60 protein-coding genes, 1 tRNA gene, 1 pseudogene and 1 riboswitch (1 of these 63 only partly in view) are annotated in these 57671 nt (G+C 28.5%); of the genes and pseudogenes, 32 read left to right on the top strand and 30 right to left on the bottom strand.

Translation table 11 applies throughout. The features are described 5' to 3' along the window. Positions 1 to 28: 28 nt before the first annotated feature. The 8 genes and pseudogenes from CRU94_RS03395 to rsmA form a co-directional block, all read right to left on the bottom strand. The gene (locus tag CRU94_RS03395; RefSeq protein ID WP_129105397.1) at positions 29 to 412 is read right to left on the bottom strand and encodes a hypothetical protein; all 384 of its coding nucleotides are present in this window, start codon (positions 410 to 412) and stop codon (positions 29 to 31) included. Positions 413 to 483: 71 nt separating this feature from the next. Next, entirely contained in the window at positions 484 to 1881 is a 1398-nt protein-coding gene (locus tag CRU94_RS03390) for a PhoH family protein (protein WP_129105396.1), read from the bottom strand. Next, on the bottom strand, positions 1881 to 2390 hold the full coding sequence (locus CRU94_RS03385) for a CopD family protein (RefSeq protein ID WP_129105395.1): 510 nt from the start codon (positions 2388 to 2390) through the stop codon (positions 1881 to 1883). Before CRU94_RS03385 ends, CRU94_RS03390 begins: the two co-directional genes overlap by 1 nt. A 9-nt stretch (positions 2391 to 2399) precedes the next feature. Beyond that, complete coding sequence (locus tag CRU94_RS03380) at positions 2400 to 3590, bottom strand: replication-associated recombination protein A (protein ID WP_129105394.1); 1191 nt, start codon at positions 3588 to 3590, stop codon at positions 2400 to 2402. Further along, complete coding sequence (locus CRU94_RS03375) at positions 3583 to 4389, bottom strand: pseudouridine synthase (RefSeq protein WP_129105393.1); 807 nt, start codon at positions 4387 to 4389, stop codon at positions 3583 to 3585. The genes CRU94_RS03380 and CRU94_RS03375 overlap by 8 nt, the downstream gene beginning before the upstream one ends. After that, positions 4386 to 5348 carry a KpsF/GutQ family sugar-phosphate isomerase gene (locus CRU94_RS03370; protein WP_129105392.1) on the bottom strand — a complete coding sequence of 321 codons (963 nt, stop codon included), beginning with the start codon at positions 5346 to 5348 and terminating at the stop codon, positions 4386 to 4388. The genes CRU94_RS03375 and CRU94_RS03370 overlap by 4 nt, the downstream gene beginning before the upstream one ends. A gap of 9 nt (positions 5349 to 5357) precedes the next feature. Further along, positions 5358 to 7346 carry a ribonuclease J gene (locus tag CRU94_RS03365; RefSeq protein WP_129105391.1) on the bottom strand — a complete coding sequence of 663 codons (1989 nt, stop codon included), beginning with the start codon at positions 7344 to 7346 and terminating at the stop codon, positions 5358 to 5360. Next, positions 7318 to 8128: pseudogene (gene rsmA / locus CRU94_RS03360) on the bottom strand (16S rRNA (adenine(1518)-N(6)/adenine(1519)-N(6))-dimethyltransferase RsmA). Before rsmA ends, CRU94_RS03365 begins: the two are co-directional and overlap by 29 nt. A gap of 71 nt (positions 8129 to 8199) precedes the next feature. On the opposite strand from rsmA, the gene hisF reads away from it, so the two are divergent. The 7 genes from hisF to CRU94_RS03325 all read left to right on the top strand — a co-directional run bounded on the left by hisF (position 8200) and on the right by CRU94_RS03325 (position 13838). Further along, positions 8200 to 8961: an imidazole glycerol phosphate synthase subunit HisF gene (gene hisF / locus CRU94_RS03355; RefSeq protein ID WP_129105389.1), complete on the top strand. Its 762-nt coding sequence runs from the start codon at positions 8200 to 8202 to the stop codon at positions 8959 to 8961. Continuing rightward, the gene (locus tag CRU94_RS03350; RefSeq protein ID WP_129105388.1) at positions 8962 to 9642 is read left to right on the top strand and encodes an SIMPL domain-containing protein; all 681 of its coding nucleotides are present in this window, start codon (positions 8962 to 8964) and stop codon (positions 9640 to 9642) included. Beyond that, positions 9639 to 10184, top strand: a complete 546-nt coding sequence (locus CRU94_RS03345; protein ID WP_129105387.1) for a phosphorylase family protein — start codon at positions 9639 to 9641, stop codon at positions 10182 to 10184. Before CRU94_RS03350 ends, CRU94_RS03345 begins: the two co-directional genes overlap by 4 nt. After that, a complete protein-coding gene (gene rlmN / locus CRU94_RS03340) occupies positions 10184 to 11278 on the top strand; it encodes a 23S rRNA (adenine(2503)-C(2))-methyltransferase RlmN (RefSeq protein ID WP_129105386.1) in 1095 nt (364 codons plus the stop codon). The genes CRU94_RS03345 and rlmN overlap by 1 nt, the downstream gene beginning before the upstream one ends. 98 nt (positions 11279 to 11376) lie before the next feature. After that, positions 11377 to 12786: a glutamate--tRNA ligase gene (gene gltX, locus CRU94_RS03335; protein ID WP_129105385.1), complete on the top strand. Its 1410-nt coding sequence runs from the start codon at positions 11377 to 11379 to the stop codon at positions 12784 to 12786. 52 nt (positions 12787 to 12838) lie between these two features. Next, on the top strand, positions 12839 to 13120 hold the full coding sequence (locus tag CRU94_RS03330; protein ID WP_066160714.1) for an RNA recognition motif domain-containing protein: 282 nt from the start codon (positions 12839 to 12841) through the stop codon (positions 13118 to 13120). A 154-nt stretch (positions 13121 to 13274) separates the two neighbouring features. Beyond that, entirely contained in the window at positions 13275 to 13838 is a 564-nt protein-coding gene (locus tag CRU94_RS03325; RefSeq protein ID WP_129105384.1) for a YceI family protein, read from the top strand. A gap of 42 nt (positions 13839 to 13880) precedes the next feature. Here the strand turns inward: CRU94_RS03325 and CRU94_RS03320 are convergent, their stop codons facing one another. From CRU94_RS03320 to CRU94_RS03285, 8 genes are all read right to left on the bottom strand, one after another. Continuing rightward, positions 13881 to 15143, bottom strand: a complete 1263-nt coding sequence (locus CRU94_RS03320) for a homoserine dehydrogenase (RefSeq protein ID WP_129105383.1) — start codon at positions 15141 to 15143, stop codon at positions 13881 to 13883. A gap of 10 nt (positions 15144 to 15153) precedes the next feature. Beyond that, the gene (locus CRU94_RS03315; protein ID WP_129105382.1) at positions 15154 to 16365 is read right to left on the bottom strand and encodes an LL-diaminopimelate aminotransferase; all 1212 of its coding nucleotides are present in this window, start codon (positions 16363 to 16365) and stop codon (positions 15154 to 15156) included. A gap of 4 nt (positions 16366 to 16369) precedes the next feature. Further along, entirely contained in the window at positions 16370 to 17176 is an 807-nt protein-coding gene (locus CRU94_RS03310; RefSeq protein ID WP_258237373.1) for a hypothetical protein, read from the bottom strand. An 11-nt stretch (positions 17177 to 17187) separates the two neighbouring features. Further along, a complete protein-coding gene (gene rlmB, locus CRU94_RS03305) occupies positions 17188 to 17877 on the bottom strand; it encodes a 23S rRNA (guanosine(2251)-2'-O)-methyltransferase RlmB (protein ID WP_129105380.1) in 690 nt (229 codons plus the stop codon). A gap of 15 nt (positions 17878 to 17892) precedes the next feature. Then, entirely contained in the window at positions 17893 to 18714 is an 822-nt protein-coding gene (gene rsmI, locus CRU94_RS03300; RefSeq protein WP_129105379.1) for a 16S rRNA (cytidine(1402)-2'-O)-methyltransferase, read from the bottom strand. Between the two features lie 9 nt (positions 18715 to 18723). Then, complete coding sequence (rpmE, locus tag CRU94_RS03295) at positions 18724 to 18927, bottom strand: 50S ribosomal protein L31 (protein WP_129105378.1); 204 nt, start codon at positions 18925 to 18927, stop codon at positions 18724 to 18726. Positions 18928 to 19006: 79 nt separating this feature from the next. Next, a complete protein-coding gene (gene miaA, locus CRU94_RS03290) occupies positions 19007 to 19882 on the bottom strand; it encodes a tRNA (adenosine(37)-N6)-dimethylallyltransferase MiaA (RefSeq protein WP_129105377.1) in 876 nt (291 codons plus the stop codon). Between the two features lie 3 nt (positions 19883 to 19885). Further along, a complete protein-coding gene (locus CRU94_RS03285) occupies positions 19886 to 20071 on the bottom strand; it encodes a hypothetical protein (protein WP_129105376.1) in 186 nt (61 codons plus the stop codon). A gap of 71 nt (positions 20072 to 20142) precedes the next feature. Between CRU94_RS03285 and mqnP the strand changes: the two genes are divergently transcribed. The 22 genes from mqnP (at position 20143) to rpsI (ending at position 43735) form a co-directional block, all read left to right on the top strand. Next, positions 20143 to 21018, top strand: coding sequence for a menaquinone biosynthesis prenyltransferase MqnP (gene mqnP, locus CRU94_RS03280; protein WP_129105375.1), 876 nt, complete (start codon positions 20143 to 20145; stop codon positions 21016 to 21018). 45 nt (positions 21019 to 21063) lie between these two features. Next, positions 21064 to 21140: transfer RNA gene (locus CRU94_RS03275), tRNA-Arg, on the top strand. 100 nt (positions 21141 to 21240) lie between these two features. Continuing rightward, on the top strand, positions 21241 to 22833 hold the full coding sequence (locus CRU94_RS03270; protein WP_258237372.1) for a type I restriction-modification system subunit M: 1593 nt from the start codon (positions 21241 to 21243) through the stop codon (positions 22831 to 22833). Next, the gene (locus CRU94_RS03265; RefSeq protein WP_129105374.1) at positions 22823 to 23941 is read left to right on the top strand and encodes a PDDEXK nuclease domain-containing protein; all 1119 of its coding nucleotides are present in this window, start codon (positions 22823 to 22825) and stop codon (positions 23939 to 23941) included. The genes CRU94_RS03270 and CRU94_RS03265 overlap by 11 nt, the downstream gene beginning before the upstream one ends. Next, positions 23934 to 24965 carry a restriction endonuclease subunit S gene (locus CRU94_RS03260; RefSeq protein ID WP_129105373.1) on the top strand — a complete coding sequence of 344 codons (1032 nt, stop codon included), beginning with the start codon at positions 23934 to 23936 and terminating at the stop codon, positions 24963 to 24965. The genes CRU94_RS03265 and CRU94_RS03260 overlap by 8 nt, the downstream gene beginning before the upstream one ends. Positions 24966 to 24981: 16 nt before the next feature. Then, positions 24982 to 26325, top strand: coding sequence for a hypothetical protein (locus tag CRU94_RS03255; RefSeq protein WP_129105372.1), 1344 nt, complete (start codon positions 24982 to 24984; stop codon positions 26323 to 26325). A gap of 166 nt (positions 26326 to 26491) precedes the next feature. Then, complete coding sequence (locus tag CRU94_RS03250; RefSeq protein WP_129105371.1) at positions 26492 to 27481, top strand: SMEK domain-containing protein; 990 nt, start codon at positions 26492 to 26494, stop codon at positions 27479 to 27481. Next, positions 27478 to 27711 (top strand): ABC-three component system middle component 6, encoded by a 234-nt coding sequence (locus tag CRU94_RS03245; protein ID WP_129105370.1) that lies wholly within the window; start codon positions 27478 to 27480, stop codon positions 27709 to 27711. The genes CRU94_RS03250 and CRU94_RS03245 overlap by 4 nt, the downstream gene beginning before the upstream one ends. Continuing rightward, on the top strand, positions 27683 to 29395 hold the full coding sequence (locus tag CRU94_RS03240) for a DUF2326 domain-containing protein (protein ID WP_129105369.1): 1713 nt from the start codon (positions 27683 to 27685) through the stop codon (positions 29393 to 29395). Before CRU94_RS03245 ends, CRU94_RS03240 begins: the two co-directional genes overlap by 29 nt. A 47-nt stretch (positions 29396 to 29442) precedes the next feature. Further along, the gene (locus CRU94_RS03235; RefSeq protein WP_129105368.1) at positions 29443 to 30396 is read left to right on the top strand and encodes a Fic family protein; all 954 of its coding nucleotides are present in this window, start codon (positions 29443 to 29445) and stop codon (positions 30394 to 30396) included. A gap of 307 nt (positions 30397 to 30703) precedes the next feature. Then, positions 30704 to 33847, top strand: a complete 3144-nt coding sequence (locus CRU94_RS03230; protein WP_129105367.1) for a type I restriction endonuclease subunit R — start codon at positions 30704 to 30706, stop codon at positions 33845 to 33847. Between the two features lie 61 nt (positions 33848 to 33908). Further along, positions 33909 to 34961: a substrate-binding domain-containing protein gene (locus tag CRU94_RS03225; RefSeq protein ID WP_129105366.1), complete on the top strand. Its 1053-nt coding sequence runs from the start codon at positions 33909 to 33911 to the stop codon at positions 34959 to 34961. Between the two features lie 63 nt (positions 34962 to 35024). Next, positions 35025 to 36758, top strand: coding sequence for an EAL domain-containing protein (locus CRU94_RS03220; RefSeq protein ID WP_129105365.1), 1734 nt, complete (start codon positions 35025 to 35027; stop codon positions 36756 to 36758). A 72-nt stretch (positions 36759 to 36830) separates the two neighbouring features. Next, entirely contained in the window at positions 36831 to 37760 is a 930-nt protein-coding gene (gene pstC / locus CRU94_RS03215) for a phosphate ABC transporter permease subunit PstC (protein ID WP_129105364.1), read from the top strand. Beyond that, the gene (gene pstA / locus CRU94_RS03210; protein ID WP_164966553.1) at positions 37757 to 38944 is read left to right on the top strand and encodes a phosphate ABC transporter permease PstA; all 1188 of its coding nucleotides are present in this window, start codon (positions 37757 to 37759) and stop codon (positions 38942 to 38944) included. Before pstC ends, pstA begins: the two co-directional genes overlap by 4 nt. A gap of 10 nt (positions 38945 to 38954) precedes the next feature. After that, positions 38955 to 39725 (top strand): phosphate ABC transporter ATP-binding protein PstB, encoded by a 771-nt coding sequence (gene pstB / locus CRU94_RS03205; protein ID WP_129105363.1) that lies wholly within the window; start codon positions 38955 to 38957, stop codon positions 39723 to 39725. Further along, positions 39725 to 40393: a phosphate signaling complex PhoU family protein gene (locus tag CRU94_RS03200; protein WP_129105362.1), complete on the top strand. Its 669-nt coding sequence runs from the start codon at positions 39725 to 39727 to the stop codon at positions 40391 to 40393. Before pstB ends, CRU94_RS03200 begins: the two co-directional genes overlap by 1 nt. A 21-nt stretch (positions 40394 to 40414) precedes the next feature. Further along, positions 40415 to 40798: a phosphate-starvation-inducible PsiE family protein gene (locus CRU94_RS03195; RefSeq protein WP_129105361.1), complete on the top strand. Its 384-nt coding sequence runs from the start codon at positions 40415 to 40417 to the stop codon at positions 40796 to 40798. Next, entirely contained in the window at positions 40795 to 41466 is a 672-nt protein-coding gene (locus tag CRU94_RS03190; RefSeq protein WP_129105360.1) for a response regulator transcription factor, read from the top strand. The genes CRU94_RS03195 and CRU94_RS03190 overlap by 4 nt, the downstream gene beginning before the upstream one ends. Further along, complete coding sequence (locus tag CRU94_RS03185; protein ID WP_129105359.1) at positions 41460 to 42845, top strand: sensor histidine kinase; 1386 nt, start codon at positions 41460 to 41462, stop codon at positions 42843 to 42845. Before CRU94_RS03190 ends, CRU94_RS03185 begins: the two co-directional genes overlap by 7 nt. A gap of 75 nt (positions 42846 to 42920) precedes the next feature. After that, positions 42921 to 43340 carry a 50S ribosomal protein L13 gene (gene rplM, locus CRU94_RS03180; protein ID WP_066160236.1) on the top strand — a complete coding sequence of 140 codons (420 nt, stop codon included), beginning with the start codon at positions 42921 to 42923 and terminating at the stop codon, positions 43338 to 43340. A gap of 5 nt (positions 43341 to 43345) precedes the next feature. Then, positions 43346 to 43735 carry a 30S ribosomal protein S9 gene (gene rpsI, locus CRU94_RS03175; protein ID WP_129105358.1) on the top strand — a complete coding sequence of 130 codons (390 nt, stop codon included), beginning with the start codon at positions 43346 to 43348 and terminating at the stop codon, positions 43733 to 43735. A gap of 68 nt (positions 43736 to 43803) precedes the next feature. Here the strand turns inward: rpsI and tenA are convergent, their stop codons facing one another. The 10 genes from tenA to thiD are packed head-to-tail and all read right to left on the bottom strand — an operon-like array spanning position 43804 to position 51566. Beyond that, a complete protein-coding gene (gene tenA, locus CRU94_RS03170; RefSeq protein WP_129105357.1) occupies positions 43804 to 44481 on the bottom strand; it encodes a thiaminase II in 678 nt (225 codons plus the stop codon). Positions 44482 to 44492: 11 nt separating this feature from the next. Continuing rightward, a complete protein-coding gene (locus CRU94_RS03165; protein WP_129105356.1) occupies positions 44493 to 45077 on the bottom strand; it encodes a thiamine phosphate synthase in 585 nt (194 codons plus the stop codon). A gap of 1 nt (position 45078) precedes the next feature. After that, positions 45079 to 46191 (bottom strand): 2-iminoacetate synthase ThiH, encoded by a 1113-nt coding sequence (gene thiH, locus CRU94_RS03160; protein WP_129105476.1) that lies wholly within the window; start codon positions 46189 to 46191, stop codon positions 45079 to 45081. Between the two features lie 32 nt (positions 46192 to 46223). Further along, a complete protein-coding gene (locus tag CRU94_RS03155; protein WP_129105355.1) occupies positions 46224 to 46994 on the bottom strand; it encodes a thiazole synthase in 771 nt (256 codons plus the stop codon). A gap of 15 nt (positions 46995 to 47009) precedes the next feature. Further along, positions 47010 to 47810, bottom strand: a complete 801-nt coding sequence (thiF, locus tag CRU94_RS03150) for a sulfur carrier protein ThiS adenylyltransferase ThiF (protein ID WP_164966555.1) — start codon at positions 47808 to 47810, stop codon at positions 47010 to 47012. Beyond that, the gene (gene thiS, locus CRU94_RS03145; protein ID WP_129105353.1) at positions 47810 to 48004 is read right to left on the bottom strand and encodes a sulfur carrier protein ThiS; all 195 of its coding nucleotides are present in this window, start codon (positions 48002 to 48004) and stop codon (positions 47810 to 47812) included. Before thiS ends, thiF begins: the two co-directional genes overlap by 1 nt. A 9-nt stretch (positions 48005 to 48013) precedes the next feature. Then, positions 48014 to 49363: a phosphomethylpyrimidine synthase ThiC gene (gene thiC / locus CRU94_RS03140; protein ID WP_129105352.1), complete on the bottom strand. Its 1350-nt coding sequence runs from the start codon at positions 49361 to 49363 to the stop codon at positions 48014 to 48016. A gap of 13 nt (positions 49364 to 49376) precedes the next feature. Continuing rightward, positions 49377 to 49925, bottom strand: a complete 549-nt coding sequence (locus tag CRU94_RS03135) for a spermine/spermidine synthase domain-containing protein (RefSeq protein WP_129105351.1) — start codon at positions 49923 to 49925, stop codon at positions 49377 to 49379. Between the two features lie 18 nt (positions 49926 to 49943). Continuing rightward, complete coding sequence (gene thiM / locus CRU94_RS03130; protein ID WP_129105350.1) at positions 49944 to 50765, bottom strand: hydroxyethylthiazole kinase; 822 nt, start codon at positions 50763 to 50765, stop codon at positions 49944 to 49946. After that, positions 50766 to 51566, bottom strand: a complete 801-nt coding sequence (thiD, locus tag CRU94_RS03125; RefSeq protein WP_129105349.1) for a bifunctional hydroxymethylpyrimidine kinase/phosphomethylpyrimidine kinase — start codon at positions 51564 to 51566, stop codon at positions 50766 to 50768. Positions 51567 to 51680: 114 nt separating this feature from the next. After that, positions 51681 to 51780, bottom strand: a riboswitch (TPP riboswitch). 62 nt (positions 51781 to 51842) lie between these two features. Between thiD and CRU94_RS03120 the strand changes: the two genes are divergently transcribed. The 3 genes from CRU94_RS03120 to CRU94_RS03110 are packed head-to-tail and all read left to right on the top strand — an operon-like array spanning position 51843 to position 55047. Continuing rightward, a complete protein-coding gene (locus CRU94_RS03120; protein ID WP_129105348.1) occupies positions 51843 to 53345 on the top strand; it encodes a peptide-binding protein in 1503 nt (500 codons plus the stop codon). A 7-nt stretch (positions 53346 to 53352) separates the two neighbouring features. Next, on the top strand, positions 53353 to 54009 hold the full coding sequence (locus CRU94_RS03115) for an HAD family hydrolase (RefSeq protein ID WP_129105347.1): 657 nt from the start codon (positions 53353 to 53355) through the stop codon (positions 54007 to 54009). A 33-nt stretch (positions 54010 to 54042) separates the two neighbouring features. After that, positions 54043 to 55047, top strand: coding sequence for an AbrB family transcriptional regulator (locus CRU94_RS03110; RefSeq protein WP_258237371.1), 1005 nt, complete (start codon positions 54043 to 54045; stop codon positions 55045 to 55047). Here the strand turns inward: CRU94_RS03110 and CRU94_RS03105 are convergent. The 4 genes in view from CRU94_RS03105 to CRU94_RS03090 are tightly spaced (at most 1 nt apart) and all read right to left on the bottom strand, a layout consistent with a single transcriptional unit that may run on beyond the window. Beyond that, entirely contained in the window at positions 55036 to 55611 is a 576-nt protein-coding gene (locus CRU94_RS03105; protein ID WP_129105346.1) for an ABC-type transport auxiliary lipoprotein family protein, read from the bottom strand. The two genes, CRU94_RS03110 and CRU94_RS03105, sit on opposite strands and share 12 nt — an antisense overlap. Further along, positions 55601 to 56473, bottom strand: a complete 873-nt coding sequence (locus CRU94_RS03100) for an MlaD family protein (RefSeq protein WP_129105345.1) — start codon at positions 56471 to 56473, stop codon at positions 55601 to 55603. Before CRU94_RS03100 ends, CRU94_RS03105 begins: the two co-directional genes overlap by 11 nt. Further along, entirely contained in the window at positions 56473 to 57210 is a 738-nt protein-coding gene (locus tag CRU94_RS03095) for an ABC transporter ATP-binding protein (protein WP_129105344.1), read from the bottom strand. The genes CRU94_RS03100 and CRU94_RS03095 overlap by 1 nt, the downstream gene beginning before the upstream one ends. A gap of 1 nt (position 57211) precedes the next feature. After that, on the bottom strand, positions 57212 to 57671 hold the final stretch of the coding sequence (locus tag CRU94_RS03090; protein WP_129105343.1) for an MlaE family ABC transporter permease. It continues 650 nt past the right edge of the window; the window shows 460 of its 1110 coding nt (coding positions 651-1110); its start codon lies off the right edge, out of view; its stop codon occupies positions 57212 to 57214.

Genomic DNA, 57671 nt, shown 5'->3' with positions numbered 1-57671 from the left:
ATAGTAGATGTTTCCCGTGAAACATCTACTATTTTTCCCAAAAATCATCTAATTTTTGGTTTGTTTCAACCAAATCCTTATCAAATTTAAATTCACTATTAACTGATAACTTCTCAATCTCTTTTAATGCAACTTCATAATCATCTTGTGAAATTTTATCATCACCAATTTTGTCTATTTTCTCTACCTTATCATCAGTTTTTCTAGTTGTATTTGATTTTAAATTTAAGTACTCTTTCATGATTTTTTCATACTCTATAAAATCAAATATTATTGCAGATGGTTTACCATCTCTTAAAATAACAGCTTTTTGAATCTCTTTTGATTGTATTTTGTCAAAAATATATTTATTTTTTCTTACTAAATCAGTTGCTGAGAACATTTCATCTGAGGTATATTGGATTAAAGACATTTTGTATTCCTTTACAAAAAATATTATGTATTATAACACAATATTTTAAGTTTAGGTTTTAAAATAGTTTATTAAAAGATTGACTCAGCCCACTCTGTAATTGGACCTCTTAAGACCTTTTCAAGTTTTATTGCAAAAATATTTACAAAACTATTCTCATTTTTAGTAGATTTTAAAAGAGTTGTTAGAGCATTTGTATATTTATTTACATAGAAGTTATCTATTTGTTTATTTGAACCCAAAATTACAACTTTGCAAGAGTTATCAACTCTTGAAAGCACCATTTGCATTGTTTTATTTGACATATTTTGAGCTTCATCAATAATTATAAAGCTATTTGATAAAGTTCTTCCTCTCATCTCTCCAACCCACATAGTCTCAATACCATAGTTTGAAATCATCTGTTCAATTCTAGCTGTAACTTCGCTATCTTCAAGAGGTGTATATGGAGTATCAGATCTTTTATTTCTTCTTTTTTTATGCTCACTTCTAATTATATAATCTAAGCTATCCATTAAAGGGTGATTATATATTCTAAATTTCTCTTCAAGACCTGGTAAATATCCAACATCTTCACCTTTATCTAAAGATTCAATAGAGTTTCTTATATAGATAATTTTTTGAAAATGTTTCTGCTTTACAAGTTTTAATGCTCCACTTAGAGCCAAAAGAGTCTTTCCGCTTCCAGCTTTTGCTTCAACTATTAAAACATTATAGTAGTGAGAGATAATTGCATTTGAAAAAAATAGTTGCTCTTTATTAAGTGGTGTTATTGTTTGATTTCTAACCTCCTCTTCATCTAAAAGAACTATTTTTTTATTTTGAATAGATGCTAACACTATTTGATCTGAATTCTTAACTTTAAAGCAATATGAATAATCACTTGGTTTATACTCTTTATCAAATTTTGATATATTTTGATTCTCTATAAACTCTAAATCTTCGAAGTTTATATCAATTTCTTTAATAAAATTTTGATTAAACTCTATATTATCTTTACCATGAAGTGCATAAGTTTTTAAATCCAAACTTACAGCTCTTGTTCTTGCCATAATATCCATTGAGATAAAAATCACTTCTGTTTTATAGTAATCTTTTATCTCAACAGCCAATTCAAGTATCTTTCTATCATTTAAAATATTACTTGATACATTTTTGCTAGATACACTATATTCATCTTTTGAAACAATATCTATGATAGTTTCATATCTATTTTTTATCTTTAATCTTACTATTTTTTTATCTTGATACTTTATTGAATCAATAATCTCTGAATTTTCAAGTATTCTTGCAAACTCTCTAGCTTGAAAATTAATCTCATCAAAACCACTCTTTTTGCTATCAATCTCATCTAAAACAGTATCTGTTAGGATTATTAGATTTTTTGATTCATCACTAAGTTTAAAGATATTTGTAGCATCTTCTAAAAGAATATTTGTATCTAAAAGGTAGTATTTTTCAAATTTCATTATTTAACCTTTTTAGGTTTTAAAATCATATATGAAATAAATGCAAATAGTGCAACAGTGATGAGTGTAAAAAGTATTGAGAAGTTTTTAGTAATTACATAAGTAACTATTAAAATAGCTAACATTGTAGGCATTTCATTGTACATTCTAAAAAATTTACCACTTTTATTGCAACTATTTTCATATAAAGCTTTTCTATAATACTCAAGAGATAAAGAGTAAGCCACAAGTAAAATAAGCATAAATATCTTTGCTATAAACCAATCTTGAGAAAGAAGTGCTTTATTTAAAGTTATCATTGCTACTCCACTAAATATTGTTACCCACATTGCTGGATTACCAATATATTTATATATTTTAAACTCTTGAACTTTTACAACTTCAACAAACTCTTTTTTATCAATATTTTCAACATGATAAACAAAGAGCCTTGGAAGATAGAATAGCATCGCCATCCATGATAAAACTGCTATTATATGTAAACTCAATATCCAACTATAATACTCCATATTACTCTCCTAATGTTTCTCTATATTTTTTATTTTTGATATCCACTCATTTAAAGTCTTTTCATAACCAATATTTAGACTCTCATAAAGTTTCAAATCCTCTTTTAAATACTCTTGTTCTACATAACCACCAAAATCATGGGGATATAAGTATCCAATATGTTGTGAATCTAAATGTTTTGGAATATCTAATATTCTACCATTTTTAATCATTTCTAATGCTTTATTTACAGCTTTATAAGCACTATTTGATTTAGGACTAGATGCTAGGTATATTGCACATTGAGCTAAAATAATCCTAGATTCTGGATAGCCTATTTTATTGCAAGCAAGCATTGTACTACTTGCCAGATTTAAAGCATTTGGGTTTGCATTTCCAATATCTTCACTTGCAAATATTACAAATCTTCTAGTAATAAAATCAACACTCTCTCCACCATCAATTAATCTTGACATATAGTATAAAGCTGCATCAATATTTGAACCCCTTAAAGATTTAATCATTGCACTTGCTAAATCATAGTGTGAACTACTAGAACTAACACCATCTCCTATTACATTTGCTCTTAATTGTTTTAAAGTATCTATTGAAATATTTTGATTTACTTTGTATGCAAAATTTAATAAAGTAAGCATAGCTCTTGCATCTCCAGAGCTTGAATATATCAAGTAATCTTTAACTTCACTTGATAAGTTAATATCGATATCTTTTAAAACTGTTTTTAAAATATTTTCCATCTCATCATAAGTAAATGGTAAAAATTCATATAAAAATGATCTTGAACGAATAGCAGATGTTAAAGTAAAAAAAGGATTTTCTGTACTAGCTCCAATTATAGTTGCATCATAGTTTTCCATTATTGGAAGAAGAACCTCTTGTTGATTTTTTGATAATCTATGAACTTCATCAATAAAAATTAAAGGTTTAATAAAACTATTTTTATATCTTTCAAATACCTTTCTTAAATCTTCAATTTTAAAAGTTGTTGCATTAAAGTAGTAGTAATCTGTTCCAACTTCTTTTGCAATAATTTTAGCTAATGTAGTTTTTCCAGTTCCAGGTTTTCCATAAAAAAATAGATGTGGAATCTCTTTTTTTTTGATAAGTTGATAAAGTGCTCTATCTCTACCAATTATATGGGATTGACCAACAAAATTTTCAAGATTTGTTGGTCTATATCTATTTGACAAATCAGTCATTATTCTCTTCATTTAGGAAAATTCTAAGATTTTTATACTCCTCTTTTGTCAAAAATCTTGATTTTCCAGTAGGAAGGTTATTGAGGCTAACTCCTCCATACTCTAATCTTTTAAGATCCATAACAGTTAGTCCAAAGTGTGCAAAGAATCTTCTTAACTCTCTATTTTTACCCTCATTTATTGCAACTTTTATTTTAGAAGTTTTTTCTGTATTTGTTTGTATATCATAAGCTAAAAATGGTGAAAACTGCATAGATTTTATTTTTGTATTTTTATATGCACCTTTTGTTGCATCTTCAATTGTAATTCCACTTTGCATAGCCTGTTCAACTTTAGGAGTTATAAAACCATTTACTTTGATCTTATAAACTCTTTCTAAATTTGAGTGCATTAGTGCATTTACAACCTCTACACTATCACTTAGAAGTAGTAAACCTTCACTTGCATAGTCAAGTCGCCCTACGCTCATAAAGTGCTTATATTTGCTCTCTAAACTATCATAAATAGTTCTTCTTCCTTGAGGATCGCTTTTACTTACAATCTCACCTTTTGGTTTGTTGTAAACAATTACAGTGTACATTCTATTTTTATCTTCTTTGATAATTTTTTTACCAATCTCAACTTTATCAGTTGTCTTAACTTTTGTAGCTAAATCTGTTACAACTTTATTGTTTACTCTAACTTTACCTTCAGCAATAAGTGTATCAGCCTCTCTTCTTGAGTAGCCACTATTATGAGATATAAACTTATTTAATCTCAAAATTTCATAAGGCTCTTTTTTTTCTAACTCTTTTTTCATTTTATACCAGCCTCTAATAAATCATGGATATGTAAAACTCCTAGAAGTTTCTTATTTTTATCTGTGATAATTAATTGTTGAATTTTATAGTTTTCAATAATTTGTAAAGCATCACTTGCCAAAAGGTTCTCATTTTCAAAAGTTTTAGGATTCATTGTTGCAATAGTTTCAATTGGACAATCAATAGAAAAATTTGGTTTCATAAGTGCTCTTCTTAAATCGCCATCACTTAATAATCCAACAACTTTTTCATCTTTATCAACAATAATTACTGAACCCAATCTTCCTTCACTCATTGTAATAATTGCATCTTTTAAAATAGTTTCACGTGAAACTATAGGTAAATTATCTTTTCTTAAAAGGTCATTTACTTTCACAAAAAGTTTTTTACCCAAACTTCCACCTGGATGAAAAGATGCAAAATCCTCTTTTTTGAAATCTCTTCTTTTCATTAAACAAACTGCAAGAGCATCACCCATAGCCATAGTTAAAGTAGTTGATGAAGTTGGAGCAGTATCAAGAGGACAAGCCTCTTTTGTAACAGCAATATTTATAAAATAGTCTGCATATTTAGCTAAAGTTGAGTTAGGATTTTTTGCCATAGCAATTAGTGGAATATTAAATCTCTTTAAGTGAGGTAAGATTTGAATAAGCTCTTCACTCTCCCCGCTATATGAGATTCCAAGAACAATATCATCTTTTCCTATCATTCCTAAATCCCCATGCATAGCCTCTGTTGGATGCAAGAAAAATGAGCTAGTTCCTGTGCTTGCAAGCGTTGCAGCAATTTTAGCACCAACTAAACCAGATTTTCCAACACCAGTGACAATTAATTTACCTTTAGATTTAACAATTAATTCAACAATATCCTCTATCTCAAAAAAAATAGAGTTTGAAGCTAACTCTAACTCTTTAGCTTCAGTTAGTAAAACATCTTTTACTATCTCTTTATAGTTCATTTTATTTCCTTATTGAACAAATATAGTAGGAACAATCATTGGGTATTTTTTATATTTTCTTACACAATGTTTTCTAACAACTTTTCTAAGCTCATCTTCTAAAATTCTACTATTTTTAAAGATTCCTGGTTTTGCATTTGCTAAGAATACAGCTAAAATATCTTCAATCTCTTTTTCAAAATTTCTATCTTGTTTATTATCTGAAAGAAGCCCAAATGAAGCAACTTTAGGTTTACCAGCAACCGCTCTATCATTTTCATTTATTTGAGCAACTATCATAACAATACCCTCTTTTGCCATTGTTTGTCTATCTATTACGACATCATCAGATATTTTATGATTTAATTGATTGTCAATATAAACTTTACCACTTTTTACAGCTCTAAGCTTTTTAAGATATTTTGGAGTTACTTCAACTTGTTCACCATCACTCATAATATATACATTTCTCTCTAAAATTCCACAATCAATTCCTGTTTGTGCATGTTTTAAAGCATGATTATACTCTCCATGAACTGGTAAGAAGAACTTAGGCTTAACAAGCCTAAGCATTAGTTTTTGCTCCTCTTGAGCAGCATGTCCAGATACATGAATATCTGCATAATCTTGATATGCAACTTTAGCTCCAGCTTTTAGTAGATGATTTATTATCTCAGATACACTTCCTTCATTTCCAGGAATTGCTTTTGCAGATAATATTATTTGATCTTCAGGTTTTATTTTTATGTGTCTGTGTTCATGAATTGCCATTCTGTATAAAGCACTCATTGACTCACCTTGACTTCCTGTTGTCACAATCATTACTTCATTATCATTATATTTACCAACTTCATGTGCTTCAATAAATTGATCTTTAGGAAATTTTATATATCCTAAACTCATAGCAATATCCAAATTTTTCTCCATAGAACGACCAATTACACAAATCTTTCTACCATATTTTAAAGCTTTTTCAATTGCTTGTGCAACTCTGTGAATATTTGAAGAGAATGTACTCATAATAACTCTTCCTTTTGCTGTTGAAAAGATTCTTTCAAATGTAGGAGAGACAGCTTTTTCTGTTTTTGTAAACCCTGGAGTGTGAGAGTTTGTTGAATCAGATGTTAAAACTAAAACCCCCTCTTCCCCATAATGCGCAAGTCTGTGAATATCTGTTGGGAATCCATCATAAGGTGTGTGATCTATTTTAAAATCACCTGTGTGAATCATAGTTCCAGCAGCTGTTTTAATTGCAATTGCAGATGAATCGATAATAGAGTGAGTAATATGCATCCACTCAATCTCAAAATCATTTCCAATCTTAATTGGAACTCTTTTTGATATAGCTCTAAATAAAGCTCTATGCTCTCTCATTTTATGCTCATCAAATTTTGAACCAATCATCTCCAAAGGAAGTGCAGATCCATAAATAGGAAATTGCATCTCTTTAAACAGATATGGCATCGCACCAATATGATCTTCATGACCATGAGTAATAATTACTGCAACAATTTTATCTTTTATCTCTCTAAGATATGAGAAATCTGGAATTAAAATATCAACTCCATGCATCTCACCATCTGGGAAACTCATACCAACATCTACAACAATTGCTTCATTTTCAGTCTCTACAACCATCATATTTCCACCAATTTCGTTTAATCCACCAAGTGGAGTAATTCTTAGTTTGGCATTTGTATTTAGATTTAATTTATAGTGAGGGTTTAATCTATCTTTGTGGATTTTTTCATTTATAAGATATGATTTTTTAAGATCATTTGTCCATCCATCACCGCTTGTTGGCATATCTTTATTAATAAATCTAGGTTTATTATTTGGTCTTTTCTTTTTAAAGTGAGCTCTTTTATCACCATTTTGCTCAATTGAACCACTATTTTCTTGATTTTCTTTGTTATTTTGTTGTCTAGGAGCTCTTGGTTTAAACTCTCTTTTTTTAACTTCAACTAAAGCAGTTTCTTGTTGTGTAGTGCTATTTTCTTCTTTTTTTATCTCTTCCATTCTTTTACCTTTGTATGCATTTGGCTATACAAAGATGATGAAAGTTCATGAGGTCGTAGATTGTCATTTATTGATAACTCTTCAAATAGAGTCTCAATTTGAGATTTATCCAAGATTGAGTTTAGATTTTTTGATAGTTTTTTTCTTGGTTGTACAAAACAAACTTTTAGAAATCTATTTAAATCCTTATCAATCTTTTTAGTTAAATCTTTTTTTATATAAAGAATTGAAGATGTAACCTTAGGCATTGGGTCAAATGCCGTAGAAGGAACATCAAAAAGAATTCTTGAATCTTTAGAGATAAGTTCAGTAATTATCCCTAAAGATGAGAACTCTTTATCATTTACTTTTGCAGTAAATTTTTGAGCTACCTCTTTTTGAACCATTACAATAATGTGTTCGCAAAGCTCATCTTCAAAAGCTCTTAATATAATATTTGTTGCAATATAGTATGGCAAGTTTGCTATTAAATCATATTTACCATCATGTAAAGATTTCAGCTCATCCCAAGCTCTTAAAACATCAATATGTTTAAGTGTGAATCTATTACTCTCTATCTCTTTTGCAAATTTCGACTTTAAGATACCGATTAAATCAGTATCAACCTCATAAGCTGTCACATCTTTGTATTTAACTAAATTCTTAGTTAAATCACCTAAGCCAGGCCCAATTTCTACAATATGATTATTGTTATGGGGCATCGATTGGATGATTTTATCTAAAATGGTACTATCTTTTAAGAAGTTCTGACCAAACTCTTTTTTTGCTTTTACTTTTTCCATCAAGGTAGGAGTATATCTTTTTTTAACTTACATTTAGGTAATATTTATTACTAATTTTTAAGGAATTTTAATTGAATAATCTAACAAAAAGAATAATCCCATGTTTGGATGTAAATAATGGAAGAGTTGTAAAAGGTGTAAACTTTGTAGGGTTAAAAGATGCAGGAGATCCTGTTGAAATAGCAAAAAGATACAACGATGACGGTGCAGATGAGTTAACATTTTTAGATATTAGTGCAAGTGTTGAAAATAGAGGAACTATAGTTGATATTGTAAAAAATGTTGCCAAAGAGGTATTTATTCCACTAACTGTTGGTGGAGGAATAAGAAATTTAGATGATATTTATGCACTATTAAATGTAGGTTGCGACAAAATCTCTATAAACTCAAGTGCTGTTAAAACTCCAAATTTAATAGATGATGGAGCTAAAAGATTTGGAAGTCAATGTATTGTTGTAGCAATTGATGTTAAAAAAGTATCAGATGGATCTTACCATGTTTTTGTAAAAGGTGGACGAGAAGATACAGGACTTGATGCAATTTCTTGGGCAAAAGAGGTTGAAAGTCGTGGTGCTGGAGAGATTTTATTAACTTCTATGGATACAGATGGTGTTAAAAAAGGCTTTGATTTAGAGATAACTAAAGATATATCTAAAATTGTAAATATTCCAGTGATTGCAAGTGGTGGAGCTGGAAATATGCAACACTTTAAAGAGGCTTTTGAAGCTGGAGCTGATGCTGCATTGGCTGCATCAATTTTTCATTTTAAAGAGGTTGATATTATGGAGTTAAAAAAATATCTAAAAGCAAATAATATAAATGTTAGGTTATAGATGAAAAGAGTATCAAAGCTTCTACTTCTTTTGCCTATTTTTGCTCTCTCTTATGAATTAAATTTTAATAACAGTTTTTCAAAGAGTTTAAATCCTGATATATTATCATCAACAGTAAATATAAGTGTTACAAGAAAAAATGAGAACAGTGCAAATATAGAGATAGAGAAATTTAATAATTTTTTAAAGAATACAAAAAATATTACATTAAAAAATACAAACTATAATTTGACACCAAAATATGAGTATTTAGATAATAAATCGTACTTTAAAGGTTTTGTAGCAAATATAAATTTTGTAGTAGAATCAAAAGATTCATCTATGATAAATAGTTTTTTATCTGATTTATTGGCATTTAAAGATAGTAAAAAAAAGGATGATATAAAAATAAATATATCTAACTTATCTTGGGAAGTTAGTGAAAAATTACAAAATAAAACTATTGATAACTTAAGATTAGAGTCTATACTTTGGATTGAAGATTATGCAAAAGAGATATCTAAAAAGAGCTCAAAAAAATGTGAAATAAAAAGTGTAATAATTAATGAAGAGGGCAATTTTAATTTTCCTAGAGTAAAAGCTGTATCATTTTCAACAAATAGTGAAAATATGGATATCTCACCAATAAGAAGTGAACAAAATATTAAAATTAATACAAATTATATTTTGGATTGTAAATGATAGTTAGTGCAGGAAAACAAGAGAGCTTTCCTTTTGCAAAAGCAATTGGAGTTGGTTTGGTTGAAAGCGCAATGAACTTAACAAAAATTTGTCTATTTAATAGACCTGAATATATTTTATTTATTGGAAGTGCAGGAAGTTATGGAAATCATAATATTTTTGATATTGTAGAGTCAAAAAACTCTTCAAACATAGAGTTAAGCTTTTTGCAAAATTTTGCATATACACCAATTGATAATGCAGTTAGAATTGATACAGCTTTAACAAATAGTGAAGTTATTGTAAATAGTTCAAACTACATAAGTACAAATCAAATTTTATCAAAAGATTTTTTACAATACAATGTCGAACTTGAAAATATGGAGTTTTTTTCTGTATTAAGTGTTGCAAAAGAGTTTGAAATACCAGCTTTTGGTATTTTTGTGGTTACAAACTATACAAATGAGAATGCACATAGTGATTTTATAAAGAATCATAAAGAGGCAATGAATAAATTAGTTAAATATTTAGAAGATAAAAATATAATAAAAGAGGCAAAATAGTGGCAAAATTTGATGAGTCATCAATATATGACTACACACTAGATGAGTTAAAAGAGAGATTAAAGCCATCATTTAGAGCAAAACAGGTTTATAATTGGCTTTATAAAAAGTATGCAAACTCTTATGATGATATGAAAAATCTTCCAAAAGAGTTGATTGAAGATTTAAAAGCAAACTATGCAATTGATATTTTAAAAGAGGTGAAAAAAGAGCAAAGTAGTGATGGAAGTATTAAATATCTTTTTAAATTAAGAGATAATCATACAATTGAAGCAGTTTTACTTTTAATGAAAGATAAAAAGCTAGATGAAGATGGTCAAATTGTAAGAAGCGAGAAATACACAGTTTGTATCTCTAGTCAAGTTGGATGTAAGGTTGGATGTAGTTTTTGTTTAACGGCAAAGGGTGGATTTGTACGAAATCTTACAGTTGGAGAGTACATAGCTCAAATTGTTCATATAAAAAGAGATAACAATATAGCTGAAAATAAGGCTTTAAATATTGTTTATATGGGAATGGGTGAACCACTTGATAACTTTGATAACTTTGTAAAAGCTGTTGAGATATTCTCAGAGCTTGATGGTTTAGCAATAAGTAGAAGAAGACAAACGGTTTCAACTTCAGGAATAGCAAGTAAGATTAAGAAACTAGGTATTAAAGATTTACAAATTCAACTTGCTATTTCACTTCATGCTGTTGATGATGAGTTAAGAAGTGAGCTAATTCCTATGAACAAGGCTTATAATATTGCTTCTATAATTGAAGCTGTTAAAGAGTTTCCAGTAGATACAAGAAAAAAAGTTATGTTTGAATATTTGGTTATAAAAGATAAAAATGATAGTTTAGATGCTGCAAAAAAACTTGTAAAGCTTCTTGATGGAATTCAAGCAAAAGTGAATCTAATATATTTTAATCCATATGCTGGAACTTCATATCAAAGACCTCTTGAAGAGGATATGCTAAAATTTAAAGATTTTTTAAATAGCAAAGGTGTTATTTGTACAATTAGAGAGTCAAAAGGTTTGGATATAAGTGCAGCTTGTGGACAATTAAGAGAAAAAGATATAAAAAAGGATGAAAATGGCAATTCTTGAGATAGGTTTATTGATTTTTATAGTAGTAGTAGTAGTTTCAAGTGGAATTGGATTTTATATGCATAATAAAAAAAATGAAAAAGATGAGGAGAATTAATATGACAGTTACAAGATTTGCACCAAGTCCAACAGGATATTTGCATATTGGTGGATTAAGAACAGCTTTATATAGTTACTTGTGGGCAAGAAAAAATGGTGGAACTTTTAGACTTAGAATTGAAGATACAGATTTAGCAAGAAATAGTGAAGAAGCATTGGGTGCTATCATAGAAGCTTTTAATTGGGTTGGTTTATCATATGATGGAGAGGTTGAATATCAATCAAAAAGAACAGAGATTTATAAAGAGTATATAAACAAACTTTTAGAGAATGGAAATGCTTATAGATGCTATATGAGCAAAGAAGAGTTAGATGCTTTAAGAGCAAAACAAGAAGCTGCAAAACAAACTCCAAGATATGATGAGACATGGAGACCAGAAGATGGGAAAATTTTACCTGCAATTCCAGAAGGAGTTGAACCAGTTATTAGAATCAAAGCTCCAAAAAATGGAGAGATAAGATTTATTGATGGTGTAAAAGGTGATATGAAGTTTGATGCTTCTTTTGTTGATGATTTTGTAATTGCAAGAAGCAATGGAATGCCTACATATAACTTTGTTGTTACAATTGACGATATGCTAATGAATATGACAGATGTAATTAGAGGTGATGACCACTTATCAAATACTCCAAAACAGATTGTTATTTATAATGCACTAGGAGTTAAACATCCAAATTTTTATCATGTACCAATGATAAATAATCCAGAAGGTAAAAAACTATCAAAAAGAGATGGTGCTATGGATGTTATGGAGTATAAAAGATTGGGATATTTACCAGAAGCTTTATTAAACTTTTTAGTACGCCTTGGTTGGTCAAATAAAGATCAAGAAATTTTTTCTATGCAAGAGATGTTAGAACTATTTGATCCAAAAAATATAAATAAATCAGCATCAGCTTATAATGCTGAAAAACTTTTATGGCTAAATAGTGAGTATATAAAAACTGTTTCAAATGATAGATTAGTTGAAGAGTTGAAATTTTTTGATTTAGATTTAACTAATTATTCTAAAAAAGATGAGATTTTAAACCTTGCAAAACAAAGAGCAAATACTTTAATAGAGTTAAAAAAATCAATTTTAGATATTAAAGATGCCCCTACTTTATATGAAGAGGCTGGAGTTAATAAATTTATCAAAGATGATACAAATGAAGTTTTAAAAGAGTATTTAGAACTTTTAGAAAAAAATCTAAACTCTTTTGATAGTGTTGAAAAATTAGAAGCAATTACAAAACCTTTTATACAAGAAAAAAATCTTAAATTTCCACAAATTTTTCAACCAATAAGATTAGCTTTAACAGGTACTACACAAGCACCTTCTGTGTACGATATTATTTTTGTTTTAGGCTTTGAAGAGGTGAAAATAAGAATTTTAAAAGCTTTGGAAAAAAATTTTAAAAACTCTTGATTTAGAAAAAATATTAAGGCATAATAACTAACTTTTTCAAAGGATTAAAAATATGAACATTTACGTAGGTAATTTATCGTACAGAATGAACGATAAAGATTTAGAAGCAACATTTGCTAAGTTTGGTGCAGTTAAAAGTGCAAAAATTATTATGGATAAAGAGACAGGAAGATCGAAAGGTTTTGCATTTGTTGAAATGGAAGATTCTGCTGCTGGTAATGCTGCTATTGAAGCATTAAATGGTAAAGAAGCAGAAGGAAGAACTCTAAGAGTTAATGAGGCAAAACCTAGAGAGGATAAGCCAAGAGATAGTAGACCAAGAAGAAGCTTCTAATCCTACTTTTTTAATGGGGCTATGCCCCATCTTTTTAAACTACAATACAATTTAAAATCAAAACTTTTTTATAAATATCAACCTCTAAAATATATTAATTTTATGTTAACTATAAGCATATATTATTGAACTTATTTAAATATAAGGAGCAAAAATGAATTTATTAACAAAAATAACAGGAAGCTTAGTGTTAGCAACTGCTTTATTGGGGGCTGCAGAGTATAAAGTAGATAATGCACACTCAAATGTAGGATTTACAGTAAAACATATGATGATTACAAATGTTAATGGTAATTTCAAAACATATGATGCTATGATTGATTTTGATGAGAAAAATAGAACTTTTAAAAATCTAAAAGCCACTATTGATACAACATCAATTTATACTGGGATTGAAAAAAGAGATGATCATTTAAGAAGTGATGATTTTTTTGCTAGTGATAAATTTCCTAAAATGACATTTGAGATGACATCATATAAAGCAGATGGTGATGAGGGAAAGATGACTGGAAATCTGACTATTAGAGGAGTTACAAAGAAAGTAACTTTAGAGATTGAAGATATAGCTATTTTAGGAGATAAAATTGGTTTTTCTATGGAAGGAAAAATAAATAGAACTGATTTTGGTCTAAAATGGAACAAGGCTGTTGAACTTGGCGGTGTTGCAGTTGCTGAAGAGGTAAAAATTAAAATTGATGTAGAGGCTCAAAGAAAGTAGCTTTTTTTAAGAGTTAAGATTTTAAATCTTAACTCTTTAATATCAATCCTCTATTCTTATCATAGCTGGTTTTGATAAAACAACTTTTGAGTGCTCAAGCTCATCAATAGCTTTTTTAATATCTTTTTCTACGCAAGTGTGAGTTGTTAGAAGTAGATTTGCTTTTTCACGCTTAAGAGATTTTTGCATCATATTCTCTATTGATATATCATTATCTCCAAATATTTTTGCAACTTTTGCCAAAGTTCCACTTTTATCAGCTACTTCAAGTCGTAAATAATATTTTGTTTTAATATCATCTCTTGCCATTAAAGTTGGTTGAGTTCCTACTTGTTTTTCAAAACCAAGCATAGGAGAGCCTTTTCCTCGTCTAGCAATATCAATTATATTTGCAATAACAGCACTAGCAGTTGCATCACCACCTGCTCCTGCTCCATAATACATAGTCTCCCCTACTTTATCTCCAACAACAGAAACACCATTCATAACACCATCAACTTTTGCAATCATCTTATCAAGAGGAACCAAAACAGGATGAACTCTTAACTCTATCTCATTTCCTACTTTTTTTGCAATTCCAAGCAGTTTTATATTGTATTCAAACTCTTTTGCAAACTCTATATCAATTTTAGAGATATTTTGAATACCTTCAATTAAAATCTCCTCAGGTTTTACATCAATTCCATAAGCAATTGAACCCAAAATTAGAAGCTTATGAGCTGTATCAAATCCACCAACATCAAAAGTAGGATCTGCTTCTGCATAACCTAGCTCTTGAGCCTCTTTTAGAATTTGGTCATAAGTAGCACCCTCATTTATCATCTTTGTAAGCATAAAATTACAAGTTCCATTCATTATTCCTTGAATAGATTTGATGTTATTTGCACTCAAACCATCTCTTAGGGCATTAATTATTGGAATTCCTCCAGCAACTGCTGCTTCAAATTCAAAAGGTGTATCTCCAGCAAGTTCTTGTAGCTCATATCTGTGATAAGCAAGAAGTGCTTTATTTGCAGTTACTACTGCTTTTCCTTTCTCTAAAGCTCTTTTAACTATCTCATAAGGTTTTTCAATTCCACCCATAAGCTCAACAACAATATCAATACTATCATCTTCTAAAACTTCATTTATATCTGTAGTTAATTTAATACTAACATCTCTTTTTTTATCTAAATTTGAAACTACTCCAATGTGTGGAACAATCTCAACTCCAGCTCGTGCAGTTATAATATTTTTATTATCAATTAAAATATTTGCAACACTTGTTCCAACAGTTCCAACACCAATAATTCCAACTTTAAGCATAACTATATTCCTATTCTAATGTTTTTAAATATCTTTTTATATTTTTTGCAGCTTGTCTAATTCTTTTCTCATTTTCAATCAAAGCAATTCTTACATATTTATCACCATAGTGACCAAATCCAATTCCAGGACTAACTGCAACTTGTGCCTCTCTTAGAAGCTGTTTAGAGAACTCTAAACTTCCTAAATGTTGTGCTTTTTCAGGTATTTTTGCCCAAATAAACATAGAGGCATTTGGTTTATCCATAATCCAACCAGCTTCTGCAAATGCTTGAAGCATAACATCTCTTCTCTTTTCATATTTAGAAACTATCTCATCTACACAATCTTGTGGACCATCAAGTGCTACAGTTGCAGCAATTTGAATAGGTGCAAACATTCCATAATCAAGCCATGATTTTATTCTTTTTAAAGCACCAACAAGTTTTTCATTTCCAACAACAAAACCAACTCTCCATCCAGCCATATTGTATGATTTACTTAATGTAAAACACTCAACAGCAACATCTAAAGCACCCTTGGCTTGGAAAATAGAAGGAGTTTTATATCCATCAAATGTAATATCAGCATATGCAATATCAGAGATTATATAAAATCTCTCTCTTTTTGCCATCTCTACTAATTTTGTGTAAAATTCAGGAGTTACAGTTGCACAACTTGGATTGTGAGGGAAGTTTACAACTACATATTTTACTTTTGGAATTGATTCATCAATTGTTTTTTGAAGATTTTTAAAGAAAAGTTCTTCATCTACTTTAAACTCATTATCAAATACTAACTCAAATTTATGAATAGCAGCTCCATTTAGCATAAAAGCATATGAGTGAATTGGATAAGTAGGATCTGGAACAACAGCAACATCTCCAACATTTACAATAGCTTGAACTAAGTGAACATATCCCTCTTTTGAACCCATTGTTGCACAAGCGTGTTTATCTGGATCTAAAAAATCAACATTATATTTTCTTTTGTACCAGTTACAAATTGCAAGTCTTAATTTATATATTCCAATACTAGCACTATATCCATAGTTTTTTGGCTTGCTAGCTGCATCTTTTAATTTATCAACAATATGTTTTGGAGTCTCTCCATCTGGATTTCCCATAGAAAAGTCAATTACATCAACTCCAGCTCGTCTAGCTTCCATTTTAATAGCATTAACTTCTGCAAACACATAGTTTGGAAGTCTTTTCATTCTTTCAAATTCAATTTCGTCAAACATCTTATTACTCCTTAGTAATATTAAGCCCATTTCTTATATTTGTTAGGGCATAAAAATCATCAATTTTTACAAACCTAGTCTCACTAGGAACATTTAATCTTAATTTAGAATATCTCTTCTCTTTTTCAAAAACTCTTAAAATATTTAACTCATCATCATAGAAAACAACATTTGGATGCCAAATTGTTCCGTTGTTTGTCTCTATAGATAAAATCTCTGAGTTTGAAAGCTCAATCATATAGGGCTTCGTTGGCTTTCTTAATGATAAAGAGCTATTATTTACTAAATCTTCAACCTTATATAGTGTTGAGTTACTTGAATCTATAAAATAACTCCACTTGTTCTCAGCCTCTCTTCTTATTTTTAAAACTCTACAATTTGCATTTTGAAGCTCTAAAGATAATCTAAGAGGATTAATGGCGGCTGCGGTTTTTAACTTTATACTCCAAAAAAGTTGTTCACCATTTGTTGCTTGATTTTTTGTTATAAAATTTTGATTTCCAATAGCTTTTAAGATATCAGTTATATTTTTAAACGATTTTTTTGGACTTGAGCTAAATGTGAAAGTTACTTCAATATCTTTAATTTCATCATAATTTAGTTTTAAAAGTCCATTTTTATCTAACTCTTCACTAATTTTTATATAATCAATATTTCCATCTTTATAAAATTTACTTTGATCTTTGAATATATGATTAATTAGGTTTAGGTGAGTATTATAATCTTCACTATCTAAGATATTATAAATAGCTTGGTTTACATCTGCTTTTAAACTTAGTGCTAGAATAATCGTAAATAGTATTTTTTTCATAATAAATCTTCCTATCTTTTTAGGTTATAAATTAAAATAGCAGCAGCTGAACTTACATTTAGTGAGTCAAACTCATGCTCCATCTTTATTGAAACTTTCAGGTCTAATTTTTTTGCAACCTTTGGAGAGATTCCTTCTGCTTCATTTCCTAAAAAAAGTGCAACTTTATCTGTTTGCTCTATTTTTCCATATTTTTTTAGATCAACTCCATCCATTGTTGCACCAATTAGTGTAAATCCAGCATCTATTAATTCACTTGCCAAATCAACACTTCTTGGGTGAAGACAAAATGGCAAATCAAGTAGTGCTCCAGCGCTTGTTCTTATAGTTCCAGAGTTGTTTACTGTTTTTATATTTGAAGCAATCATTCCATCAACTCCCAAAGAGTAAGCAGTTCTTGCAATTGCTCCAATATTTCCAACATCTGTAAGACCATCTAAAACAACAATAAAATTCATATTTTTAATATCTTTTAGAGGTGTATAAACATAATCACTAAGTTTTAAAATAAGCCCTTGATGATTTCCACCTTTTGCTAGTGCTTGAGCTTTTTGATTATCAACTCTATGAATTTTTTTATTTAGTTTTGCAAATCTTGAAAAAAGTTTGCTATCAATCTCTTTTGATAAAAAAATCTCTTCTATTAAATCTTGGTGCTTTTCTAGTACATATAAAACTATCTGTTTTCCGTAAATTATCATTTTGTCTCGTTTAAATTAATTTTGGATTTTATCCAATAAATCTTGATAAATCTCTTTTACACTTGCTCCTGTAAGCTTTGCAATTAGCTTTGCTTTTATTTTTGGAGCAATGTCAAGTGGAAGAATATCATCTAAGTCTAAATTAAAACCAACTTTCTCTTTGGCATCAATTACAACAACCCATTCACCTTTTATTTCACACTTTTTTAGCTCTTCATATAGGTTTTTAGCACTATTTTTATAGCTTTTTTCATAAAACTTACTAATCTCTTTTACTAAAAATATCGTTCTATCTGGCTCTTTTGTATTTAACTCTTCAAGTAGTTTTAGAAGTCTATGTGGAGATTCATATAAAATTGATACTCTAGGACTTCTTAAAACCTCTTCTAGTTTTGATGCCCTACTTGCACCTTTGTGATCTAAAAAACCAAAAAATGTAAACTCACTACTTGAAAATCCACTCATAGCAAAGGCTGTTAAAAGTGCATTTGCTCCAGCAATTACTTCGTAAGGAACACCATTTTTTATACACCACTCAACCAAAGTTGAACCAGGATCACTAATACAAGGCATTCCAGCATCACTACAATAAACAACATTTTTAGAAAAAGTATCTTTTGAAATAGTTTTTAAAACATCAGCTTCATTGTGAGAGTGAAAAGATTTGAACTCTTTATTTGAAAAATCTAAGTTATATTTTTCACTTAAAAGATTTAGAAGTTTTTTTGTGACTCTTGTATCTTCACAAAAAATAAGTTCCGCCTCCAATAGTGCATCAAGAGATCTTTTTGAAATATCATCAAGATTTCCTATTGGTGTTGGAACTAAGCGCAACATAATATTAAATTATTTTGCCATATTATATTTAGCTTTGAATTTCTCAACTCTTCCAGCAGCATCAACAAGTTTTTGCTCTCCTGTGAAGAATGGGTGACAAGAAGAACAAATATCAACTCTTAGAGTCTCACTATTTGATTTTGTCTCAAAGCTATTTCCGCATGCACAAGAAACTTGACATACTTTGTAATCTGGATGAATATCTTTTTTCATTCCATTTTCCTTTTTAAAATTAAGCGTTTGGAAAAAGATCAAGTCCTTGCAAGTCCTTTACCAAACTTTGAACTTGCGATTATATCTTAAAATACTTAATAATCTCTGAATTTAAGCTAGAAATTATGTTTGAAGATTTATTTTCAAATTGACCTTTATTAAAAGTGTTTTGTCGTTTTGCTAGTTTTATTGTGTTTGAGATAATTTTTTCTTCAAGCTCTTTTTTTGAGATTTTTCCATCAAGATATTGTAAAGTTTCAACAACTCCAATACTAGACATACAGTTTGGTAATCTTGTATATTTTTTCTCTAAATATATAATCTCATCAATAAGCCCAGCTTCTATCATAGCTTTTGTTCGCAATGCAACTCTACTTGCAAGCTCCTCTTTTTCCCATAAAATCTCAAATATTTTTAAATCTGCACATAGAGCAACTTTTGGATTCTCTTTGAAGTATTGACTTGGAATTAAACCACTTTGTCTATAAATAGAGTAGGCTTTTTGAACTCTATATCTATCATTTGCTTCAATTTTTTGCATATACTCTTTATCTAAACTATAAAGCAAATTATAAGTATCATTTAAACTCATATCTAACTCTACATTTGAGTTAAAACCAAGACTTAAACCATCTGTTAAAGCTTTTAAGTAAAAACCAGTTCCACCAACAATTATTAGATTTTTCAGGTTCTCTTGTGCAAATTTTTTTGCATTTTGATACAAATTTAAAAACTCAACAACATCAAACTTCTCATTTGGAAAAACTTCATCTATTCCAAAATGAACTATACCATCTCTCTCTTTTTTTGTTGGTTTTGCACTTGCTATATCAATCTCTTTATAGACACAAAGAGAGTCAAGCGAGAGTATTATAGAGTTTGTTTTGTCTGCAAGTTCAAGTGATAGAGCTGTTTTACCTGATGCTGTTGTTCCAATAATTGCAATTTCTTTCATTTTTTAATCAACTTTTTTATAAGTTTCAAGCTCAAGTTTAAGGCTATTTATCTCTTTCTCTTTTTCAACTAAAATTTTTATTAGTTCAGAGTTTGTCTTTTTGTTTGTAGTATTTTGTTCATTTTCAATTTTTGTTGCACAAGATGTGAAAAAAAGTATAAAAAGAGTTAAAGTAAGATATTTTTTCATAAATTTGCCTTTTTTGCTTGGATTATAACGAAAAAGCATTAATTTAATCATTATTAGATAATATTTTGCCCATGGAAAAATTAATAAAAAAAATAAAAGATTTTAGTGAACTTGTAGTGTTTCAGCACTCAGTTTTTGCTTTGCCGTTTATATTTATAGCGATGGTTGTATCATCTTCACAGGTAAATCAAACACCTTGGTTTGGGTTTAAACTTTTGGTTTTGGGAACTTTGTGTGCAATATTTGCAAGAAACTTTGCAATGGGATTTAATAGATACATGGATAGAGATATTGATGGTTTAAATCCACGAACTTCAAATCGTCCAAATGTAGATGGAAGAATTAGTGAAAACTCAATGTTGGCATTTGTTGTTTTTAATGCAATAGCATTTATTGTTGTAGCATATTTTGTAAATAGTTTAGCACTTATTTTATCTGTTCCAATTTTAGTAATTATTGGTTCATACTCATACTTTAAGAGATTTTCATATTTAGCGCATATTATTTTGGGAATCTCTTTGGCTCTTGCACCAATTGCTGGAGTTGTTGCTGTTAGCCAAACTATTCCTTTTTGGGTGATACTTTTAAGTATTGGAGTTATGTTTTGGGTTGCTGGGTTTGATTTACTTTACTCACTACAAGATATTGATGTGGATAAAAAACTAGGACTTCACTCTATTCCCTCGCGATTTGGTGCAAAAAAGACAATGCTATTTTCAAAAGTTTTTCACTTTTTCACAGTTTTATTTTGGCTTCTGTTTGTGATTTACTCATCTGGTTCATATTTTGCATATATGGCTGTATTAATAAGTGCTTTGATGCTTAGCTATGAGCACTATTTAGTAAATAAAGATTTTAGAAAAATTGATAGAGCATTTTTTACTGTAAATGGATATTTGGGAATTGTATTCTTCTTTTTAATAGTTTTAGATAATATCTTCTTCTAAAAATTTTAAGCAAAATTAGGATAAACTTCAATCCTAATTTTAAGTGCGTCTGTAGTTCAACTGGATAGAATACTCGGTTTCGACCCGAGGGGTTGTGGGTTCGACTCCTACCAGGCGTACCACTCTCTAATCTAAAAAATTCATCTACTACTTTTTAATCATCTTTAATTCTATTTAGCTAAAATAAAAGCAATAATTACTTAATAGGGACTTTTTATATATATGGCAAAAGAAAAATCAGTTAAAAATCAAAAATCTATGGAAGAGACTCTTTGGGAGAGTGCAAATAAACTAAGAGGTAGCGTTGAATCAAGTGAGTATAAACATATTGTTTTAGGGCTTATATTCTTAAAGTTTGTTAGTGACACTTACGAAGAACGAAGAGAAAAACTACTCTCAGAGGGTAAAGAAGCATTTATCGATATGGTGGAGTTTTACACTATGGAAAATGTATTTTATCTTCCTGAAATTTCAAGATGGTCATACATAAAACAAAATGCAAAACAAGATGATATAGCTCTTAAAATAGATACAGCACTTGCAACAATAGAAAAAAACAATCCTAGCCTAAAAGGTGCATTACCTGATAACTACTTTTCAAGACTAAATCTTGATGTGAGTAAACTTTCAAGCTTAATAGATACTATAAACAACATCAACACAATAGAAGATAAAGGACACGATGTAGTAGGGCGTGTTTATGAATACTTCTTAGGTGAGTTTGCACTTGCTGAGGGGAAACTTGGAGGACAGTTTTATACTCCAAAATCAATAGTAAATTTGCTTGCAAATATGATAGAGCCATACAAAGGAAAAATTTATGACCCTGCTTGTGGAAGTGGTGGAATGTTTATTCAATCTTTGAAGTTCATAGAAGCTCACAAAGGAAATAAAAAAGATATCTCTATCTATGGGCAAGAGTTCACAGCAACTACATATAAACTAGCAAAGATGAACTTAGCAATTAGGGGAATATCTGCAAATCTTGGTGCAGTTCCTGCTGATACATTTTTCAAAGACCAACACCCTGATTTAAAAGCTGATTATATTATGGCAAATCCACCTTTTAATCAAAAAGAGTGGAGAGGTGTAAATGAGCTACTAGATGACCCAAGATGGGCTGGATATGATGTACCATCAACTTCAAATGCAAACTATGCTTGGATTCTTCATATGCTTTCAAAGTTATCTGAAAATGGTATCGCTGGGTTTGTACTAGCAAAAGGAAGTTTGACAAGTAACTCAAGCAATGAAGGAGAGATAAGAAAAAAACTAATAGAGAATAATCTAGTTGATTGTATAGTAAATCTTCCTGCAAAACTGTTTTTCAATACTCAAATTCCTGCTTGTCTTTGGTTTATCAAAAAAAATAGAGCTAGAAATGATATTTTATTTATAGATGCAAGAAATCTAGGGCATTTGATAAATAGAAGAAACAAAGATTTTAGCTCTGAAGATATAGAGCAAGTAGCATCTACTTATCACAACTGGAAATTAATTGGAAGTGGGACTTCAGTCCCACAAAATAGTAAATATGAAGATATAAAAGGGTTTTGTAAAAGTGCCTCTTTAGAAGAGGTGCGAGAACTAAACTATGTTTTAACACCTGGGCGATATGTGGGACTTGAAGAAAATGAAGATGAGTTTGATTTTAAAGAGAGATTTGAAAGCCTACAAAATGAACTGATAAACCAAATGAAAGAAGAACAAAGCCTAAATGATAGAATATTAGCAAATCTAGCAAAAGTAGCGAATAGCGGTTGCGAAGCAAACTTTCCTGTAAAAGTTAATTTGGTGGCAGTTGATGAGCGATAAACAACTTCAAAATTCTTTTACTACTGAATATAAACAGTGGCTAAATGAGATAAAACAAAAGTTTCAAAGCTCTCAAATAAAAGCATCAATACAAGTAAATAGTATATTGTTAGAGTTTTATTGGAATCTTGGAAATGAGATTGTAGAAAAACAAAAAAACAGTACTTGGGGAAGTGGATTTTTACAGCAACTTAGTATTGATTTAAGTGCAGAGTTTCCTGATGTAAAAGGCTTTTCTTATACAAATATAAAAAACATTAGGCAATGGTTTTTATTTTGGCAACAAGCTGTGGGCGAATTGGAAAGTACAAAAAGCCAACAACTTGTTGGCGAAAGTAGCATAGAAAATACAAAACAAGTTGTTTCACAAATTTTACAAATACCTTGGGGACACAATGTTGCTATTATCCAAAAATGCAAAAATACGCAAGAAGCTCTATATTATGTACAAAATACCATAAAAAATGGTATTAGCAGAAGTGTACTTATACACCAAATAGAAACAAATCTTTATGCAAGAGATGGCAAAGCCATCACAAATTTTGAAGCTACTCTTCCACCTCTTCAATCAGATTTGGCAAAAGAGATTACAAAAGACCCTTATAATTTTGATTTTTTATGCCTTACAAAAGGGTATCAAGAAAAAGAGCTAGAAAATGCCCTCACTGAAAATATCACTAAGTTTTTACTAGAACTTGGAAGTGGATTTGCCTTTGTTGGTAGACAATATAAGCTAATTGTAGGTGGTGATGAGTTTAGAATAGATTTACTTTTTTATCATATCAAACTTAAGTGTTATGTGGTAGTAGAACTAAAAGCTACAGAGTTCAAACCAGAGTTCGCAGGAAAGCTAAGCTTTTATACATCGGTAGTTGATGGAGAGATAAAAGATATAAATGATAATCCAACTATAGGAATACTTATATGCAAATCAAAAAATGATTTGGTTGTAGAGTATGCACTCAAAGATATAAATAAACCTTTAGGGATAAGCCAATACGAACTTACAGAAATCTTGCCAAAGGAGTATAAGTCATCGTTGCCAAGTATCGAAGAGATAGAAGCACAGTTTCAAAATGAAGATTTGAAGGCGGTGGGTGATGAGTAGTTGGAAAAAGTGCAAGTTAAGAGATATTTTAGAATTGAAATATGGTAAAGACCACAAAGCTTTAAAAGATGGAAATATTCCTGTATTTGGAAGTGGTGGCATTATGAGATATGCTGACACTTCTTTATACGACGATGAGTCAATTTTAATCCCAAGAAAAGGAACTTTAAATAATATTTTTTATATCAACGAACCATTTTGGACTGTAGATACTATTTTTTGGAGCAAAATAAATACGAAAGGAGCATTTGGTAAATTCTTATTTTATCAATTAAAAACTATTGATTTTGCAAATCTTAATGTTGGTTCGGCTGTTCCTAGTCTTACGACAAAAGTTCTAAATGAAGTTGATATTTATCTTCCCCCTCTTGAAGAACAAAAAGCAATAGCAGAAATATTAAGTAGCCTTGATGATAAGATTGACCTTCTTCATCGCCAAAACCAAACCCTAGAATCCCTTGCCCAAACTCTTTTTAGACAATGGTTTATCGAAGAAGCAAAAGAGGAGTGGGAAGTTGGAACTTTTGGAGATTTAGTTGAAGTTTCAAGTGGTAAAAGTTTAAAAAGAGAACTTTTTGATGATATGGGAAAATATGAAGTATTGGGAGCTAATGGTAAAATTGGAAAGACAAATGAATGGCTTTTTGAAGAAAAACTTATTTATACAGGAAGAGTAGGAACACTTGGAAATGTATTTTTAATCGATGAAGATAAAAAAGTTTGGTTGTCGGATAATACTTTAGTAGTTAAACCTAAAAAATATTTTTATTTTATTTATTTTTTAATGATTGATTTTCAACTTAAAAATTTAAATGTAGGAAGTACTCAACCCCTTGTTAGACAATCTGATTTAAAAAATATTGAGATTTTATTACCAAATGATGAAATAGTTTTGAGATTTGAACAACAATCAAAAAATATTTTTAAAAAAATTAATCAAAATAAAAAACAAATCCAAACCCTTGAAAACTTACGAGATACACTCTTGCCAAATCTTTTGAGTGGGGAAATTATATTGAAATAAAGCACAAGGAATTAAAGTGAATGAAGAATTAGAGAAATTAAATAATGACTTTAATAATATTGAAGTTTTAGAAGCTGATAAAATAACTGTTGAATTAATTGAAAATAGGGGAACACAGCAATCTAAATTAATATTTAATGATGATCCAAACTTTTCAATAAAACTTGAAAATAGAGAATATAAATTTAAATTAGTTGAACCTATTTATATTGAAAAAATTCATTTAAAGTCAAAGAATTCATTAAAAAATATAATTGTTTCTTATCATACAATAAATGATGAAACTAAAAATATAGAAATTAATAATGACAAATCAGCATATATAAGTACTTCAATAAAATCAATTATTGATTATATTACGATAAAACCTCCAAAAAGTAAAAAAATTGAATTAGAAAAATTGGAAATTTTTGGGTTTAGATTATTGGAAGTTGAAAATATAACTCAAAATTTAAAATCTATAGAGAATATAAGAGAAGAAATAAAAAGGGAAATTGAAAAAATAACAATAAATAATCAAACTCAACTTGATGAAATTATAAGTGAAAAAGAAAATTTGGATAAATTACATTTAGAATTAGATGATGAAGTAGAAACACTTACTAATAAGAAAGAAGAGCTAGAAAATAGTCTAAAAGAATTAGATAATCAAATAAAACAAATTTCAGAAACTAAAAATAATAGTGAAAATAGGGTTAAAGATTTAAATAATAAAGAACAACAACTTAACAATAGTATTTCAGAAAGAAATACCACATTATCAAACCTTAATAATGATATTTCTAAAAAAAGAGAAGAACTTAAAAAATTAGAAAGTGATACAAGTTTAATTGCTTATGATGTACAAGGTTATATAAAAACTGCAAATAATCATTTATTTTGGTACTTAGGGTTATCTATTATTCCTTGGGTATTAATTGTAGTTATAACATGTTATATTATATTTGGAGGAGCTGATTTAGCAGCAGTTTTAAGAGTAGAAAAAGATGCTCAATTGTGGACTATATTTTGGAGTAGAATCCCTTTTGTTATTGCAGTGGGTACTGTAATTTTTGTGGCTTATGAAGTTTCGAATATATTTATTCATAAAATCATGGAAATTAATCAACAAAAACTCGATTTCCAGAAGTTAGGAATTTTAGCAAAAGATGTTAGTGAATCTGCAACTCAAGGTTTAGATTTAAGCGATGAAGAAAAATTTGAATTAAGAACAAAACTTAAAATGGAAATGTTAAAAAGTCATTTGTCAAAAGATTTGGGTAAAAAATTTGAAATCGATATAAAACCAAATATTTTGAATAAATGGTTAAATAGAAATAATAAAGTCACTAATCGAATTAATGATGATAACAAGGAATAATCCATGAAAAAAGAACTCATAACTACACTTCAAACATAGTTTAATCAACTCAAGTACTCTTGAAAACTTGCGAGATACACTCTTGTCAAATCTTTTGAGTGGGGAAGTGAGAATTTAAATTATATTTGAGTATAATCAAAATAATCTGTACTTAAGGTAAATAAAAATGGTTGAAACTAGAGAAGAGATATTTAATAAAATTAGTAAAAGTTTAGCTATTACAAAATATGATATTGAAAATAGACAATCAATAAATGATTATGGTTTAAATATACATTCAGAAAATTTTTTTAGAGATATTTTAAATTTTATTTATGGATATGAGTTAGTTAATTCAAATAAAGAAAAACAAAATACTCCTTATATTGATCTAGTAGATAATAAAAGAAGATTATTTTTCCAAGTAACAACTACTAGAACAAAAGAAAAAATAGAAAATACGTTACAAATTTTGAATGAATATAAAGATTATGAAGTTAAAATATTATATTTATTAGAAAAGTCAAAACCAAATAAAGAAACAATAACTGAATTAAACTCTAAATATAACATGAATTTATTAGATTCTTTGTACGATTCAAGTGATTTAATAAGAGATATAAATGATTTAGAAACTACAAAATTAAAAGATTTTTATAATAAATATTTTAAAAATTTAGAAAATAAATATTCAGAAATTTCAATATTAGATTTAGTAATTAAACATCTGGTACATAATAAAAAGAAATGTAAACGAAATTATTTAAATGATGATTTTGGAACTATTGAAAGTAATGAAAAACTACAGTTAAATAAAATAAATCAAAAAATATCATCCGAAATAAATAGTGGGATTGATTATAGAATATTGGTTGAAAAACTTGAAGAAGATAATACAATTACAGATTTAAAAGCTTTAATTGTAGATGATAAGTATAAATCTATATTAGAAACAAAGTTGTTAGCTAAAGTAAAAAGAGAAAAATTTTTAAATAAAGATGTGTCAGAATTACATATTTTATCAAAATTACATAATTTGAATTATAATGAAGTTATCAGTGAACTATATGAAAATATAAATAGTGAAGTTGAAATTGATGATTTTAACTCATTAAATGTAACTTGGATAATAATATCATTTTTCTTTGAAATATGTGATATAGGAATAAAAGAATGATAATGCCTACAAAAATAATTCAACCAGTTGACAGCTTGATTAGTATTTCATCTTTTGTTTTAGATATTCTAAAAAAAGAATCAATGTCTTTAGATGATTTATTAGATAGACTAAATGAACAATATTATAAAAAAATATCTATTGAAAAATTAATTTTATGTATAGATTTTCTATATATAATAAATAAAATAGAGAGTGAAAATGAAACTATTACAATTAACATCAGATAATCCAAAATTTAAAACATTAAATTTTAAAGATGGCTTAAATATAGTTGTTGGTACACAATTAACAGATGAACAAAAAAAAACAATAAATGGATTGGGTAAAAGTTTATCATTATCTTTGATTCATTATATGTTTGGCTCAAAATTTAAAACATCTTCAGAAAAAAAACTGGAACAATACTTATCAGAATACGGAATTTTTGAACTTTCTTTTATTCATAATAATCAGGAATACACAATTAAAAAAGACTTTTCAAAATCAGAGTTTTATATAAATGATGAAAAAATAGCTAAAACAAGCTATACAAGTAAATTGACAGAGATATTTTTAGGCAAAGATTCTGAAATATCTTTTAAGCAAGTTTTTAATTGTTTTTCAAGAAGATTTAGTAGCGAAGTGAGTTATTATAGTAATGTTTTGACTCAACAAGGAAGACCTTTAGAAGATTATTATCAAAAAATGACTAACTTGTTTTTATTGGGAGTTAATCTTTCGTTAGTTAAAAGAAATTTTGATGTAAAAGATAAGCTATCTAAATTGAAAAGTGCAGAAAAAACATTAAAAGAGTATGAAAAAAAACTTGATAAGAATAATATTAATGATATTAAAGATGAAATAAATAGATTAAAAGAGCAATTAGATAAATTTATAATTGCTGAAAATTATGATAGTTTAAAACAAGAAGCAGATATATTAACTCAAAATATAAATGATTTTAGAAATAAAATTTATATCATTTCTAAAAAAATAAGAATGAAAGAGTTAAATTTAAAAAGTTCAGAAAATATTGATATTGATATTGAAAAGATTAAAGAAATTTATGATGAAGCAAATTTCTTTTTTGAAGAAAGAATTACTAAGCGATTAGAAGAAGCACAAGAATTTCATAATAATTTAATACAGAATAGAAAGAAAAGATTATCGATTGAGTTAAATGATTTGAATATTGATTTAATTAAATTAGAACAAAATATGCAAGAAATATCGACTAAAAGAGATAGCATAATAAAAGATTTAGATAGTAGTGGAGCATTAGAAGAGAGAGATAGCTTAAAAGATAGAATAAAAACACTTGAAGAAGAACAAAAAGATTTAGAGAAATATGAACATATTTTAAATGAGTTTAAAAAAGATAAAGTTCAGTTAGAAATGAATGAAACTATAATAAAAAAAGAGAGTTTATCTTATTTAGAAAAAAATCATAATAGATTTGAACAAATAGAACAAAAGTTTAGAGGTTTAGTTAAAAGATTTTATGATAACACAGGTGGTTCACTAAAAATAGTAGAAACACCAACAGCTAGATATTTGTTTGATATTAGTAGTGATATACCAAAACAAGGTTCACAAGGAGTTGGAGAAGTTAAAATCTTTTGTTATGATATATTGCTATACTTATTGAATCCTAATTTATTAGAATTTTTATCTCACGATGGTTGTATTTTTTCAGAAATGGATAAAAGACAAAAAACTATGATTTTTAAGTTAATAATTGAACTTGTCCAAAACAACTCTTTGCAATATTTTATAAATGTTGGAGATAGTACATTAAATGAGATTTTAGATAAAGATAGCCAAATAAATATTCTATCTGATGAAGAAAAAAAAGTTATAGAAAGTAGTATTATATTAGAATTAAATGATATTGAGCCAAAAAATTGGTTATTTGGAGAAAGTTTTAATTAATATATTATTAAAGCTAGATTATATGTAAAATATTAAAAAAAATAATTATGAACAACTATACCACACCATATAAAATAACCTCAAAAATACTAAAACTATCAACGCAAATCAGTGAAGAACTCACAAAACTTCAGTTTACTGGTGTTGAAAAAGTAAATCCAATGTTAAGAAAAAAGAATCGTATCAAAACTTTAGCAGGTACTTTGGAAATAGAGGGGAATTTTTTAGGTGAGGAAAAAATCACAGCTATAATAGAAGGTAAAAGAGTATTAGGATCAGTAAAAGAACTTGCAGAAGTTCAAGGAGCTATAAAAGCTTATGAAAAACTAGATGAGTTTCGATACTTTGAATTAGATGATTTACTACTGGCTCATAAAATATTGATGGATGAAATACTCACAACTGCTGGAAGTTTTAGAAGTGTAAATGTAAAAGTGGGTGAACATATAGCCCCTCAAGCAAACATGGTAAATGAACTTATGATAAATCTTTTTTCATGGCTAAAAAATAGCGATGAACATATGCTTTTAAAATCTTGTATATTTCATTATGAATTTGAGTTTATACATCCATTTTCAGATGGAAATGGTCGTATTGGAAGACTTTGGCAAAGTGTGATTTTAAATAGTTTTAATCCTATTTTTTCACTTCTACCAACTGAAAGTATAGTAAGAGATTATCAAGAAGAGTACTATAAAGCAATAGAAGATTCAACAGAACTTGGAGAAGGTACTCCATTTATAGAGTTTATGCTTGAGATGATATTAAAATCAATTCAAAGTACTTTAAAAAGTGACCAAAAAAGTAACTATAAAAGTGACCAAAAAATTTTAGCACTTATGAAAGAAAATAGTAAAATCACTATTTATGAACTGATGGAAAAACTCTCTATGAGTGAATCAGGAATAAAAAAAGTAATTAAAAAGCTAAAAGATGAAAATATCATAAGTAGAGTTGGAAGTCTAAAATCAGGTTATTGGGAAGTAAAAGTATATGAGTAATTTTATAAAAACTCAAAAAAAACTACTATTAGTTGATAGTATAAAAACATCTATAAGTGTACTTACATATTATGTAAGTTATACTTTTGCTAACACACCCTTTCCACCTCTTAACAATGTGCCAAAGAGAGGGTCTTCTTTATGAATAACTATACTTTACTATATAAGATAGCCTCAAAAATACAAAAACTATTAATTCAAACTAATTTCAAAAGTGAACAAAAATTTGTTTATTTTGAAATAAACGAGATAGAAGAAAAATCAGTTATTTCCAAAATGGAAACAACTGCAAAGAAATGGAAATAAAATGAGTAAATTTACAGAAGAAAAATTAGAATTAGCATTTATAGAGTTACTTGAAAATCAAGGTATCACTTATCAATTTGGAAAAGATATAGTAAGAGCTGAAAGTGAAGTTTTACTAGAAAATGATTTAAAAGAGTATTTAAAAAATAGATATAAAACTGAAAATATTCTTGAAAGTGAAATCACAGGGATTGTACGAAAACTTCAAAACTATCCAGCAAGTGATTTGTACGACTCAAACAAAGCCATAATGAAACTAATCTCTGATGGATTTATTCTAAAAAGAGAAAAAGCTGATGATAAAGATATTTATATTGAGTTTATCAACTATGATGATGTAAATTCAAACAACTTTAAAATAGTAAATCAACTTGAAATTATGGGTTATGAAAAAAGAATACCTGATGGAATACTCTATATAAACGGTATTCCATTGGTTGTGTTTGAGTTTAAAAGTGCCATAAGAGAAGAAGCAACTATTTATGATGCTTTTGTGCAACTAACAGTTAGATATAGAAGAGATATTCCAGAGCTTTTTAAATACAACGCATTTTGTGTCATAAGTGATGGAGTAAATAATAAATCAGGTTCGTTCTTTTCTCCTTATGAGTTTTTTTATTCTTGGAGAAAAATCACTGGAAATGAAATAGAAGTAGATGGAATACCATCTATGCACTCTATGATTGCTGGGATGTTTGATAAAGAGCGACTTGTAGATATTATTCATAACTTTATCTATATGCCAGATAAATCAAAAAAAGAGGAAAAGATAGTTTGTAGATACCCTCAATATTACGCAACTAGAAAACTATATGAAAATATAAAAACGCATCAAAAGCCACAAGGTGACGGAAAAGGTGGTACATATTTTGGTGCTACTGGTTGTGGTAAAAGTTTTACAATGCTTTATCTAACTCGTATGCTTATGAAAAGTATTCATTTCTCAAGTCCAACAATTATTTTAATTACAGATAGAACAGATTTAGACACACAACTAAGTAGCCAGTTTTCAAATGCAAAAGGTTTTATAGGTGATGATGGAATAGTTAGCGTTGAAAGTCGTGCTGATTTAAGGCAAAAGCTTCAAAACAAAGAGAGTGGAGGAGTGTTTTTAACAACTATTCATAAATTTACAGAAGATTTAGAGATATTAAGCCATAGAACAAATATCATAGTAATCTCTGATGAAGCCCATAGAAGCCAAATCAACTTAGACCAAAAAATAAAAGTAACACAAGATGGTGTTAAAAAGAGTTATGGTTTTGCAAAATATCTGCATGATTCACTTCCGAATGCTACTTATGTAGGATTTACGGGAACTCCTATTGATGCAACACTTGATGTTTTTGGAGATGTTGTTGATAGCTATACAATGACTGAATCAGTTAGAGATGAGATTACAGTTAAAATTGTATATGAAGGACGAGCTGCAAAAGTACTATTAGATAACTCAAAACTTGAAGAGATAGAAAAATATTACGAAGAGTGTGCAAGTCTTGGAGCAAATGAACACCAAATAGAAGATAGTAAAAAATCTATGGCAAATATGAGTGCAATATTGGGAGATATTGATAGAATAAAAGCAATAGCAAAAGATTTTGTGGAACATTATGAAAAAAGAGTAGAAGAGGGTGCAAGTATAAAAGGAAAAGCTATATTTGTTTCTAGTTCAAGATCTATTGCTTATTCACTTTTTAAAGAGATAATTGCTTTAAGACCATCTTGGAATGAATTAAAAGTTTGTGATGATGATGTTGAACTTAGCGATAAAGACAAAAAAGAGATTCTACCTCTTGAAAAATTAAAAATGATTATGACAAGAAGCAAAGATGATGAAAAAGAGCTTTATGACGCCCTTGGAACAAAAGATTATAGAAAAACTTTAGATACACAGTTCAAAAATGAAAAATCAAACTTTAAAATAGCAATTGTTGTTGATATGTGGCTTACAGGATTTGATGTACCATTTTTAGATACTATTTATATAGATAAACCTATACAAGAACACAATCTTATACAAACTATCTCAAGAGTAAATAGAAAATATGCAGGAAAAGAAAAAGGACTAGTTGTTGATTATATAGGTATAAAAACAGCTATGAATAAAGCTTTGAAACAGTTTTCAAGTATAGATTCTCAAAACTTTGAAGATATAGAAGCTTCAATAGTTGTTGTAAGAGATCAGCTTGATTTATTGTCAAAGCTATTTTATAAATTTGATAGTAGTAAATATTTTATTGGAACACCAACAGAGCAATTAGCTACTTTAAACAATGCAAGTGAGTTTGTACAACTTACAAAAGAGCTTGAAAATAGATTTATGTATATAGTAAAACGATTAAAAAGTGCTTATGATATTTGTTGTGGAAGTGAAGTTTTTAAAGCAATAGAAAAAGATTATATTCATTTTTATTTAGCAGTTCGTTCAATCGTTGTTAAGCTTACAAAAGGCGAAGCTCCTGATACAGCTTCTATGAATAAAAAAGTTGCACAAATGATAGAAGAAGCGATAAAAAGTGAGGGTGTAGAAGAGATATTTAAACTTGGAAGTGATGATGAGAGTAAAATTGATATTTTTGATGAAGATTACATAAATAAGATAAATAAAATCAAACTTCCAAATACAAAGATAAAACTACTTCAACAGCTATTAGCAAAAGCTCTTGAGGAGTTTAAAAAAGTAAATAAGGTAAAAGCAGTTGATTTTTCTAAAAAGTTTAATGCACTTGTAGAAAAATATAATGAAAGAAAAGAGAATGATGTGCTTGTAAGCAGTGTTTTGGATGATTTTACAGATGAGATTATAGATCTTTATTATGCACTTCAAAAAGAGAAAGAGTCTTTTGTTGATTTAGGAATCGATTTTGAAGAAAAAGCCTTTTACGATATTTTAAAAACAATAGCTATTAAATATGATTTCTCATATCCAGAAGATAAATTAATAGCTCTATCAAAAGAGGTAAAAATTGTAGTTGATGATAAATCTAAATATACAGATTGGAATATAAGAGAAGATATAAAAGCTGAATTAAAAGTGGATTTAATAATGCTTCTTGCAAAACATGGTTATCCACCAATTACAAAAGATGAAGTGTTTAAAGAGATATTTGAACAAGCTGAAAATTTTAAGAGGTTTAGGCAATAGTAACCATTTTGTAATCAACAAATTTTAAACTTCCATTATAAATAAATTTAATGGAGAAAAAATGAGTTTAAAAAGAACATCAATTGCTTTAATAGCAAGTACACTATTAGCTACAACTTTAAGTGCGAGAGATCAAATCAAAATTGTTGGTTCATCAACAGTTTATCCTTTTTCATCTTCAGTTGCTGAAGAGTTTGGAGCTACTACAAAATTCCCAACGCCAGTTGTTGAATCAACAGGAACAGGTGGAGGAATGAAACTATTTTGTAGTGGAGTTGATATAAACACTCCTGATATTGCAAATGCTTCAAGAGCTATGAAAGCTAGTGAGTTTAAAATGTGTCAAGAAAATGGTGTAACAGATATTACTGAAGCACTAATTGGATTTGATGGTATTGCAATAGCTCAAAGCTCAAAAGTAAAAAGCTTTAATATCACAAAAAAACAGTTAGCTTTAGCAGTTGCTGCAGAAGTTCCTTCAAAAGATGGGAAATCTTTAATTGCAAACCCATATAAAAAATGGTCAGATATAGATGCTTCTTTACCAAATAGAGAGATTACAGTTTATGGACCACCAAAATCATCAGGTACTAGAGACTCATTTGAAGAGTTGGTATTACAAGATGTATTTAAAAAAGTATCAGCATATACAGATTTATATAAAAAAGATGAAAAAGCAAATAAGAAATATAAAGCTTATTCAGTAATTAGAACAGATGGTGTTTATGTTGAATCTGGTGAAAACGATAATTTAATCGTTCAAAGATTAACAAGAAATGAAGCTGCTATTGGAATTTTTGGTTACTCATTTTTAGCTGAAAACAGAGATAAAGTTATGGGATTAAGTATTGATAATACTTTACCAACAGTTGAAACTATTGCAAATGGTAGCTATCCAGTTGCAAGATCTATGTATTTTTATATCAAAAATCAACACTTAAAAAGTGTTCCATCTTTAAAAGAGTACACAAAACTATTTATGAGTGAAAAGATGATTGGTGAAGATGGAATTTTAAGTGAACTTGGACTTATTCCATTAGCAGACGATGTAAGAACTAAAGCTAGAGATAAAGTATTAAATAGCACAAAACTTACAGCTAAAGAGCTAAAATAATTTAATTAAAAAGGGATTTTTCCCTTTTTACAATCTTTCAAATAAAAATAGGAAATCCAATATATGCCAAATTGTAGTAAGATTATTGATAAGCTAGATTATGCTTTTCAGCCCATTGTTTACGCACATAATGGCAAAACTTATGCAGTAGAAGCACTTTTAAGAGATGTTCAAAATATTCCAAAAGTAAGTACAATTGATGATCTGTTTGATTTAGTATTTAATGAAAACTACCTATATGAGTTTGATTTAGAGTTAAGAGAGAAAGCCATAGAGAAGTTCTCTAAAATAGATATTAAAAATCTAAAACTATTTTACAATTTAGATAATAGAATAATTTATAACAAAAACTACTCTCAAGGAAATACAGAAAGAATTTTAAAAAAATATAATTTAACAAAAGATAGAATTTTTTTTGAGTTGAGTGAAAAGGGAACACCAATTGAGCAAAATGCTTTGTCATCAATGCTACAAAGATATAAATCAAGTGGTTACAAAATAGCCATAGATGATTTTGGAATAGGAGTTTCTGGTTTAAAATTACTATATTTTAGTGAAGCACATATTATAAAACTTGATAGATTTTTTATATCAAATATTGACCAAGATTCAAAGAAAAAACTCTTTTGTTCTTCAATTATAGAGATGGCTCATATTATGGGAATGAAAGTTATTGCAGAGGGAATTGAAACAGTTCAAGAGTTTTATACTTGTAAAGATATTGGTGCTGATTTTATGCAAGGATATTTAGTACAAAAACCAACAAAAAATATTGATGAGATTTTAGATGTTTATAAAAATATCCAAGATTTAATACAAGAGGATCAAAGAGTAAAACAGAATAATCATATTGATGATAAATATATAGATAAAATAGATGCTTTAGATGTAAATACATCTTTGCATGATCTGTTTTTACACTTTAAAAAAAGAACTAAACACAATTTTGTACCAATTGTAGATGAGTTTGGATATTTTTTAGGAGTTATAAACGAAAGTGATATCAAAGAGATTTCATACTCACAATATGGTTTTGCACTTGCACAAAATAAGACATTCTCTTCAACGCTATTAAAATATATAAAACCTGCTTTAAGCGTTGAGGTATCTTGGGGAATTGATAAAATTTTAGAGATGTATAATTTAAATTTCAATAACTCTTTGGGAATATTTATAACAGAAGGTGAAAAATATAAAGGGTTTATAAACTTAAACTCTTTATTAAATCTCTCATATCAAAGAAATCTTCAAATAGTTGCAAATCAAAATCCACTTACAAAACTTCCTGGAAATAATCAAATAGAGAAGTTTATAAGCGATACTTTTGAGAATAGATATTTAGAAGATGAGACACATATTATATATTTTGATTTTAATGATTTTAAACCATTTAATGATGTTTGTGGATTTAGACAAGGCGATAGAGCAATAGTGATATTTTCAGAAATTCTACAAAAAAAGTATCCAAAAGATTCATTTGTAGCACATATTGGTGGCGATGATTTTTTTGTAGGATTAAAAAAAGATAATAAAAAAGATATAGTTGAACTAACTTTAGAGGTTCAAAATGAGTTTGAAAATAGTGTAAAAAATTTGTACTCAAATGAGGATAAACAAAGGGGTTATATTGTTGCAAAAGATAGATTTGGAACAACAAGAGAGTTTAAACTTCTATCTGTATCAAGTGCAATTATCAAAGTAGATAGTAGCTCAAAAATAGATGATTTTGATCAGGTCTTAAGTGAGTTAAAAAAAGAGTCAAAGAGTTCAAAAGAGCCAATATATAAGGTTTTGTAAACATAAAATATTGTAATCATATTGTAATCGATTACAAATATAATACACAAAATTTAATAGAAGGTAAAAGTGTTGAGTACTTTTGAATCAAGAAAAAAACAAAGAGAGTTAAATGAGAAACTTATAAAATCTGCATTAATACTTGCAGCTGTTATCTCTATTTTAACTACTTTTGGGATTTTGTTTTCAATATTATTTGAAGCAATAGAGTTTTTTAAACTAAGAAGTTTTTGGTATTTTCTTACAGGAACACAGTGGACACCAGGAACTGCTGGTAGCCAGTTTGGAGCATTACCAATATTTGCAGGAACATTTGTAATAACAACAATTGCTCTACTTGTAGCAATTCCAATTGGACTTGGAAGTGCAATTTATATGAGTGAGTATGCAAGTTCTACTTTTAGGGATTATTTAAAACCTATTTTAGAGGTTCTTGCTGGTATTCCAACGGTTGTTTATGGATTCTTTGCAGCTATTACAGTTGCTCCAATAATTGTTGAGATTGCAGGATATTTTGGAGTTGATGCTGCTTTTAATAGTGCATTAGCATCTGGAGTTGTTATGGGGATTATGATTATTCCTTTAGTATCTTCTTTAAGTGATGATGTTATAAGAGCTGTTCCAGATGCTCAAAGAAAAGCAGCTTTTGCTCTTGGAATGACACAATCAGAGACTATTAAAAATATTGTAATTCCAAGTGCAATGCCTGGAATTATATCAGCATCACTTCTTGCACTATCAAGGGCTTTGGGAGAGACTATGATTGTTGTTATGGCAGCAGGGCTTAGACCAAATTTATCTATAAATCCTCTTGAAGATATGACAACGGTTACTGTTACAATAGTAAATAGTTTAGTTGGAGATTTTGAATTTAATTCGCCTGAAACACTTTCAGCATTTGCATTGGGATTAATGTTGTTTATTGTTACTTTAATACTTAACATGATCTCACTATCTCTAATTAGAAAATTTAAAGAAAAATATAAAGTGAATACATTATGATTAAAAGAAAAAAGAGAAACAAACAATACAATCCATTTTATGATCCAACTTTAAAAAGAAGACATAAAAGTGCAAAAAGATTTAAAAAGTTTACCTTAACTTCTTTAATCTTTTCAATAGCATTTTTAGCATTTTTCCTATTTGATATGATTGCAAAAGGAGTTCCTGCTTTTAATGTGGCTTATATTAAAACAGAAGTTACATTTAATCAAAAAACTTTAGAGGATACAAGATTAGCAGTATCAAGAGATTATAGAACTTTGGTTTCAAGAGCTTGGTTAAGAGATATTCCAAAACTTTTAGAAAAAAATCCAGAGTATTTGAATACAACACAAACTCTTTGGGTTTTAGCAAATAGTCAAGTTGATCAATATCTAAAAGAGCATCACAATACTTTAAAGAGTAAAGATAGAGCAAAAGTTGATGAACTTTATAATCAAGGTTTAATTGAAAAGAGATTTAATGCAATATTCTTTACAAATGGTGACTCAAAGATTCCAGAATATGCAGGACTTTTTTCTGCAATTGTTGGGTCTATTTTAACTTTGATTATAACTATGGCAGTTGCATTTCCTATTGGAGTTATGACAGCTATTTATCTTGAAGAGTTTGCAAATGATAATAAATTTACAAGATTTATTGAAATAAACATAAATAACCTTGCAGCAATTCCTTCAATTTTATTTGGACTTTTAGGTCTTGCAATTTTTATAAATCTTTTTGGAATGCCTAGAAGTTCACCTTTAGTTGGAGGTTTAACTTTAGCTCTTATGACACTTCCTATTATAATAGTAAGTTCAAGAGCAGCATTAAGAGCTGTTCCAGATAATATAAGACAAGCTGGATATGGTTTGGGATTAAATAAAATTCAAGTAACTAAAGATCATGTCTTACCACTTGCATTTCCAGGGATAATGACAGGTTCAATTATTGGCTTAGCTCAAGCTATGGGAGAGACAGCACCACTAATTATTATTGGAATGATTGCATTTATTCCTGATGCTCCTTCGATGGTTACTGGGGCGGCAACAGTTATGCCAGCACAGCTTTTTACTTGGGCTGGAATGCCTGAGGGTATGTATATAGAAAAAACAGCAGCTGGAATTTTGGTTCTATTGTCAATATTAATTTCACTAAATGCAATAGCTATATATTTGCGAAAAAAATTTGAAGTAAAATGGTAAAAGGAAAAAAATGAGTACAGATAATAAAACAAAAATAGATGTAAAAAATTTGAATTTGTATTATGGATCAAATCAAGCACTATTTGATATTAATGTAAATTTGTATCAAAACAAAATTACAGCACTAATTGGACCATCTGGTTGTGGAAAATCTACATTTTTAAGATGTATAAATAGAATGAATGATTTAATTCCAAATGTTAAAATTGATGGAAAAATTGTAATAGATAAAAAAAATATCTATGATAAAGATGTTGATGAGGTAAGTGTTAGAAAAAGAGTTGGAATGGTATTTCAACAACCAAATCCTTTTCCAAAATCTATCTATGATAATGTTGCTTATGCACCACTAAAACATGGAATGGTAAAAAAAGGAAAAGAGTGCGATGAGTTGGTTGAAACTTCACTTATTAAATCAGGTCTTTGGAATGAGGTAAAAGATAAGTTACAAAATCCAGGAACATCACTTTCAGGTGGTCAGCAACAAAGACTTTGTATTGCAAGAACGATTGCTATTAAACCAGAAGTTATTTTAATGGATGAGCCAACATCTGCTCTTGATCCAATTAGTACAGAGAAAATTGAAGCACTTATGCTTGAGTTAAAACAAGATTATACAATCATTACTGTAACTCACAATATGCAACAAGCTGCAAGAGTTGCTGATTATACGGCGTTTTTTCACTTAGGAAAATTAATAGAATACGATATAACAGAGACAATATTTGTTAATCCTACAAATAAAAAAACAGAAGATTATATTACAGGGAGATTTGGATAATGTTAAAACCTTATGAAGAGAAGTTAAAACTTATAAAAAGTGAAGTAGAGAAACTAGGATTAGATGTTGTTGAAGCTTTAGAGGTTTGTTTAAAATCTTTAAATGAAAGAAAGATAGAGAATCTAAAAAATGTTGAAATTAGTGAGAAAAAATTTCTTGCAAAATCAAATGAACTAGATAATATTATTATCACAACTTTGGCTTTATATGCACCAGAGGCAAGAGATTTAAGAAGAATGGTTGCTTTTTTAAAAATTACAAATGAGCTAGTAAGAACAGCTGCAAATACAAAAGATTTTGCAAAGATGTTTAGAAGATCTTATAGTGAAGATTTAGATACAAATACTATTTTAGAGTACACAATTCCACTTCTAAAATCAGCTCTGTTATCTACAAAAACAGCGGTATCTATAATTGATGAGCAAGATTTAAAACAAGTTGAACAGAAGTATCAAAGAGTTGTTGTAGAAGAGAGTAAAACAGATGATTTATACTTGATGATTGAGAAAAATATTTTAAAACTAATCACTCAAAAGCTAGATCTTTCAAAAGAGTATTTTGATATTTTAAGTAGCTTAAGAAGATTAGAAAAAATTGCAGATAGATCTGTATCAATAGCTAGTTTGCTTCAGTTTGCAAAACTAGGTGGAGATATGGTTCAATCATAATTCTTATGATATAATTTTTGCATGAAAAAAGCTATACAAAAAATCTCCGACTACTTTAGTTCAAACTTTGAAGTTTTGGTTGCTACTGTAATATTTTTAGTGATATTCATAGCTGGACACGACTTTTATAGAGCAATTATACTTATGCTTGAGTTTATTGTGATTATGGAAGTTGTTAAGATGATTTCAGATTTTATAAAAAAAGAGACATTAAGACTTAGATATGTTATTGATATTTTTATAATATTTTTAATTAGAGAAGTTGTAATTTTATCAGCAAATAAAAATAGAGACTACTTTGATATTGTATTCTTACTATTTGTAATATTTGTCTTCTTTTTGTTTAGAATATTATCTATAAAATTTTCACCAATAAATGATAAAAAAGCAGATGAGATAAAATGAAAAAATTAATTCTTATAGTTGAAGATGAAGAGGATATGCTTGAACTTCTTGAGTACACACTACAAAAAGAGGGTTATGATACTATTGGATTTTTAAATATTGATAAAAATGTAAGAAAAGTTTTGGATGAGGAGAACATAGATTTAATCTTAATGGATAGAAATCTTCCAAATATTGAAGGAACTACATTTATAAAAGAGTTAAGAGTAAGTGGTTACTCTAATCCAGTTATTTACATAACTGCAAAAGATAAAGAGAATGATGTTTTAGAGGGGTTTGAAGCATTTGCAGATGATTATATTACTAAACCTTTTAATCTAAAAGAGCTAATTGCTAGAGTAAAAGCTGTAATAAAAAGAACTTCAAAAGAGCTTGAGTTTATAAAAGCAAAAGATATTTTATATAACTTTGCAAATAAAAAGTTTTATATTGATAATAAAGAGATTGAACTAACTCAACTTGAGAGCTCTTTGCTGTTTGAGTTTATAAACAACCAAGATATTCTTCTTTCAAGAGATTATCTACTTGAAAAAGTTTGGAAAGACTCTTTTGATAAAAAAGAGAAGACTGTAAATGTTGCAATAAAAAGATTAAAATCAAAAATAGATCCAAAAGCTAAAAAGAACTATATAAAAGCTGTTCGTGGAGAGGGATATATTTTTTGTTAAAGATTCATCAACTATTTTTACGAACTTATCTAGCAATATTTATTGCTATTTTAATCACTCTAACCCTAGCTACATATTTTTGGGCAAAAAATTTATATATAAATCAAATTGAGAAAAATCTAATACAAAATTTGGATACCTTGGCTGTTGTTTTACAAAATAGTAAAGATATAAACGGTTTAAATAGTGTGGTTTTAAACTTGAGTCAAGTTCTAGCTTTAAGAGTATCTGTAATAGATGAGCTTGGAAATGTAATAGCAGAGAGTCATAAAAATTTGGATGATATAAAAAACCATGCAAATAGAGTTGAAATTATAGAGGCAAAAAATATTGGTATTGGAAAAGATACAAGAGTCTCTGAAACTTTAGGAAAAGATTTACTATATATTGCAAAAAAAATTGAAATAGATGGTAAAACTTACTATATAAGAATGGCTGACTATACAAATAAAATAACAGATAATTTTAAATCACTCACAATTGAGATTTTTATATATATTTTACTATTTCTATTTTTAGCTTTTTTGGCAACCTATTTTATTAGTCTAAAAATAAAAAAAGAGACAGATTTAATACTCGATTTTTTAAAAGATATAAAAAATAAAAAAACTCCAATACCTCTAAAATCAAACTATACTTATGAGTTTTATAAGATTGCAAAGTTATTAAATAAAGTATCTTTAAAGCTATCAAAAAGAGAGCAAGAAAAAGCAAAACATACTGCAAAATTAACTCTTGCAAATAGACAAAAAGATGATATTATCTCTGCTATTTCTCATGAGTTTAAAAATCCAATTGCTGTAATCTCTGGTTATAGTCAAACTTTGATTGAAGATGAGAACTTATCAAAAGATATGAAAAAGAAGTTTTTAAATAAAATCTTCTCAAACTCAAATAAGATGTCACAAATTATTGATAAGTTAAGACTTGCACTAAAACTTCAAGATAACAACAGCACAATTGTTTTAAATAATATATCAATAAAAAGAGTTTTAGAAAATATAATTAGTGATTTAAAAGTAAAGTATAAAAATCAAGATATAAATATTTTAGGAGAAGATAAAGAGATAAAAGCTGATGAGGTTTTAATATCTATTGCTATTACAAATCTAATAGAAAATGCTTTAAAATACTCTCAAGATGATATTACAATAGAGATTACAGATAATTATTTAGCTGTTATTGATAAGGGAATTGGAATATCAAAAGAGAATTTGGAAAATATATTTAAAAAGTATTATAGGGCAAACAACAATGAGTGGAATAACTCTTTAGGTTTGGGACTGTTTATTGTGAAATCTATCTTAACTATACATAATTTTGATCTAAAAATAGAGTCAACTTTGGGTGTTGGTTCAACTTTTAAAATATATTATTAATTTATACTTAATTTAAGTTAATTATAAGGATAACTTAAATATGATTCCAACTCATTAAAGAAAGGGAGTTAATAAATGAAATTTACTCAAATGGCAAAAGCCAACGAAATCGAAAGATCTTGGGTTGTAGTTGATGCAGAAGGTAAAGTATTCGGAAGAATTATTACTGAAGTTGCTACAATTTTAAGAGGTAAAAATAAACCTTGTTTTACACCAAATGTTGATTGTGGTGACTATGTAGTAATAATTAATGCAAGTAAAGCTAAATTTACAGGTGCAAAATTAGATGATAAAAACTACTATACACACTCAGGTTATTTTGGAAGTACAAAAACTCACAAAATGTCAGAAATGTTTGAAAAAAACCCTGAAAAATTGTATAAATTAGCTACTAGAGGTATGCTTCCAAAAACTACTCTTGGTAAAGCTATGTTAAAAAAATTAAAAGTATATGCAGGAAGTGAACATCCTCATACGGCTCAAATTAAAGGATAATAGTAATGGCAAAAGTATATGCAACTGGAAGAAGAAAAACTGCAATAGCAAAAGTGTGGTTAGAAAATGGTAATGGACAACTAACAATCAATGGTCAAACTCTTGATACTTGGTTAGGTGGACATGAGTCGATTAAAAAAAGAGTTATGCAACCATTAAATGTAGCAAAACAAGAGACAAGTGTAAATGTAGTAGTACAAACTTTAGGTGGTGGATATTCAGCTCAAGCAGATGCTGTAAGACACGGAATCTCTAGAGCATTAGTTGCTTTTGATGAGCAATTTAGAACTATCTTAAAACCACATGGTTTATTAACAAGAGATGCAAGATCTGTTGAGAGAAAAAAATACGGAAAGAAAAAAGCAAGAAAATCTTCTCAATTCTCAAAAAGATAATTGGTATTTTTCTTTATTTTCCCCAAAAGGAAGCGAAAAAATCGCTTCCTTTTTTTATACCAAATTTTTTAACTTTTTACATAACTCATCTGCTTATTATAAGCCATATCCCAAAACATATACTCAAACTCAACACTTGAAATAAATATATCTTCAATCACTTTTTTCTCAGCTTCTGTTCTGTTTTTTACAAGCTCATCAAGTGCATCATAAAACCACTCAAATGAATTTTCAAACTCACTTGATGAGTATGTATCAATCCAAGATTTATAGAAGTTATTTTCAAGAGAATCTTTATATTGCTCTTTTAATCTTTTACCATAATCACAATATGTCCAAGCACAAGGAAATACAGTTGCTAAAGTGTGTGCTAAATCACCTTTTAAAGAAGTTGCAAGCATATTTGCTGTGTAAGTTCTGTTAAACAAACTAGCTCTTACATTTTTAACCTCTTCATCACTAATACCAAACTCTTTCATATACAAATGGTGAAGTTTCATCTCATCAACTAAAGTTGCTTTTGTAATAGCACTTAAGTTGCTTAGCATCTTCTCATCATCTGCTTTTGTCATAGCCATTGCAAAAACTTTTGCATACTCTAAAAGATAGAGATAATCTTGTAGTAAATAAAACTTGAACTTCTCTTTTTCTAAAGTCCCAGCTCCCAACTCTTGTACAAATGGGTGGTTATAACCATCTTCCCAAACTTTTATAGCTTTTTGTTTTAATTGTCTTGAAAATGACATTTTAACTCCTTTTATAATTTAAATTTATCGCAAAAAGATTCTGGATTTTTCGTAGTCATACTTTCACTCATAATACAAAAATCTTTTGCACCCTCTTTTAAAACATCTTTAAAATTTTTCTCATTTATCCCACCAATTGCAATAATAGGAGTATCAATATTTTCATAAAGCTCTTTTAAAAAATCCAAACCTCTTGGTTTTAAACCCTCTTTGCAAGAAGTTTCGAAAATATGCCCAGCAATAATTGCATCTGCATTTAAACTTTGAGCAGTTTTTGCTTCAGTTAGTGAGTGAATAGATACATAGATATTTGAAAAACTATTTAAGCTATCTTGATACTTTAAAAAATCATCAAAAGAGAGTTGAATATTTTTTATATCTAATTTTATTGCTACATCTATAAAGCTATTTACAAAAAAATCCACACCATATTTTTGGCAAATTTTTTTAACTTCTATTGCAAGAGATTCATAATCACGATTTTCTAAATCCTTCTCTCTTAAAATTATTGCATTTGCTTTTGAACTAGCAAGTAGTTCAACTCTTCTTAAAAAATCATCACAACAAAGTTTTCTATTTGTTACAATAATTGCCATTTTAAACTCTTATAAAATTTGAATAAACAGGTTGTAAACTCTTATTTAAAATCATAGTGTGAACATCTTCTACACTTCTTTCATCAGATATTTCAAACTGCTCATCACCTTTTTTCTCTTCATCATGACCACCAACACCAACACTTACTCCAGCTGAGATCTTATTTGCAACAAGACCAACAACATTGTCTCTAAAAACATCTCGCTCTCTTGTTGAGATTGTAATTGTTGCATAAGGCATAAAAATTCTATATGCACACATAACTTGTAGAAGCTCTTTCTCATAAACATCATTTGAGTTGTTGTTTTTATTGTTTATATATGGTCTTAATCTTGGAACTGAAAAACTAATTTCAGCATGAGGATATCTTTGTTGAATTAGTGTTGCGTGAAGTGCAGCAGCAAAAGCATCTTTTCTAAAATCATCAAGTCCTAATAAAGCTCCAAAAGCTACTCCTCTAAATCCAGCTTTTAAGGCTCTCTCTTGAGCATTTATTCTATAAGAGAAGTTTCTTTTTGAACCCCAAAGATGAACATCTTCATATTTTTTTCTATTGTAAGTCTCTTGATAAACAGCTACAAAATCAGCTCCACTTTCATGAAGTAGTTTGTACTCATCTAAATTTACAGGATAAACCTCAAGAGCAACAGTTGAGAAATATTTTCTTGCAAGTTTAACAGCACTTGCAATATAGCTAACACTCGATTTTCTTCTGGCTTCTCCTGTTAAAAGTAGAATCTCTTTTAATCCTGTTTTTGCAATAGTTTGTAACTCATTTTCAAGCTCTTGTGTTGTTAAAGAGGCTCTTTTTATCTTGTTTGTTGCTTTAAAACCACAATATGTACACTCATTTTCACAATAATTTGCAATATATAAAGGTGTAAAAAGTAAAACTGAGTTACCAAAATTTTTTCTAGTCTCCTCTTTTGCTCTTTGCGCCATAATCTCTAAAAACTCTATAGCATTAGGTGAAAGTAGGGCTTTAAAATCTTCTAAATCTAATCTATCTTTTTTTAGGGCTCTTTTAACATCATCTTTACTATATTTTGAGTAATCAAAATTTTGCATAGATGATGTGATTATTGATTCAATATCAGATTCGATATCCTCCATATCTTTATAAAAGAGTTGATGATTTATCTCTTTCAATTATCATCTCCCAAAAAACCTGTTAGTGGACTTGAAGCTTCGGCTTTGTCTAAAACTCTTCCAAGACCTGATAAATAAGCAGCTCTTCCAGCTTTTATTGCATTTTTAAAAGCCTCTGACATCAAAACAATATCATTTGCTGTTGCAACAGCAGTATTTAGCATAACTGCATCAACTCCCATCTCCATAGCTTCACAAGCTTGTGATGGTCTTCCAATTCCAGCATCAACAATAATTGGTAAATCTATCTCATCTACTAAGATTTGAATAAACTCTTTTGTTAAAAGCCCTTTATTGCTTCCTATTAAAGAACCCAAAGGCATAACTGCAGCTGCTCCTGCGTTTACTAAATCTCTTGCCACATACAAATCAGGATAACAATATGGTAAAACTGTAAAACCTTCATTTGCTAATTTTTCAGTTGCTTTTATTGTCTCATAGTTATCAGGTAGAAGATATTTAGAGTCTTTAATAATCTCTAGTTTTATTAAATCTCCACATCCAAGCTCTCTTGAAAGCCTTGCTACTCTTAAAGCTTCATCGCTATTAATAGCACCTGAAGTGTTTGGAAGCAGAGTTATATTTTTTGGAATATAATCTAAAATATTTTCAACTCCACCACTATTTGCTCTTCTTAAAGCCAAAGTAATAATTTGCGCCTCTCCATTTTCAATAACAGCTTTTAAAAGTGGAAGTGAAAATTTTCCAGAACCTAAAATAAATCTTGAATTAAACTCATATTTTCCTATTTTTAATCTATCGTTCATAATATTTTCCTATTTTTATACATCGTAAATTCCCAAAATAAGCCTTAAAATCATATTTGCTTGATGAGCTGCACAAATAGTTACTCTTGGAGCCATAAGTCCCATTCCAACTTTAGCTTCTGCTTCTAAATCACCACAAATAAATAGATTTTTTAATGCTTTTTTTGTAGAAATTTTGTTTGAACTATCATATCCAGCCATTCCAGAACCAGAGACTACCTTTTTGTCTGGAAAATTTTGCAAAATACCATTTATAAGCATCGCTTTTTGATCCGCTTTATCAAATGCCTCACAAACAATATCGTAAGAGGCAAAAAGCTCTTTTAAATTTGATTCATCAATTTTTATATTTTTTGTAATAATCTTTATAAATGGGTTAATCTCTTTTAACTGCTCTTTTAGTGCATCTGTTTTATTCATACCTAAATGTTTTATGTAGTAGCTTTGTCTATTTAAATTGCTAGGCTCTACAATATCAAAATCTATTAATAAAAGCTCTCCAACTCCAACTCTTGCTAACATAACAGCAATATTAGAGCCAAGTCCACCAAGTCCTGCAATAGCAACTTTGCTATTTTTTACTTTTTGATGAACTTTTGGAGTGTGCCTTGACATCATTGTAGCTTCCAACTCATCACTTGATGGCATTTTTCCTTTTTCAATAATCACCAAAGAGTCACCACTATTTATTGGTAAATCTTTCTCTAAAATAAAACCATTTAATATAATAATTGCATTTTTATTTAAACTATCTCTTAAAGAAAAAGCAGATTTATACTCTGTTTGGATATTTTTGCCGTTTAGCTCTATATTTATCATCCGCCACCAACAAACCAAACTATCTCTAAAACATCACTATTTTTTAAAAAAGTAGTCTCATACTGAATTTTAGGAACAATTTTTTGATTTAATTCAACAGCAACTTTAGAGGGTTCAAAATTTTTAGAGATAAGTAGTTCATACAAACTTATCTCTTTTTCTATAGAAATCTCTTCATTGTTTACTCTCATCTTAATTCCTTAAGCTATCTTATCTCCATGATCTTTCATGATTTTTTGAGTTATTTTATATGAACAAAATTTTGGTCCACACATAGAACAAAACTCTGCTTCTTTAAATACATCTTGAGGCAAAGTCTCATCGTGATACTCTCTAGCTCTATCTGGATCAAGTGCTAGTTCAAACTGTTTGTTCCAATCAAAAGCATATCTTGCATCACTCATTGCATCATCAATATCTCTTGAGCCTTTTCTATTTCTAGCAATATCAGCACTATGAGCAGCAATTTTATATGCAATAATTCCATTTCTAACATCTTCAGCATTTGGTAAACCTAAATGCTCTTTTGGAGTAACATAACAAAGCATACTAGCTCCATGCCAACCACCAACAGCTGCACCAATTGCACTTGAGATATGATCATATCCAGCACCAATATCAGTTGTAAGAGGTCCTAAAATATAAAATGGAGCTTCATGACAATACTCTTTTTCTATCTTCATATTTCTCTCTATTTGATTTAAAGGTACATGTCCTGGACCTTCAATCATAACTTGAACATCTTTTTCCCAAGCTCTTAAAGTCAAATCTCCAAGAACTTTTAACTCTCTTAATTGTGCTTCATCACTAGCATCTGCTAAACATCCTGGTCTTAAACTATCACCCAAAGATAAAGATACATCATACTTTCTACAAATATCTAATATTTTGTCAAAAGCTGTATAAAAAGGATTCTCTTTGTGATAGTGCATCATCCAAGCTGCCATTAAACTCCCACCTCTTGAAACTATTCCCATCTTTCTTTTTGCAATATGAGGCATAAACTCAAGTAAAAATCCAGCGTGAATTGTGAAGTATGAAACACCTTGCTCTGCTTGTCTTTGAATAACTTCAAGCATCTTTTCAATTGTTAAATCCTCTATTTTATCTTTTACATCATGTAAAATTTGATAAATAGGAACTGTTCCAATTGGAACAGTTGAGTGGTTTATTACAGCTTTTCGTATAAGATCTAAATCTCCACCTGTACTTAAATCCATAATTGTATCAGCACCATATTTTAAACAAACATCAACTTTTTCTAACTCCCCTTGAACATCACTAACAATTGCAGAGCTTCCAATATTTGCATTTATTTTACAAGAACTTGCAATTCCTATTGCCATTGGCTCTTGATTTATATGGTTTACATTTGCAGGAATAATAAGTCTTCCTCTTGCAATTTCACTTCTAATAAATTCAGGTTTTAAGTTCTCTTTTTTTGCTACAAATTCCATGTGAGGAGTAATAATTCCTCTTTTAGCATAATGCATTTGTGTTCTTACTTCATCGTTTTTGTGTTCTTCTAACCATTTTTGTATATTTTGCATTTTCTTTATCTCCTTATCTTTTTGCAATACCAGTTAACTCTTTATGAACCTTTGCAGGAAAAACAAAAGATGCAGAGTGAATCTCTGCACTATAATAATCCATATCTTCCAAAAACTCAGCTCTATTTAGATTTAAATCAGCAGTTGGATGATATTTTTTTGAAGCAATAATTGAAGTTGTATGACCAAAATTAAAAGGCATAACTATCCAAAATAGTTTTCCAGCAAGCTCTAAATCACTCTTTAAAGCTTCAATATCTTTAGAGTAAAAGCTAGAGTTAAAAGTCAAAATTCCATCAGATTTTAAAACTCTAAAAATTTCTGAAACAGTTTGGAAATCAAGTTTGATATCTGTTAAGATAATTGTATCAACACTCTTTTCCTCTTTTTGTTTAAGAATATCAATATTACAGAATGTTATATTTGATTCATCTGAGTGCTTTTTTGCCTCATTTACAATAGCATCATCAATAGTTCCTAAAACTAAAACCTCTTTAGCTTCATAGTGAGTGCAAAGTGGAATATGTATCATCATCTCTGCAAATATTTTGTTATTTTTCATATTTATCCTTTGTTAAATTTAAGACAAAACTTTAATTTTTGCCATATTTCTTAAAATCTCTTCATTAAAGTTTCCTATTACATTAAAAAGCTCTTTATGAAAAGTTCCAAGATTTTTTTTATTTGCATTTATAGATGCAATTTCACCAGCAATACCCATAACCAATATACCTAAAACAGTAGCTTCAAATAGTTTATCATTTGAACTTCCACAAAAACTAGCTATTAAAGATGAACACATACAACCAGTTCCTGTAATTTTTGGTAAAAGATTATTCCCATTTTTAATAGCAACAGCTCTTTTTCCATCACTAATAATATCAACTTCTCCTGTTATTGCAACAATATTTTTATACTTTTTTGATAATTTTTTGGCAATGAAACTTAGATTTTCTATTGAGTCAAAATCATCTTTTGAAGCATCAACACCTTTTGTGTTTGAACTAATTTTCAAGATTGATTTTATCTCAGATATATTTCCTCTTAAAACATCAACTTTTGACTCTTTTAAAAGCTCTTTTACAATAGAAGTTCTAATCTTACTAGCTCCAACTCCAACTGGGTCTAGAATTACTGGAATATTTATACTTTTTGCTCTTGAAGATGCTTTTTTTATAGATTTTGTTACTCTTTTATTTATTGTTCCAATATTTAAAAGTAAAGATGATGCAATATTTACAAAATCTTCAACTTCATCAATCTCATCAGCCATCACAGGACTTGCCCCTATTGCTAAAGTTACATTTGCACAATCATTTACAGTTACATAGTTTGTAATTTGATGAATTAAGGGATTTTTATCTTTTGTATCTTTTAATATATCTACTAAAATATCTATCATCTACTCTCCTTTAAAAAATTTATGAAAATGGTTTGTTGGACCATTTCCTTTTCCTAGATTTGGCGCATTTTTTATAGCTTCATAAATATACTCTTTTGATATTTGAATAGAATCTTTTAAAGAGTTTCCTAAAGCTAAGTTTGCTGCAATTGCAGATGAGAATGTACATCCAGTTCCGTGAGTATTTGTAGTTTTTATTTTTGGTGATTCAAATTCAAAGAAACTGTTTCCATCAAATAAAATATCCAAAGCATCAAAACTATCTCCACCCTTTATAAGTACATTTTTACAAGCTTTATCAAATATAATTTTACAAGCCTTTTTCATATCATCTTTTGACTCTATTTTGATATTTGCTAAGTGTTGTGCTTCTGCTATATTTGGAGTAATAATATCTGCAAGTGGTAATATAAGTTTGATTAAACTATCCATATTTTTTATATCCATTAAAGCAGCACCATTTTTTGCATACATAACAGGATCTACAACAACTTTTAAATCTTTGTAGGTTTGTTTTGCTTTTTGTAAAAATTCACTTACAACTCTCATTGCATCAATATTTCCAAGCATTCCAATTTTTATAACATCTGGAACAATATCATCAAAAACAGCTTCAAGTTGTTTTTGAATCATATTAGAAGTTACATCTTGAATCTCTACAACACTAAATGTATTTTCAGCCACAACAGCAGTTACTACACTCATACCATAAGTTCCAAATGAACTAAAAGTTTTTAAATCAGCTTGTATTCCAGCTCCACCAATACAGTCTGATCCTGCAATGGTTAAAACTTTTTTCATAACAATCCTTTTTTTTAATATTTTTTCTTTTATTTTTGGCAAAAAAAAAGGTGCTCTCACTTGAAAGCACCTTTTTAATTAAATTTTAGTTATTTGTTATTAAGTTCTAAATTTTAATCTTTAAAATTTGCTTCCTACACTGGTATTAGCCAACAGGTTCAAAGGGTCAGGTTTTACCTTCTCAACACATTTAAGTGTTCCCCCGCAATAAAAAAAATAATTGTATCACAAATAGAGTTTAAAAGCCAATTTATATAAAAAACAATACAATACGCTATGAAATTTTTAATAATAAATATAATATTTTTTCTCTCTTTAGGTGCCTCAACTCTTACTTTGTCTATGAGTTCAACCCCTAGTAGATTAAATCCTATTTTAGCAAATGATAGTGCAAGTAGTGAGATTTCAAATTGGCTATTTGATGGGCTTTTAAAGTATGATAAAGATGGAAATGTTACAACTAGTATCGCTTCATATTATAAATTTGAAACTCCTACAAAATTAATAATTGGATTAAAAGAGAATGTACTTTGGCACGATGGTGTAAAACTATCTGTAAAGGATGTTGTTTTTACTTATGAACAGATAATTAGCCCAAAAGTTTTTAACTCTATAAAATCAAACTTTAACGAAGTAAAAAGTGTAAAAGCAATAGATGATTTAACTGTTGAGATAGAGTATAAAAAACCATATTTTAAAGCCTTAGAGATTTGGATGGTTGGACTTTTACCATATCATATTTTAAAAGATGAAGAAAATCTTATGACAAGCAGTTTTAATAAAAATCCAATAGGAACGGGTTCTTACAAATTAAAAGAGTTTAAAACAGCAAGTGATATTGAACTTATTGCAAATGATGATTTTTTTGAGGGTCGTCCAAAAATTGATAGGATTTTATATAAATTTTTACCAGATGCAAATACATCATTTTTGTATCTAAAACAAAACAGACTTGATATTGGCTCATTGACTCCAATGCAAGTTTCAAGACAAATAGATGATGAGTTTAAAAATAGTTTTGATATTTTTACAAAAGCTAGTAATGGTTTTAGCTATTTGGGATTTAATTTAAAAAATCCAAAATTTAGTGATATAAAAGTTAGAGAAGCTCTATCTTTGGCTATAAATAGACAAGAGCTAATAGATATTTTGTTTTTTGGATATGCAAAAGTTTGCAACGGTCCATTTATGCCAGACTCATTTGCTTATAATGATGAGGTAAAACCAGTTGTTCAAGATCTACAAAAAGCAAAAGCTTTGTTAAAAGAGGCTGGATATGATGAGAAAAATCCTTTATCTTTTGAACTTGTTACAAATACAGGAAATGATATTAGAATAAATACTGCACAAATTTTGCAATATCAATTAGCAAAAATTGGAGTTGAATTAAAAATAAGAGTTATGGAGTGGCAAGCTTTTTTAAATACGGTTGTTCATCCACGAAAGTTTGAAACTGTACTTCTTGGATGGTCTTTGGCTTTGATGCCAGATGCGTATCCGCTTTGGCACAGCTCTAGTTCAAAGCTTGGTGGTTTTAATTTGGTAAATTATAAAAACAAAAGAGTTGATGAGTTGATTGAAAAAGGAATTACAACTATAAATAAAGATGAGTTAAGCAAAATATATAAAGAGATTTTTAAAATTATTTCAAATGATTTGCCATATCTATTTTTATATATTCCAGACTCAATTACAGTTGTAAATAAAAATATAAAAAATATAGAGCCATCAATTATAGGTATTATGCACAATCAAAAAGATTGGGAGATAGAGGAGTAAATATTTTATGAATAAAAAAGAGAAGATTATTTTATTTGATTTAGATGGAACTTTAATAGATTCAACAGATGCAATTACAACTACATTTTTACATGCATTTTCAAAGCACAACTTTGATTTTAAAGGAACTATTGAAGATATAAAGGTTCAAATTGGATATCCACTTGATATTATGTTTGAAAATTTGGGCGTGGATAGAGAAATAGTTTGGGATTTTGTAGATAGCTACAAAATGCGATATAAAGATATTTCAGTTGCTCAAACGCTACTACTTGAAAATGCTTTTGAAGCGGTAACTTTAGCTTCAAAATTTGCAAGACTTGGAGTGGTTACTACAAAAACAAGAATCTACTCAACACCAATATTAGATAATTTTGATATAGGAAAATATTTTGAAGTAATAATTGGAAGAGAGGATGTAGAGAATCCAAAACCTCATAAAGAGCCAATTTTAAAGGCTTTGAATGCTTTAAAATATGATGATAAAAAATATCAAGCATTTATGGTAGGAGATACAAAACTTGATTTAATATCTGCTTCAAATGCCTCTATCAACTCTGTTGGAGTATTATGTGGTTACTCAAATGAAGAAGAACTTTTAAAATATACCAATATTGTAAAAAAAGACTCTTTAGAAGCTGTAAAACATATCTTTCTACTTTAAATGATAAAAAATATTTTTCAAATGCTACTAGCTTTGCTGCTAGCTTTTTGTGGTTCACTTATTTTTATATATTTGCATCTTCCACTTCCTTGGCTTTTAGGAAGCATTTTTGCTACAAGCATATTAATAAGATTTCAAAAAATTCCAATACAAAGCCCAAAACTATTTTCAGCCCCTGCTAGAATATTAATTGGTCTAGCAATTGGAAGTGCTTTTACTCCAGCAATTTTAAACCATATTCCACAATATACTATTAGCCTACTTTTGGTTGTTCCATTTACTATTTTAGTTATATTTTTTGGAACATACTATTACTATAAAGTTTTAAAATATGATTTAAAAACTTCATATTTAGGCTCTATGCCAGGTGGTGTTATTGAGATGGTTATAATTGGACAAGAGCTAAAAGCAAATACAGCAAAGATAACTTTAATGCAAAGCTCAAGACTATTTTTTGTAGTTGTATCTTTACCTTTTATTATTCAATATATTTTTCAAATTGATATAAGAGGTAACCAGCTTTTAACAACACCAATAAAAGATATAGATATGTTTGAGTTTTTATATATCTATATTGTTGGAGTTTTTGCAGCACTTTTTGCAAAAAAGATAAAACTAACAGCTGCATATTTGATTGGACCTATGATTGTAAGTATTATTTTGTATTCAAGTGGATTTGTAACTACCTCTATTCCAGATGAGTTATTAAAATTTATTCAAGTTGTTTTTGGCTCAATTATAGGTTTTACATTTAAAAATGTTGATTTAAAGACTATTTTTAATACTTTAGTTGCTACTTTGGGACATTTTGTTATTTTGATAATTTTGTGTGGAATTTTTATTTTTATTATTCACCACTTTTTTGGTTTTGCTACTTTAGATATTTTATTAGCCTTTGGACCTGGTGGTCAAACTGAGATAAATTTAATTGCTCTTTTAGTTGGTGCAAATTTACCTTATATAACTTTGCACCATATTGTAAGACTATTTTTGGTTATGAATATTGCGCCAATTATTGCTAAAAGGTTAAAGGATTGATAAATCTTTTAACAAACTATTTAAACTCTTTTCAAAACTAATATTTAAAGCCTTTACAAAACCGTAAGCATCATTTGTATCACAAAGAGTTTTTTGATTAAAATTAAAAGATTTTACTATCTTTTCATCTTTTACTAAATCAAATTTAAGTTTTAAAACTGCATAAGATTTATCATCTTCAAAATTTTGATAGATCTTTAAAACTTCTGTTTTTAATCTATATTGGCTTTTTATCTTCTTATCTTTTAATACATTTGTAAAAATATTACTAGATATAAAAGAGTCAACTAATTGAGTATAAACCATATTTGACGGAGAGCTTATCCATCTATTTTTTGCATACTCTTCAAATTGAAACTCTTTCTTGCTATAAAAAATTGCTTGTGAATTAAAAGCTCTATTTATATTTGGTTCTTCAATAAAAATTGAGTCAAACTTTGCTTTAGTTGTCAAAGCTTTTGTTTGAAAATCTATTCCATAATGATTTATTGAGATTTTCTCCTGTTTGAAACTACAAGCACTAAATAAAATTAGTGTTAAAAAAATTAAAATACTACTTCTCATTTTTCTCTCCTGGACCATAATTTATAGATTTTTGTTTAAACAACAAATCACTTGGACTTTCGTTTAAATTTTTGATTAACTCTTGCATAGAAATTAGAGTTTCATTCATATTTGTTAAAGCAGACTCTAAATTATTTAAACTATCTTGAGTTAAATTTTTTATATCAAAACTCCCTTTTTCTAGCTCTTCTTCCAATTTTTTCATTGTAATATTAAAGCTATCTGCTGAAGTTTTAACACTTTTAAAGCTTGAACTTCCAACATCTGTAAAATTTTTGATATCAAATAAAAGTTTATTAAAGTTAGCCATACTTTTTTGGCTATTTTCTAGAAGCTGTGCAAAGTTTGAGATATTTTCTTGGTTTAAAACTTTTTCAAAAGATTTAAGAAGTACTAAAACCTCTCTCATTACATCTTCAGTTGATGTTACTATATTGCTTAAAGTCGATTTTTTAGACTCTATAACTTTTTCTTTAAGATAGTTTTCTTTTAAAAGTGGTGATTCATTACTTCCACCTTTAAGCTCAATATATTTAAGTCCTGTAATTCCTAAATTTCCTAAAAGACCGTAGTTGTCCTCTTTTATAGGAGTTCCTTTTTGAATCTCTAACTCTATTTTTATCTCTTCAGAGTTATTTGGATTTATTGAGATATTTTTTACAACACCAATATCTAAGCCTTTGTATTTAATAGAAGAGCCAATATTTAAACCAATTATAGAGTCATCAAAAAATATAAAGTATGTATCATATTTTTTACTCTCTAATCCAAATTTACCAAGCCAAAATATTGCAAAAATAAGAAGTATAGATAGCAAACTAACAAATAAACCTATTTTTAAAAAATTAATTCTAGTATCCATTAAACAACCCTTTTTATTGATAAGAAATCTTGAATAAAACTATATTCTGATTTTAAAGCTTCATTTATAGTCCCATCAAATATTTTATCTTTTTTTATTATTATAAACCTATCAAGTACAGTTTTAATAGTCTCTAAATCGTGAGTTATTATAACTGTTGTTATATTTAAATGTTTTTTCAAATACAATAAAAGCTCATTTATCTGATCTGTACTTGCAGGATCAAGTCCACTTGTAGGCTCATCCAAAAATAGAATTTTTGGTTGCATTGCTAAACTTCTTGCAAATGCAACTCTTTTTTTCATTCCACCGCTTAGTTCATTTGGATATAGTGTTGCAACTCTTTTTGGAAGACCTACAATATCCAAATTTGTATAAGCTATTTTTTCTATTAAATCTTTTGGCAAATTTGTGTACTCTTTTAGCATCACACTAATATTTTCAATCACATTTAAAAAAGAGTACAAAGCTCCAAATTGAAACAAATATGAAAAATCTAATTTCAATTTATCTATCTCATCTATTGATAAGTTTGTAATATCTTTATCAAATATTTTCACACTCCCTTTTTGAATAGGATTTAGCATAACAAGCTGTTTTACTAAAACAGTTTTTCCACTACCACTTCCACCTAAAACTCCAAAAATTTCACCCTCATTTACATCAAAAGAGATGTTGTTGTGTATTATATTTTTTCCAAAAGATGTACAAAGGTTTTCAACTTTTATAATTGACATTTTATATCCCTATTTGTGTAAAAATTATTGAAAAAATAGCATCTAAAAAAATAACTACAAATATAGCATTTACAACGCTTATTGTTGTATATTTCCCAATACTTGTAGTATTGTTTTGGACTTGAAAACCTCTAAAACAACCTATAATTGCTATAAAAGAACCAAAAATAACTGATTTTAAAATACCAATTAAAAGATGTTTTAGTGCAACTTCATTGTGAAGTCTTGTAATAAACTCTATAAAAGTGACATCCAAATATGTATAAGCAATCACCATTCCACCAATAATTCCTACAATATCTGCCAAAAAAACAAGCAAAGGAAGAGCAACACTTAATGCAAAAACCCTAGGAAGAGTTAAAAAAAGTGTTGGCTCAAAATTCATAGTTTTCATAGCATCTAGCTCTTCTGTTATTTTCATAGCTCCAATCTCTGCTGTGTAGCTACTTGCACTTCTTCCA

The sequence above is a fragment of the Arcobacter sp. AHV-9/2010 genome, assembly GCF_004116575.1.
Taxonomy (GTDB): Bacteria; Campylobacterota; Campylobacteria; order Campylobacterales; family Arcobacteraceae; genus Aliarcobacter; species Aliarcobacter skirrowii.
Note: the sequence above shows the minus strand (reverse complement) of the source record. Positions and strands in the feature narration are given on the sequence as shown.

Bases quoted from the DNA above. Each gene is read 5' to 3' on its own strand.
- CRU94_RS03395 (WP_129105397.1), bottom strand. From the start codon at position 412: ATGTCTTTAATCCAATATACCTCAGATGAAATGTTCTCAGCAACTGAT.
- CRU94_RS03390 (WP_129105396.1), bottom strand. From the start codon at position 1,881: ATGAAATTTGAAAAATACTACCTTTTAGATACAAATATTCTTTTAGAA.
- CRU94_RS03385 (WP_129105395.1), bottom strand. From the start codon at position 2,390: ATGGAGTATTATAGTTGGATATTGAGTTTACATATAATAGCAGTTTTA.
- CRU94_RS03380 (WP_129105394.1), bottom strand. From the start codon at position 3,590: ATGACTGATTTGTCAAATAGATATAGACCAACAAATCTTGAAAATTTT.
- CRU94_RS03375 (WP_129105393.1), bottom strand. From the start codon at position 4,389: ATGAAAAAAGAGTTAGAAAAAAAAGAGCCTTATGAAATTTTGAGATTA.
- CRU94_RS03370 (WP_129105392.1), bottom strand. From the start codon at position 5,348: ATGAACTATAAAGAGATAGTAAAAGATGTTTTACTAACTGAAGCTAAA.
- CRU94_RS03365 (WP_129105391.1), bottom strand. From the start codon at position 7,346: ATGGAAGAGATAAAAAAAGAAGAAAATAGCACTACACAACAAGAAACT.
- CRU94_RS03350 (WP_129105388.1), top strand. From the start codon at position 8,962: ATGAAAAGAGTATCAAAGCTTCTACTTCTTTTGCCTATTTTTGCTCTC.
- CRU94_RS03345 (WP_129105387.1), top strand. From the start codon at position 9,639: ATGATAGTTAGTGCAGGAAAACAAGAGAGCTTTCCTTTTGCAAAAGCA.
- gltX (WP_129105385.1), top strand. From the start codon at position 11,377: ATGACAGTTACAAGATTTGCACCAAGTCCAACAGGATATTTGCATATT.
- CRU94_RS03330 (WP_066160714.1), top strand. From the start codon at position 12,839: ATGAACATTTACGTAGGTAATTTATCGTACAGAATGAACGATAAAGAT.
- CRU94_RS03325 (WP_129105384.1), top strand. From the start codon at position 13,275: ATGAATTTATTAACAAAAATAACAGGAAGCTTAGTGTTAGCAACTGCT.
- CRU94_RS03320 (WP_129105383.1), bottom strand. From the start codon at position 15,143: ATGCTTAAAGTTGGAATTATTGGTGTTGGAACTGTTGGAACAAGTGTT.
- CRU94_RS03315 (WP_129105382.1), bottom strand. From the start codon at position 16,365: ATGTTTGACGAAATTGAATTTGAAAGAATGAAAAGACTTCCAAACTAT.
- CRU94_RS03310 (WP_258237373.1), bottom strand. From the start codon at position 17,176: ATGAAAAAAATACTATTTACGATTATTCTAGCACTAAGTTTAAAAGCA.
- rlmB (WP_129105380.1), bottom strand. From the start codon at position 17,877: ATGATAATTTACGGAAAACAGATAGTTTTATATGTACTAGAAAAGCAC.
- rsmI (WP_129105379.1), bottom strand. From the start codon at position 18,714: ATGTTGCGCTTAGTTCCAACACCAATAGGAAATCTTGATGATATTTCA.
- rpmE (WP_129105378.1), bottom strand. From the start codon at position 18,927: ATGAAAAAAGATATTCATCCAGATTACAAAGTATGTCAAGTTTCTTGT.
- miaA (WP_129105377.1), bottom strand. From the start codon at position 19,882: ATGAAAGAAATTGCAATTATTGGAACAACAGCATCAGGTAAAACAGCT.
- CRU94_RS03285 (WP_129105376.1), bottom strand. From the start codon at position 20,071: ATGAAAAAATATCTTACTTTAACTCTTTTTATACTTTTTTTCACATCT.
- mqnP (WP_129105375.1), top strand. From the start codon at position 20,143: ATGGAAAAATTAATAAAAAAAATAAAAGATTTTAGTGAACTTGTAGTG.
- CRU94_RS03270 (WP_258237372.1), top strand. From the start codon at position 21,241: ATGGCAAAAGAAAAATCAGTTAAAAATCAAAAATCTATGGAAGAGACT.
- CRU94_RS03265 (WP_129105374.1), top strand. From the start codon at position 22,823: ATGAGCGATAAACAACTTCAAAATTCTTTTACTACTGAATATAAACAG.
- CRU94_RS03260 (WP_129105373.1), top strand. From the start codon at position 23,934: ATGAGTAGTTGGAAAAAGTGCAAGTTAAGAGATATTTTAGAATTGAAA.
- CRU94_RS03250 (WP_129105371.1), top strand. From the start codon at position 26,492: ATGGTTGAAACTAGAGAAGAGATATTTAATAAAATTAGTAAAAGTTTA.
- CRU94_RS03245 (WP_129105370.1), top strand. From the start codon at position 27,478: ATGATAATGCCTACAAAAATAATTCAACCAGTTGACAGCTTGATTAGT.
- CRU94_RS03240 (WP_129105369.1), top strand. From the start codon at position 27,683: ATGAAACTATTACAATTAACATCAGATAATCCAAAATTTAAAACATTA.
- CRU94_RS03235 (WP_129105368.1), top strand. From the start codon at position 29,443: ATGAACAACTATACCACACCATATAAAATAACCTCAAAAATACTAAAA.
- CRU94_RS03230 (WP_129105367.1), top strand. From the start codon at position 30,704: ATGAGTAAATTTACAGAAGAAAAATTAGAATTAGCATTTATAGAGTTA.
- CRU94_RS03225 (WP_129105366.1), top strand. From the start codon at position 33,909: ATGAGTTTAAAAAGAACATCAATTGCTTTAATAGCAAGTACACTATTA.
- CRU94_RS03220 (WP_129105365.1), top strand. From the start codon at position 35,025: ATGCCAAATTGTAGTAAGATTATTGATAAGCTAGATTATGCTTTTCAG.
- pstA (WP_164966553.1), top strand. From the start codon at position 37,757: ATGATTAAAAGAAAAAAGAGAAACAAACAATACAATCCATTTTATGAT.
- pstB (WP_129105363.1), top strand. From the start codon at position 38,955: ATGAGTACAGATAATAAAACAAAAATAGATGTAAAAAATTTGAATTTG.
- CRU94_RS03200 (WP_129105362.1), top strand. From the start codon at position 39,725: ATGTTAAAACCTTATGAAGAGAAGTTAAAACTTATAAAAAGTGAAGTA.
- CRU94_RS03195 (WP_129105361.1), top strand. From the start codon at position 40,415: ATGAAAAAAGCTATACAAAAAATCTCCGACTACTTTAGTTCAAACTTT.
- CRU94_RS03190 (WP_129105360.1), top strand. From the start codon at position 40,795: ATGAAAAAATTAATTCTTATAGTTGAAGATGAAGAGGATATGCTTGAA.
- rplM (WP_066160236.1), top strand. From the start codon at position 42,921: ATGAAATTTACTCAAATGGCAAAAGCCAACGAAATCGAAAGATCTTGG.
- rpsI (WP_129105358.1), top strand. From the start codon at position 43,346: ATGGCAAAAGTATATGCAACTGGAAGAAGAAAAACTGCAATAGCAAAA.
- tenA (WP_129105357.1), bottom strand. From the start codon at position 44,481: ATGTCATTTTCAAGACAATTAAAACAAAAAGCTATAAAAGTTTGGGAA.
- CRU94_RS03165 (WP_129105356.1), bottom strand. From the start codon at position 45,077: ATGGCAATTATTGTAACAAATAGAAAACTTTGTTGTGATGATTTTTTA.
- thiH (WP_129105476.1), bottom strand. From the start codon at position 46,191: ATGGAGGATATCGAATCTGATATTGAATCAATAATCACATCATCTATG.
- CRU94_RS03155 (WP_129105355.1), bottom strand. From the start codon at position 46,994: ATGAACGATAGATTAAAAATAGGAAAATATGAGTTTAATTCAAGATTT.
- thiS (WP_129105353.1), bottom strand. From the start codon at position 48,004: ATGAGAGTAAACAATGAAGAGATTTCTATAGAAAAAGAGATAAGTTTG.
- thiC (WP_129105352.1), bottom strand. From the start codon at position 49,363: ATGCAAAATATACAAAAATGGTTAGAAGAACACAAAAACGATGAAGTA.
- CRU94_RS03135 (WP_129105351.1), bottom strand. From the start codon at position 49,925: ATGAAAAATAACAAAATATTTGCAGAGATGATGATACATATTCCACTT.
- thiM (WP_129105350.1), bottom strand. From the start codon at position 50,765: ATGATAGATATTTTAGTAGATATATTAAAAGATACAAAAGATAAAAAT.
- thiD (WP_129105349.1), bottom strand. From the start codon at position 51,566: ATGAAAAAAGTTTTAACCATTGCAGGATCAGACTGTATTGGTGGAGCT.
- CRU94_RS03120 (WP_129105348.1), top strand. From the start codon at position 51,843: ATGAAATTTTTAATAATAAATATAATATTTTTTCTCTCTTTAGGTGCC.
- CRU94_RS03115 (WP_129105347.1), top strand. From the start codon at position 53,353: ATGAATAAAAAAGAGAAGATTATTTTATTTGATTTAGATGGAACTTTA.
- CRU94_RS03105 (WP_129105346.1), bottom strand. From the start codon at position 55,611: ATGAGAAGTAGTATTTTAATTTTTTTAACACTAATTTTATTTAGTGCT.
- CRU94_RS03100 (WP_129105345.1), bottom strand. From the start codon at position 56,473: ATGGATACTAGAATTAATTTTTTAAAAATAGGTTTATTTGTTAGTTTG.
- CRU94_RS03095 (WP_129105344.1), bottom strand. From the start codon at position 57,210: ATGTCAATTATAAAAGTTGAAAACCTTTGTACATCTTTTGGAAAAAAT.